Below are 57,671 nucleotides of genomic sequence, written 5' to 3' on the forward strand. Positions count from 1 at the left end.
GTATAACGCTCTACTGCATGGGCGAAGTCAGACGCTATGGGCCAATAACCATCGTTAATTGAAATACGCATTTTCTCGAGCTTTGAATGCACTTCAAAGCCACCGGTTGCTACCTCAGCCCAATCATAGTCGCCTTTTTCAAGCAACTCAGCAAAGCGCTCATCATCACTGCTGCTGCGCCAATACGGGTGCTCACCTACATTACTAAATTCAAAGCTGACATCTAAATCATTTTGATCAAACTCAATTTGAATTGGCCCACCATAAGGTGACGTAAAATAGACCGTTTCATTTGTCTCTATAGGCACATGAACCGACTGCAATTTAGCGGGTCGATTATAGCCATTGCTGCTCATGTAATGTGTTGCGCCATCACGCAGAGTATTAACAAACACCTTGGTATTCACTGCTTGATTATCGGTGCGTTTGATAGCAAATGTTTGCCCCGGCAAGGCATACACACCCGTTGAGCGAAAATACGCCTTACTCTGCATATTCACGGTGACGGTTTTAGGTGTTACATGACTAAAATCACTACGGCTGAAATTCCCCATATCAACTTGAAGTGGATTAACTTTACGTATATTTAATACCGCATGATCAGTAAACAGTGCGCGAAAGAAGCTTGTATTATCGGTGCTTAGCTTATCCATCGGGAAGCTCACAACTTGGCGATAATGATCTGCAAGCAGCGCCAGTAACTGGTAAAAGCGATAGCCCTGCTCAGTAAAGATATCTGTTTTCGCTTGGTCAAAACCTCTAAAAACCGAATTAATGATAGTTGCCGCATCACTAAACTGTTGCTGATATTGGCTTTCAGCTGGGCAGCTACGATTATCACAGGCACTTAAATCAACACTAAATTCGCTGCTTTTAAAGCGGCTAAGTAAGTCTTTAATAGTTTGCGCATCAGTTGGCAAGCTGTCGTTGATAGCAATTGGGTTCCACTGTGCCAGTTCTAATCGGTGCCAATAGTTATCACCTGCAACGCTCACATGGAGTAATTCAAATAGCGCTTTACCTAGTGCTGTTTGACTACCATCACGCTGAATATAGATCACCGCTATATCATTTGCTTGCGCTTGCTTTACTGCAGCCACAACATTCTCAATATTTAATCCTTCACGCTCATGCTGAGAGATAATCAGTACATCCGTGTCAGTTGTTAAACACGCCGCTAAAGCGTCATTGTCACAACTTGTATTGTCGTTATAGCTCACCATGCCTTCATATTGACTATCAAACCACTCTCGCGTTTTAATCCTATCTTGAAAGTAATAGCTTTGATCAAGTTGCGCTAATACAAGTTTAAGTGGCTGCTCTGCGGTTATTTCTCTACCAGCTAACCATGTGGTGCTGTTTTTCAAAAACTGAGTCATTTGCTCGTTAATGGTATTTCGATAAGGATTACTACCAAATACCAAGTAACGGCCCTGCTCCCCATCACTAGTTCCAACTACAGCAAGGTTTCTGACTTTTGTCTCGTAGCCATCTTGCCAACTATTGTTGGTAAGTAGAACTGGCTCATTGAATGGATAAGTGGCATTTAATAACGTTGCATCCCATGTTGGATACCAGTTTAATTCATCAAGAGCGGAGCTTGAGCCAAAAGCAAATAAGCTATTTTTAATGCTTTGAAAGCGCGCTTTGTGGGTATCTATTTCATTAAGCGCAGCATCAAGTAGCAACTCACTGTTTGGAACAACCAGCGCATTACCCGTTTCGAGTGCCTCGGCCACATAACTTTGGGTGATGTTTAACACAAACTCAAAGCTTGCCTGTACACGTGAGTCAGAGGCTGTGATTGTGAATTTATGTTCACCAAGTTCTTCATTACTCGCGGTGCCTGATAAGATGCTAGTTTGCTCATCAAAACTTAGCCACGTTGGTAAACCTGTTAAGGTTAAGCTCACATCATCGTTGTCTGCATCGGTGCTGATTAACTGCACACTCAAAGCCTGCTCAGCACGAACTTCACTACTCAGTGGAGACACCACAGGCGCTGAGTTTGCTCTGGCAGCGATGTTAAATGTTTGCTCTGCCTGCTGCGTCACTTCGCCATCTGAATAACGAAAACGAATTTGCTGTTCGCCCGTATTCGCAAACAAGGGCGTGCCGCTAAAACTGAGGTTAGTCGCATCAAAGCTAAGCCAATCAGGTTTACTAACTTCACTTACTACCACAGTGTCATTTTGTGCATCAGTAAATGTTAGCTGGTAAGTATAAGCTTGGCCTTCATTGCTATCCGATGGGATGGACGTGAGCGTTGGCGGTGTATTTTCAATAAGTTTGGCCTCTACATTAATATCAATCAAAAGCTGTGCAGAGAGCTGCCCATCAGTGACCGTAAACTCAATGTTTGCATACTTACCTACTTGCTCAGGCGTGCCACTGATACTTGCTGAGGCTTCATTAAAACTTAGCCAACTTGGTAAGTTTGTTACAGACAAAGTAAGTGGGTCATTATCTGGATCAGAGACTTCAGGGCTAAAACTCAAGGTTTCACCAACACGTAAAGTCTGTGATTGACCGCTGATTTGCGGCGCTTGATTTTGTGGTGTTTCGGTTACAGGAGGGGTTGTTGTTTGTTTTTCATCTGAGCCTGAGCCGCCACAAGCAGCAAGTGTTAGCAATACAGCCGAGCATAATAGCGAGCGTATGCACAAAGAGTAAGGTGCGTTCATTGAGTTCTTATCGGTATGGTAAACAATTTTTTAACATTATAAGCCGATACTACAAACTAATATCTCGGAAAAAATACGTAAATTGATATCGCTGTCATTAATTGTTAAAGCGTAAAAAGCCCCATAAAGGGGCTATTTAAGGGTTACGAGCTTGGGTTTGCGAAATCGGGTCTGGGTAACTTTTCGAGTATGGCGTATAAGTAAATCACCACAAGGCAAAGCCCTCCCGCTACAAAGAATAAAGTTGGGCCATCGTAATAATCTAAAATTAAACCACCACCGAGGGGTGCTAAAGCAAATCCTAAATCATAAAACGAAGCCGCGCCAAAGTAGGCTCCACGTAAGTTTGATGGTGCGAGCCTATCAAGGTGAACATTCATCGTCGGAAACAAAATGGTTTCGGCCAAGCTCATCACCACTATCGCACCTATCCAGCCCCAGAATAAATCGATTGGATTAAGTGCGAGCCAAAACTGCGACACCATCAATAGCGCCAAACCAATTTGTATTCGTACCGTTAGGCTAAATCGCGCCATCATTTTTAACAGCAGAAATTGACTTGAAATGATCACTATCGCATTGGTAAATATCAGCGCAGAAATCAATGCAAGTAGGTCGGGTGCCTCTGCACGAGTTAGGTATTGTATGAGTGAACTATCCATTTGCGCATAAATAAACATGCACAAAATATTGGCTAAAATTAAACACTGCAGCAGCTTATCTGCAAATAGAATACGTAAGATTTGCTTGCCTTGTACAGCTGGTTTTTTCTCTTCAGGCTCGTCGATTGCGGCAGTATTTTTGGCGGCTTTATCACTAAAATTAAAGCCCCAAACAAGCAGCACTAATAAAATAGCAAATGCCCCTGCGGTAATATAAAAGCTCGACTGCTCACCTGTTAAACCTAGCCATACCCCAGCTAATGGACCCACCGCACAGCCCACATTAACAATAAAGTACAGCGACTGCATGGCCAGCTCACGAGTTTGTGCATCATTAATAATATCGCCAATCGCCGCACTGGTTAGTGGTCGCCAAAGTGCAGTCGCAATAGAGCATAAGGTCATCACAATCACATAACCGGCCACGGTTTCTACCTCAGCCAACAGCGAGAAAGAAATAATATACAGCACACCAGTGATGTACATCAGCGTATGCCGGCCCACTTTATCTGAGAGGCTACTGCCAATAAAACTGGTAAACACCGAAATCACGGCAGCACTGGTAAGTACCAAACCGACTTCTGTCGCCGATAAAGCAAACTTTTCGTACAAGATCACCGCAAGAAATGGCCATACCATGTAATAGCTGCCACGGGTAATAAACGAGCCAAATAAGAAGATCCACATAAGCACAGGAAACTGCTTAAAGCGCGCTAAAGAGATATCTGAATTCATTATTTTAATTTTTATGATGATGATTAAAACACTATACAGGAACTGAATCTGCCTTGGGTATTTAATCTAAAACTTGTTTGTAACAGCGTATTAATTAGCTAAAAAACAAACGCAACTTAATTGTGAATAGTGTTAAGCCAACTTGAAAAAGATTAATCTAAATAAGAATAGTTATTGATTGTATTTTTCATTTCTGTAGTATACGCAGCGTTCCTCAAAGGGATAACCTACAAAAAGAACTGGAAACCTACAATGAAATCAATAAAACCAAGCTTACTGGCACTTGCCATAACAACACATTTTTCAGCCTTTGCTGATGACGCTAAGCCGAAACAAGATATGGAACGCTTAGTTATTACTGCAACGGGTTTTGAGCAAAAAGTTACCGAAGCACCTGCAAGTATTTCAATTATCACTAATGAAGATATTAAGTCTCATGCCTTCACCTCAGTACTTGATGCTGTGCAGTATTTAGAAGGTATCGACATTGGCACAACTCGTGATAAAACAGGCCAAGGCAGTGTAAGTATGCGTGGTTTAACAGGTGAATACACCCTGTTACTTATTGATGGTAAACGCCAAAACAACCATGGCGATATTTATCCAAACAACTTTGGTGGTAACGCGTTTAACCACGTACCACCGGTCGATGCCATTGAGCGCGTTGAAGTAATTCGCGGCCCTGCATCAACGCTTTATGGTGCAGATGCACTGGGTGGTGTAATTAATATCATCACTAAAAAGCACACTGACAGCTGGAGCGGTGCAGTATCTTTTAGCCGTTCATTACAACAAAACGATGATTTTGGTGATGACATTACCACTGACTTTAGTGTGATGGGTCCGCTTATCAAAGACGTATTAAGCTTAGGTGTACGCGGCAGCGTTTACGAGCAACAAGCATCATCGCCAACATTTGAACCAGCAACCGATCCTAATGGTGTTGTACATGCTCGTTCATTAGGTTTTGGTAGTGGCGGTCGTACCGTTGATAATACAAACGAGCAGTATGGTTTTACTTTAACTTATACACCGTTTGAGTCGCATCATTTACGTTTTGATTACGATAACTCAAGCCAAGTGTACGACAACACGCCAAGCTACGACATTGAGTCAGGCACCATTACTTACCCGCTTGGTACTAAAGATAACATTGAATCAATTTGGCAAGACCGCCGCGGCCAAGTAAACCCGCGCGCAGGTTATGCGGCAGACCAAGAGTTTGACCGTGAATGGTGGTCACTCAGTTATGATGGTGAACTTAATTGGGCAACGATTAAAGCCTCTGTATCTTATGTTGATACGCAAAACAATGGCCGTACTTTACCACTGAGTGTAAGCGAGCGATTAGAGCTGCAAGCTATGTACGATGGTACTGGCGAATACGAAGGAATGGACGAGCAAGCACGTAAAGACTTAGCCGAAGAAACATTCTTACCGCGCCCTGCTCGCCCACTTGAAAGCAGCCAATATACCTATGACTTACGCTTTGATATTCCTATCACAGGTAGCTTTGGTAGCCATAACCTAGCAATTGGTGGTCAGCTTATCGACGGTGAATTAAAAGACGGCGTATTTGGCCTTGAAAGTGACCAAGCAGGTCAAGTGCAAGAGCAAAACATGTACTCAATCTTTGCCGAAGATAACTGGATGGCAACTGACAACTTCACCTTTACATTAGGTGCTCGTTACGATGACCATGATGTATTTGGCAGCCAAGTATCACCGCGCGTTTACGGTGTATATAACCTCTCTGACACTTGGACCTTAAAAGGGGGTGTGAGTACAGGTTATAAAACGCCGCAAACCACTGATCTTTACGACGGTATCACCGGATTTGGTGGTCAGGGCACAAGCCCATTTGCGGGTAACCCAGATTTAGAACCAGAAACCAGTGTGAACTCTGAAGTTGCACTGTACTGGACTTCGCTTGATGGCGATCACAACATTAATGTGACTTACTACAACACCAAGTTTGAAGACAAAATTGCCCGCGGCGACACTATTTTAAGCTGTGAACAAACTAACGATGTACGCCCTTGTGTGAACTTAGGTCAGTACGATCAACTTGGCTACGATAGCTACAGCCAAAAGATCAATATCGACGAAGTAGACCTTCAAGGTGTTGAAATTGCTGGTCAATACACTATCACTAAAACAGTGTCTGTTAACGGTAACTACACGTGGACTGATAGCGAACAAAAGAGCGGTCCTGAACAAGGTCAGCCATTAACTAACTCAGCTGAGCACATGGCAAACCTTACCCTAAACTGGGAAGCGACTGACTTTATGAACTTATACCTACAAGGTGTATATCGTTCAGACCGTTACCGCGGTTGGGATAACGTGCACGACAAAGCGCTATATTACAAAAACTACAACCTACTTAATTTAGGTGCGCAGTTTTATGTAAATGAGTACGTGCAAATCAATGCCCGTGTAAACAACCTATTAGACGAAGATTTCACCTCATATAGCACTAGCTATACCGACCTAAATGGCGATGGTGAGTACGAATACCTAACAGGTCGTGGTGTAGTTAGCGAAGTCACATTCACAGACGACTACAACGTTAAAGATAAAGGCCGTAACTTCTGGATTGGCGTCACCGCTTACTTCTAAGAAAACTCCCTGAAAATAGACAGCATGCAGTCATGTGCTGTCTATTTTTCTAACTACACAATTACTCCTACTATCAGTATTCTTTTTATTGTCACTAAACTGCCAACTTCACACACTAAGCTGATGATACCTGCGTAAGCTTATTTGTCAGTCTATGGAACATATCCTTACAGCCAGTGGTATCTGTATTAGTTATCAAGATGAAGGCGATAAAAATGCGCCAGTGATCATCTTAATTATTGGCTTAGGTGCTCAATTTACCGTTTGGCCAGAGTCGCTATATTTTGGCTTGGTCGAAAAAGGCTTTCGGGTTATTCGTTTTGATAATCGTGATGCAGGGCTGTCCTCATCGTTAGATGAGTTAGGCAAGCCGAGCCTGGTGAAGCATTGGCTTAGCCGCCGATTACCGATTCGCTCAAAGCTGCCATATTCGCTCGATGACATGGCTCGCGATGTAAAAGAATTAATGGATGCACTGGCTATCAAAAAAGCGCACTTAGTGGGGGCTTCGATGGGTGGCATGATTGCGCAAATTGCCGCGGCAAAGTATAAAAAACATGTACTGAGCTTAACTTCAATTATGTCGAGTAGCTCGCCGTTATCGTTTTCGGGTTCAAACATTAACCTGCTAGTAAAGCTCGCTAAAATACGCCCCCGAAGCAGTAATAAAGAAGCCGCGATTGATTACAATGTTAGGCTCAACCAACTCATTGGCAGCCCAGCCTACCCACAAGATGAACACGCTTTATACGCCAACGCACAGCGCTATATTGAACGGGCCCACACGAATCAAACTGGCTTTAAACGTCAGCTTGCAGCCATTGCCGCAACGCCTTATCGCGAGCAATTACTAAAAAAGATTAAAGCCCCCACATTAGTAATTCATGGCAGCGCTGATCCTGTTATGCCACTGTCTGCGGGTATCAACACCGCACTGTTAATAAAGCGCAGTAAGTTAAAAGTTGTGCCTGGTATGGGTCATGATTTTCCGCCCGCTTTAATGAAAAAAATGACTAAGTGGATTGCTAAACACGCAGCTAAAGTCAGCGCCAAAAAAGCCGCTAAAAAACCCTAAAAGCATGATAGAATTATCATACAATTTATAAGGTTAGCGTTTTATGTTGCGTGTATTTTTTAGTCTGTTTTTAATTATCCCTTGGTTAAGCTTTGCCGGTGTGTCACTAAGCGAGCAGCGCATTATTTATCAGGGCGAAATTAGTGCCAAAAACAATCAACATGTTGCACAGCTTTTGGCTGAGCAGCCAAGCATAAACAGCATACAAATTACCAGTGGTGGCGGAAACGTTGATTTAGGTATGGACCTCGCCGAATTAATTTTGGCGCATAATTTAAAAGTTCATATAAAACAATTTTGCTTTTCGTCGTGTGCGAATTACGTATTGCTTGCAGGAAACCCTACCACCATAGCTAAGAACGCCATTGTCGGTTGGCACGGCGATGCCGCTTCGGCTCGCTGGCGAGATAGCGATATTGATGCCATGGTAACGCATTTAAAAGAGCCAGAAAAAACAACCAAGTGGCAGACTTTACGCACTCATTACGATGAAATAATCGCAAAAGCCGTGACTCGTGAAAAAGCCTTTTATGCAAAACGCGGGGTTAATCATGACTTGCTAACGATTGGTTTATCTGAAGAGCTAAAACGTGCAGCTGTGGCACAAAAAGCCAGAGGCTGGAGCTACTCAAAAAAAGCACTCAATACACTGAATGTGAATAATATTGAGTTTGCAGACTGGCAGCCCCGCTCGGCAAAGAACTTTCCGTTACTAATAATTAGTGAGCTTGGGGATTAGCTTTTGTAATCACGGATATAACGGTAATCAAATTCGGTGTCATCTAGAATGTCGCAATAATCACGAAAATCATTACTCTGCATTTGCTGAATATCGATGATCACCGACTGCTCTGTTACGAGCTTTTTAAAGCTTTGCAATAGCGTACGTCCTTGCTTTGCATCTATATGGCAACCGAATTGATAAATGTCATATAACCGAGCGAACTGATCACCGCTATGTCTTGAGCTTGCCATGAGTGCTTCACCACGCTCAAAAGCAAGCATTCTTCCCAGAATAAATTGCGCTCTAGGTTCATTTTTATGTTCAACGAGATAACGTAAAATAGTTTCTGATTTAAATGTATCTTGCGGAAAATTCCCCTGATAAACGCCTCGTTCATCAAAGTGACGACCGGAATAATAGGCAAAAGCATAGCTAAATGCTTTTTTGTCAGACAAGGTTGCAAGAAACTCATCATCTGTCGGAATATGTTTTGCTCTAAACTTAGCAGCTTGATGTTGCTCTTGTTCTACCTGTTTTTCAATAGACAAATACTGCTGGTGAGCAAATGCACCAACGGCGCCTGCAAAACTCAAACATGATGTAGCAATTAGGGTACTCGGTAATACTACCAACCAATGATTTTTAATTTTTTTATACCCTGCTAGCTCACCAGATTCATACACCTCAGCAAATAACTTATGATCAATAAATGGAATGCTTTTACGTGCAATAAATGCTGCTGACCAAGAGCCAAGTGCAAATAACAAAGCATAAATTGATAAAGACAATGTACCGCTGATCAAAACCTCCGAACTGAGCGCAACAGCGATTACTGATAGGTATGCAATAAGTGAAATAACTGAAAAGATACGATCATAGCCACGCCCATGAATACGAACGGCTAGGCCAACGAGTACGCCGCTAATCACTAACATTACTGGCCCAATAGCACTTTTAATTGAAAATACTGTGATCCATAAAATAATGATTGGGATACTCCAGCACGCTACGCCGATTGCGGCTGCAAGTGGACTTTGCTTAACTAGCTTTTCTTTAACTTGCTCTCGACTCTGCTCAGTAACAGACATATCAACTCCGTTTTGGTTTTATTATTTTTTCCTGTAAAACAAAGTGATTCTAACTAGAACAGCTGATTATAAAAAGAGGAACATAAATTTTCGTGGTACAAAAAAAGCCACTTCGCAGTGGCTATTTAAAATAAGCTTTAATTAAACACTAAACTTATGCCATGGGCCTATTATAGCAAGTGTTTTTGAAGGTGAGTAAACGTTCACAAACAATGTGCTACCATCTGGTGAAAAACAGGCACCTGCCAGCTCGGTTTGCGCCACTAACCGGGCAAAATTATAAACTTGCCCATCTGGTGTCACACCACGAAGATGATTATCAACCACATCGGTGTACTGGTCTTCACAAACAATTAAATGACCATTAGGTGACACGGTTAGGTTATCGCCAAAGTTGTAAAGGGTTTTGCTAGTACTTTCGACAAACAACGAGATTTTACCTGGTTGCTGTGCTTCTTTATCTGTGCCCTCAAATTCTGATGGCTGATATTTCATAACCTGACCAAGTTGTTTTTTACCGCCATTGGTACAGCAGAAATAAAGCTCTTTATCACCCCAGTGAATACCTTCACCGCGAGCAAATAGTGCCGCACCTTGTTTGTATCCGCGCAGGCGTAAGTCGTCTTTCGGGCTTTCAGGGTTATCTAAATTGACCCACTCAACCTCAAGCTCTTGATGTAGCCCCATGGCTTTATTATTCCAGTTGCGGCTATCGAATTGTGGCTTACCTTTTACCACCATAGCTTGTAATTGCCCGCCTTTATGCAGCTTGCCATATTCCTTTGGAATAAAACGATAAAAGACGCTATCACCTTTATCTTCAGTTAGATAAACAATGCCCGTACGCGGATCAACAGCAGCCGCTTCGTGGTTAAATCGACCCATGGCTTTTAATGGCTCAGGTTTAATTAAGCCTTTGCTATTTGCGGGTACTTCAAAAATATAGCCGTGGTCTTGATTAAATCCATCGGCTTTAGTATCGGTGGTTTCTTCGCACGTAAGCCAAGTGCCCCATGGCGTAATACCGCCAGAACAGTTACGAATAGTGCCAACCAATGACAGGTATTCTTGCTCTTTTTGATGGGTTTTTAAGTTATAAACGATATGACTTGTGCCACCCGGTAACGCCACACCGTCACTGTTAGTATCAAAAGCCAGGGGCGTTTTATGGTTGGCAATACTTGCTTCAGCTTTCGCTAAATCTTTTGGTTTGAGCTCATGGTTTCTCACTAATGCAACACGGTCATTACCAAGCGCTAGACAGCCCATGCCATCAGCTTTGTCCGGTACTGTAAACCCATCAGACATTTTCTCACCTAGGCTTGAAACTACTTGATAACTAAATCCCTCGGGTAAGTCGAGCAATTTATCTGGATCAGAAATTAACGGACCAAAGCCGACAGCCGTTGTTTTTAAATCACCTAACGACACTTTACCTATGGCACTTTTTGATAATCCTAAAAAGGCTAATGTGCCCGCCCCTACTAAAAATTCTCGACGTGAAACCATGCTAACTCCAAGCTAAAACCAGCTTTATCATACAAATAAAAAAGGCATTATAAAGCAATGAAACGATAAAAAGTTACATTATCACAATATTCACGAAATTGTCATAAAGCACTACTCTTTGATGATTGCTAGTTGCTTATTAGGTAGCAGCACAATTAAGTAACCACGCTGCTCTAAGTTACAAAAATCAAATTCAAAACCTGCAATTTGTAAGTCACTAGCGCAATGAGTTAGCGGTATATAAGCTGTTGCTGTTGCTTCAGTTAATTCACTATTAGCAAGTTTATAGCTGTAGTTCGTATTGCCGATAAAACTAACCAGCCTAACCACAGGGTAATCACCACTATCTACAGCCTCAGTGCGTGTTAAAAAAGCCAGTTTCAGCGTTTCGCCATCCATATAACTGATCACATAATTAGCTATATCACTAACAACCCACTTTTGTAGATGAGCTTTTATTTCAGCATCATAAAAAGCTGCAAAGCCAACCTTTGAGACCACTGAACGCTTAAAGTTAAGCTTTTCAAAACCACCGTAGCCATCGATTGATTGCTGGAAGTTCTGCTCCTTATAAATTGCGCTTGTTGGTGTGTTGTTTCGTAGGTTCATCATATAAAAATCAACCGGGTACTCGCTAAAGTTATAAACATAATAGTCATTTTCATAGACACCTTGGTATAAATCGTCTTCGTCAAACACTTCCTCTTCAGCGCTATTGCAACCAGTAAGTAAGAGTAAAATGCATAATCTCAGTAGATAATTCATTGCTCATCCCTTTTTCTAAAAACGATAATTTATAGTTGCAGCGAATTGCTGCTTGGCAGTTTCACCCACGAGCGGGCCAGACCACTGCTCATTAAAAACATAAGTCAGGTTTAGCGAGGTAAATGGGTTTAGGGCTGCACTTGGCTGATATTCATATCTGCCAAACTCAGGGGCGATATTGCCATTAGCTATGCCATACAGGTATTGAGTGTATTTTTTATCTTGCCAATAAAAACCGAGATCAGCACTTAGCTGTAACCCTAATCCTTGGCCATAAATCGGTAGGTTATAGCGGGCAAGAAACGTAAGTCCATCGGAGTGATTCGAAATATCTTGCGCTAAACGAACAAAAAGCTGTTTATATTGCAGCTGCGTTCTGAAGGTTAGCTCACCTTTGCCGTCTTTATAGTCAGTGAAAACCTCATCATCCGACAACTCATCACTAAAGATTAAACTGCTATCGTAGGTTTCATCTCGGAAACTAAGCCCCATTGACGCTTCAAATTCTGCGCCTTGTAAAAAGGCATATTGCACTAAGCCATATTTAGGCCCTATGCGCCAGTTGCCTTTTCGGGCGTTGAAGTATGGCAAGACCATGGTTTGAATATCGTGATCTCGCCATGCTGTATCAATGGCCAATTGTGCAGCACCGACCTCCATTTGCCATTGCTGTGATTGCTCATCGGCCTTGGCATCATCAACAAATAATGCTGCTAAACAATAAGCTGCAATCAACAGATAAGAAAAAAGACTATTTCGCAGAAATTCATGTTTGGTCATGATAATGTCCCTATATTGGTGTTTTATGCAGTTTAACGCCTCACCATTAGGGCTGACTTGCTGCAAATGTCACATATTTAATCGTGACATTTGTCATATACATAAACGAATAATTGCGGATTAAACTAAGCGTATGAACAAACTCTTGCAAACGTTGATACATCGAAGCGATTTCATACTCTCAGCAATCACCTGGGGGTTTGTGTTTATTTATACTCTGCACGCTTGGTCGCAAAGAGCAGAGTCGGCGCAGCTAAGTTTTAGTACAATAAATACGTTTTTGATCAGTGTGTTATTTATAAGCTTTTTTGCTTTTTTAATTTATTTTGAGTTTTTCAGATCACGATTTAAGCACTATCAAACCCGTATTTTGAACTTCACTATCGCTAATGTTGTGCTATTGATGTGGCTATTTAATATTGGCTTTGTTGCAATTCTATTGATCATCTTCTTAGTTAAATTCAGCGATTACGAGCCAAACAAAGCCAGCCTCTATTTACTCATTTGCCTGCCCTTTTTGATGGCGCTGACGCTTCACTATGGCTTTGATAAGCAATTTGTATTGCTCAACGGGTTGGCTTTCACTTTATACAATAGCTTTGCCTATCGCTTTGCTACTCGGCTTATTTCTGAGCGTAAAGCCAAAGAACAAGCAGCCCATTTATTACGTGAATTAAAAGCAACTCAAGCGCTTTTAAACGACACCGCAACTCGCGATGAACGTATTCGTATTGCCAGAGATTTACATGATACCCTTGGCCACCACCTTACAGGACTCAGTATTCACTTAGAAGTCGCCAATCATTGTGCTAATCATGAAGCACCAAAACACATAACTAAAGCACAGCAAATTACCCGCTTGTTATTAAATGATGTGCGTGACTCTGTCTCGTCAATGCGAGAAAACCAAACCATTGATTTACATGCATCGCTTAATTCACTGTGCAGCCATGTTACAGGCTTAAATGTCACACTCAATTACGATGAAAATATAAAAATAAGTGATACGTTATTGGCACAAACGTTATTTCATACTGTGCAAGAAGCGATTACGAATTGTATTAAACACAGTGATGCGACCGAGCTGTCGGTAAGCTTAGACCTCCAAGCTGATTCAGTGCATCTCACTATCTATGATAACGGCGGCGAAATGCCCAAGCTGAACTTAGGCAATGGCTTAACAGGCATGCAAGAGCGCTTAGCTTTAGTGCGAGGGGCAATCGAGTTTGAACAAAATAATAATGGGTTTGCGATTGCTGCAACGTTACCTCATAAACTTAATCCACATACTTTGGCGTAAAAAATGATTAGGGTATTACTCGTTGATGACCAAACATTATTAAGAGAAGGCTTAAAAAGCTTACTCGCCCTTAAAGCAAATATTCAAGTCGTGGCTGAGGCTGACAATGGCCAAACGGCTCTTGAGATGCTCAAGCAACATTCTATTGATGTTGTACTCCTTGATATTCGCATGCCTATTCTAGACGGTATTGGCGTACTGAAAAGTATGCAAGCACAACAGCTGAGGCAACCAGTACTGGTACTCACGACCTTTGATGATAGTGAACAAGTGCTAGAATGTATTCGCTATGGCGCTAAGGGTTATGCGTTAAAAGATATTAATTTAGAGCGCTTGGTCAGCGCCATCGAAACACTTGCTAAAGGTGGCTCAGCGCTAGCTCCTGCGATCACCGAGCGAATTTTGAATAAGCCCACTAAAACAACCGATACTTCTTTAGCAACTCCTGATAAATTAAGTAAAAGCGAGCTTAGAGTGCTCAATTTAATCGCTGCAGGCTATTCAAATAGTGAAATCGCCGAGGCACTTTATAAGTCTGAAGGGACTATCCGTAATCAAGTGTCTTTTATTCTCAGAAAGCTAGATGTACGTGATAGAACCCGTGCAGCGTTAAAAGCAATTGATCTAGGCTTGATATAATTGCAAATCATTTTTAATCTCATTAAGCTTTTATCATACAAGTAAATCGCTTAAACTAAGGCTTAATTTATTTTTAAGAAGCAACCGCTATGTTCCTAAAATCAAAAACATTTATTGCATTCTCATTGGCGCTTTTAAGCTTTAGCCAGCACGCCTTTAGCTTACAGTTTGGCAATCCAGTCGACAGTGACAAACTCATTAAAATTTCGACGGTTATGGCCTCACCAGACGATTACCTTGCAAGTCCAATTACCGTGGAAGGGACTATCACTGGGGTTTGCGAAAAACGTGGTTGCTGGATGACGCTTGCATCTGACAAACGCTTTGAAAACTTACGTATCAAAGTTGAAGATGGCGACATGGTATTCCCGATGACGGCTAAAGGAAGTAAAGCTATCGTAACTGGTAAGCTCGATAAAATTCAGCTTAGCCTTGGCCGCACTAAAGCGCTACTTGCTCACAAAGCGCAGCAAGCCGGCGAAAGCTTTGATGCAAACTCAGTGACTGAAGCAATGGCTATTTATCAGCTCGTACCGAGCGGAGTTGAAATCATTGAGTAACAAATCAAGTATCAACTGGTTTAAGTTAAACAGAAACTTACACCGCGATATTGGTTACTTTTGTGTTGGTTTAGTGATTATCTTTGCGGTTTCTGGCATTGCAGTGAACCACAAAGATGATTGGAACCCAAACTACAAAGTAAGCCACCAGCAAATCAGTGTGAGCGATGAAACTTGGCAATTAGATAATGACGAGTTGCTGATTGAGCAAATTATCTCTCATGCTGATGTAAGCGAGCCGGTAAAGGCCTCTTATTGGGTATCGCCGCAAGAGTTTAAGGTGTTTTTAAAAAACGGTAACAACCTCAGCCTTAAACTCAATCAAGATATCATAAACTATGAAGCCATTGAGCCTCGTCATGTATTTCAAGCATTTAACCGCTTACACTTGAACGAGACAACCGCTTCTTGGGTGATTTTTTCTGATATTTTTGCTGGGCTGCTGCTGTTTTTAGCAATCAGCGGCTTGTTTATGATCAAAGGTAAAAATAGCCCATGGGGCAGCCGCTCAGTATTAGTGATTAGCGGTATGCTACTCCCCGCTGCTTATGTATTTTTATAAACTAAAGTTCCTGTTGCCATTCTAGCAAACAGCGATGGCAACATTATTTTCAATTAATTTAATCCTCACCCACTTTTTGACACAGCTTTTTTAAAATAACTATTCGCAGAATCCTCACTTTGCTTAAGCATTTTATAGCAGCTCAAAGTGTGTTTACTTAGCTCTTAAAACCTCTCACCTACCTATTATAGTTTTCTTAAATGATGGCTTTATTGCTTTTATTTGTGAGCATTTTCACCGAAAAAGCAAAAGAACGCTGCCAAATAGAACCTAAAAAAGGGACTAATTTAGTTATAATTTATGACTTAATTACAATTATTTATTACTAGATAAAACAAAAAATAAAACACCTTTAACCTATAAAAGGTAATTAAATTGTAAAGTAAATTAATGATTTATTATTATTGATATTGAGAATCACTATCATTACGATCCCGATTAAAATTAACTAAGAAGGAATTGAGTCGTGAATCAATTAGCCCCCGTGCTTAATACTCATTCATCAATAAATGTTGATGAACAACCCCATGCGTTTATTTTTAACGAAAATAATTTACTCAAATATGAGATGGCTTCAATGCAAACACTGTCGCTCATCCACCAAGCATTGCGTTCAGCAAAACAAGTTCATTCTGGTGTATGTCATAAGGAGCTCAGTAAACAAATTGCCAGTGTTGAACTAAACCAACCTCTCAATAACGTTGAGCAAGCGCTAGGCGAAATAAAATCTCTATATTTAGATCATGCAGTCTACTTTCATCATCCAAAATATGTTGCCCACCTAAACTGCCCCGTTGCTTACCCTGCGGTGATAGCCGAACAGTTACTAACTGCTATAAATTCTTCGTTAGACACCTGGGACCAAAGTGCTGGCGGGACGCTCATTGAGCAAAAGTTAATTGACTGGAGTATCGAACGCATTGGCTTAAGTGCTGCTGCCGATGGCATATTTACAAGTGGCGGCAGTCAATCTAATTTAATGGCATTGTTACTTGCTAGAGACCATGCAGCAGAGCGTTTATCTGGGCACCTAAATCGCGATTTTGGTTTAGGTCCAGATGCTCATCGCTACCGTATTTTTTGCTCTGAAGTCAGCCATTTTAGTATTCAAAAGTCAGCCGCTTTACTGGGCCTTGGCTATAACGCGGTTGTTCCGGTTACAGTTGATAAAGAGTTTAAAATGGACCTAGCCGCACTTGATGCAGCGATTGATGAATGTAAAGCAAAAGGCAATATTCCTATAGCGCTTGTCGCTACCGCAGGCACAACTGACTTTGGTTCAATAGACCCTATCGATAAGCTAAAAGCACGGTGCAAAGCTGATAATTTATGGCTTCATGTCGATGCCGCTTATGGCTGTGGACTACTTGCCGCAGACGATCACCGTCACTTACTCAATGGCATTGAACAGGCTGACTCGGTGACGTTAGATTACCACAAATCATTCTTACAACCTGTCAGTAGTAGCGCATTTATTGTTGCTGATAAAAAGCAATTTAAACATTTAACTCATCATGCTGATTATTTAAATCCGTTTAACGACAACCCACAAGCAGCACCAAACCTTGTTGATAAAAGCATTCAAACGACTCGCCGTTTTGATGCCTTAAAACTTTGGCTAACTTTACGCATTATGGGCCACGAACAGATTGGCAAAGTGTTTTCTTCTGTTATGGCATTAGCCCGAAGTAGTTATGTGGCACTCAAACAAGACTCTGAATTTGAGCTAATTCACCAACCTGAACTCAGCACTCTAGTGTTTCGCTTTAATGATAAAAACCTCAGTGATGAGCAATTAAACCTGCTTAATTATCAAATTAAAGATGAGCTATTCAAACAAGGTGAGTGTGCCATTGCTCGCACCAAATTTAGAGGTATCAACTACTTAAAGTTCACGTTACTTAATCCAAACACACAAATTGAAGACATTAAAAGCATTGCAGCTGATATTAAAGCCTGCGCCTACAGCATCAAGGCACGCCTAAAAGTTGAGGAAACTAGCCATGAATAAAGTATACGATTTAATTGCCGTGGGTCTTGGTCCGTTCAACCTCAGTTTGGCATGTTTAGCTGAACCAATTGAAACACTTGATTCGCTATTTTTAGAACAACGTGATGAATTTAATTGGCATCCTGGGCTGATGCTCGATGGTGTTACGTTACAAACACCGTTTATGTCTGATTTAGTCACATTGGCAGATCCTACCAATCCATACAGCTTTTTAAACTATGCGAAACAACAAGGTAAGCTGTATCAGTTTTATATTCGAGAAAGTTTCTTTTTACTGCGTGAGCAATACAACCAGTATTGCCAATGGGCAGCAAGCCAATTAAGTAACATACAATTTGGCCATAAAGTCATTCATAGCCAGTTTGATCACACTAAGCAGCTCTATGTACTCACTGTTGAATCTGCAAAGCAAACAAAAACGCTTTATTGTCGTCACTTGGTACTGGGCACAGGTCCCTCACCTTATTATCCACCCGCTGTTCAGGCAGAAGATACACAGCTCTGCCATGCCACTGAATATCTGTATAAACGGGATGAGTTAGTAAATAGTAAGAGCATTACTGTGATTGGCTCAGGGCAAAGTGCTGCTGAAGTATTTTATGATTTGTTGTGTGACATTAAACAGCATAACTACCAACTCAATTGGGTAACGCGAGCGCCACGTTTCTTTCCTCTTGAGTACACGAAACTCACACTAGAAATGACCTCTCCTGAGTATGTTGATTACTTTTATAACCTAGAACAGACAACCAAACAGGAGTTACTAGCCAAGCAACGTAATTTATACAAAGGCATCAACTCAGAGTTAATTAATCAAATTTATGATCAGCTCTATCAACTTGATATTCAAGGTGTGAACCGCGCAAGGTTACTAACCAACAGCGAGCTCATTAAAAAACAAGGCAATAAGTTAGTTTTTAGACACAGTGAACAACAGGCTGAATTTAGCTTGCATAGTAATCAGGTCATTATGGCAACAGGCTTTAATTATCAGTTACCCGATTTTCTAAGTGGCTTAATGAGCGAAATAAATTGGCTAGATAACGGGTGTTTTGCTGTTGAGCGAAATTATAGTATCGACAAGCTTCAAAGGCTGTTTGTACAAAATGCTGAACTCCACAGTCATGGTTTTGTAACGCCAGATCTGGGAATGGCCTGCTATCGAAACAGCCATATTTTGCGCTCAATCTTAGGTTATGCCCCCTATCCTGTTGAAACGCAAATTGCCTTTCAAGAGTTTGGTTTACCCGATGTTATCAATGAAAAACAGAAGCAAATAGCATGAAACAACCCGCATTAAAGTCAAGCTTGGTGCTGCTGACGATTATATCTGTTGTTTGCGACACCATGATTTTGCCCTTTTACCCGCAGTTTTTTAGTGCCCAATTTGGTTTGCAATCAAGTAATCACATTGGTGCCTATATTGCTGTTTGCTGCATCACCGTGATGTGTGCTTTCCCTGTATGGGCGAAAATAGCGCAGCACGTGCACGAACTGTATTTATGGGTGATCACCCAAATAATTGCAGGGCTATTAGGTGTTGCGTGCTTTTACAGCGAAAACGTGTGGAGCTTTTGGCTGTTATCACAGCTCATGCTGGTATTTAAAGCAAGTTACCTGCTTATTTATCCCTTTGTTCTAAGTATCGAAGAAAAACAACAGCACCTCGGTGTCGTTGCTTTATTTAGCGTGCTTTTACACTTTGGTGGTATTGGCGGGGCTTTATTAGGTGGCTTGATCATTCAAAGTATTGAGCCGCGCTTTTTATATTTAGTGATGGCTGCGGGTGACTGCTTACAAGTTATGCTCTGCTTGTATTTAATTTACTTATTAAAAGTAAGCTACAAGCCGCGAGAATTAAGCGCATCATCAGTAAAACGACAGCGTTTCCCTGGCTACATAATTCGCTTAGGAGTTATATCTATGGGCGTGTACTTCAGCATGTTCTTAGCAACGCCATACTTTACGCTACTTTGGCAACAAGTAAGCAATTTCAGCAATGCACTTTTAGCTGGCGCTGTGTTTGCTATCCCGGCTTGGGTTGCACTTATCATTTTGATTACAACCAAAAACAAAGCCGCAACCAATAAGCACAGTAAAACAATCGCTTATGCACTTGTGTTGAGCAGTATCGGCCTATTTATACAACTTAGTTCACACTGGCAATGGCTTGTGTTCGGCCGTGTTGTATTTGCTATTGGGCTATTTTTACTAACCGTGCGTCTACAAGTCATGTTGTTTGCAATGAGCGAACCACGTTTTTACTCAAGCGACTTTGCCAAGCTTCATTTTATGCAAAATATCGGTGTCATCTGCGCCTCATTTTTAGCGGGAGATTTAGTATCTCGCTTTGAACTTAACACCCCATTACTGACGGGGTCTGTCGGCTTTGCCATCACTTTATGTTTGTTTTATCTGCTTTTTTTACGCAACAAACATACCTCAACAGACCCTATTCACAGTTATTAATTTTTAAGAGAACACAATTATGAAAAACATCACTGAAACTCCTATCAAGCACGCTTTGCTTGGTGATGTAAAAATCAGAACATTAAACCCTGAACACGATCTAACGACTATTACCCCTTGGCTTAAACACCCCCAAGCTCAGTTTTGGGGAGCAATGGAACATTCACCCGAAGAAACTTTAGAATTTTATACAACACTCAATAAAGATGAGGCTCAACAAGCCTATTTGCTTGAAATAAACCAAACACCTATTGCTTTAATTGAGATTTACAAACCACAAATACTGAAACTTGAGAACCACCTAGCGCTTAAAAACGGCGATTTGGGCATGCATATTTTACTCGCTCCAAAGCAGTTCTCTGTTGCAGGGTTTAGCCTTGCTGTTATGCAGTCGGTATTAGAGTTTATGTTTAATACCCTCTCATGTGAGCGAGTGATTGTGGAGCCAGATGTAGCCAATCATAAAATTCATCGCCTTAACTTAAAGGCAGGTTTCAGCCATCATAAAGTTATTAAATTAGGTGAGAAAACTGCATTACTAGGTAGTTTAGAAAAAGATCATTTTAATTACTTACAGCATCTTTCGTCTCGATTCGACACTTCACAGCAAGGTCCCGCAGTGCAACAAGCAACGCCATCTTGCAGTACCTCACATCTAGACCAACAAGCGTGGCAATACGCAAACCGTTTACTGATTGCCAAAATGCTCAGTGAGTTTTATCACGAACGACTATTTAGCTACGACAGTGAAAAGCCAAACCATTACGTGTTGCATACCATGGGTGGGCAAAGCTATCAGTTTAAAGGTGAATCAATGCTGCTTAATCACCTACAAGTAGATCCAAATAGCATTACTAAAATGGCGCTTAACCACAGCCAGCCATTAGACGCTATCGCGTTTGTACTTGAGTGTAATGACAAGTTAAACATAGACAAATCAATACTTGGCACCTATCTCGAAGAACTCGCAAGTACACTCAGTGGCTTTGCATTTAAATTTAAAAATAATCGCTATAGCGCTCAGCAATTAGCAGACGCAGATTTTCAAGTGATCGAAACCCAAATGACCATGGGTCACCCAAGCTTTATTGCCAACAATGGCCGCATTGGTTTTAACTCACAAGATTTTCACCAATATACCCCAGAAGCCGCAAACCCATTTCAAATAATATGGCTTGCGTGCCACAAACAGCATACCACCTTTAAAAGTACCGATGATTATAAATACGAGAGCTTGATTGCCGATGAGCTTGATGTAGCTGAGCGTTTGCGCTTTGAAAAAGCACTAACTGAGCAAGGTTTAAAGCCAAGTGACTATCTGTTATTTCCTATGCACCCATGGCAGTGGTTCAACAAATTAGTCCATGTTTATAGCTATCATATCTCGCAAAAACACATTGTGTGCTTAGGCTACTCGCAAGATAGTTATTTACCGCAGCAATCAATTCGTACCCTGTATAACATCAGCAAACCACACAAATGCTATGTTAAAACCGCCTTATCGATTTTAAATATGGGCTTTATGCGGGGCTTATCGAGCGCCTATATGAAAGTAACTCCGGCAATAAATCAATGGTTGTTCGACTTAGTAAACCAAGATAGCTATTTAAAATCACTGAAGTTTCAACCTTTAAGAGAAGTCGCAACCCTTGGCTTTGATGAGCAGTATTACACTCATCCTGCGCTTGGCGATAACCCTTATAAGAAAATGATGGCGGCTCTTTGGCGTGAAAACCCTGCTCAATATATGGACGAGAATGAAAGCCTTGCCACTATGGCAAGTCTACTTCATATCGATAGCGAAGGCCGTTCATTTGTAAGTGCTAAAATTGCCAAATCGGGGCTAAGTGCTGATAAGTGGCTAGCCCACTACTTACAGGCTTATATGACACCATTGCTACATTGTTTTTACCAATATGATTTAGTCTTTATGCCACATGGTGAAAACCTCATCGTTCGATTTAACAATCATGTTCCGGTAGGCGTATTCATTAAAGACATTGGTGAAGAAATTGCCTTATTAAATAGTAACATCGAACTGAATGATGAAATAAAGCGAATTAAGGTAACCATTCCAGAAGGCGTTGCCGTGTTGTCTATTTTTACTGACATTTTCGATTGCTTCTTCCGCTACCTTTCGGCAATTTTAGTAACTGATGGCCTACTGACCGAACAACAATTTTGGCAAGCCGTCGCCGATACAATTGTTCAGTATCAGGCGAGCCACCCAGCGCTAAAAGACAAGTTTGCTGAGCATGATTTATTTGCTGAGTCATTCCCATTGTCATGCTTAAACCGCTTACAGCTGCGTAATAATCAACAAATGGTTGATATTACCGACCCAGCTTCAAGCTTGCAGTATGCAGGTGATTTGCAAAACCCATTGGCGCAATATGCACTTGCAAACACAACAGCATAATAAGCTTGAGTTAGCCTTACGTCAGCAGTGTTCACTGCTGACGTTCTTAACGCCAACAAACGATGAACAATGGTTTAGCAGTCAATGTTTAACTAGCAAGCAACTAACCGATTTGGCTAACGCTATAAAGTTAAGAGGGGCAAATGTTACTGAGGGATATGTCGCAATCAATCTCTACTTACAACTGAGCTGGCAAGTTATTTACTTATTAGTGGCCAGTGTAGAGCACCTTGGTTGCATTCCTGATCTGGTCAATATTAAGCAGCGGGTAACGGGCTCACATATTTATGGTTTGGCTAATTTAAATATCATGGTTCAACATGACTCTTTTAATAATGCAGATTTGATAGAACTGGCAGCCAATCATTTATTTGACCACCAGCAAGCTTGGAATGATAACGTGCCATTGCAATACAGGCTAAATGAAGGATTATTAAAACGTTTACAAAGTGATACTTTCCACGCAGCGTTAATCGCTTGCTGGCCAGAGAAATCGATAGAATTTATAGCAAAGCGTTTTCAACCATGGCAAAAGCTATATGGTAAACATCGCTTTCGTGATCAAAACAATACGCTGACATTTATGCGTAAAACCTGCTGCTTACACTACCAACTTGTAGCCGCTGATTATTGCGCTAACTGCCCGTTAAACAAAAAAGGCACTAGCGCTTGCTAATGCCTTTTTCTCGAAAAGCCGAACTTAAAACCTAAATTCAAAGTTTACATTTGCCGCTGTCTCGCTTTCACTGCGATCAAACCAGTTCATCGATTTATAAACAGCTTCACCTGTAATAGCGAACCAATGCGTAAATGCATATTCAAGTGCAATGCTGACACCTGCATTATGACCATCGTAATCAGCACTAAAATCAAGGCACTGCTCTGGCGTATCACTGCATGCACCCGATAAAAATACATCACCTTCCTCTGTACGGTAATACATTTGGGTATAATCAACATCGATAGTGCCTTTTTGATAAAAGACACTGCCGTATAATAAGGCTTTTGAGCTTAAGCGGTATCCTGAAATGAGTGCAATATCATAAGTATCGTGCGATAAATCCCAATCATAGGTATCGTCATCATAATTACCCGCTAATAGTGGACCATACCCCGCATCTTCACTGCGAATATAGCCAAGGCTGACAGCCATAGAGAAGTTTTTCTCGACGGCCGATTCTAAAGGGCTGCCATAAAACTGATGCTTAATAGCATATTTTTCATAATCATGATCGCCACCAATACCAGCCCCAACGGTAAGCTCCGTCGAATAACCTAAGGTCATACTCATCGAAGTCGTTATCGCAGTACTCGTTGATGTACTCTCGCTGGTATCTTTCGCAATGATCTTGCTTGTATCTGTACCAACGGTTGCACGAAAGTGAAAGGGGTCACTGTTGATCTCTGGGCTCTCAAAGCGTGCCATCGATACACCTGTTTCGGTTGTCGATTGACAGCCAGCTAATAAACCTAAAGCTATAAACGCCAAAAAAGGCTTAAACGTTTTCACGTAATTTCCTTATATATTATTATTTTAACGCGAAGATTCTAGACTAAGGCCTTATAGCTCGCAATAAATTAATAACAAAAAAGGTACAAACTCTATTGTTAAGCGCGTTCATCCTTCGGTGATTCCATCACCACGTGAGTGGTAATGGTTCGTACCTGTGGAATTGAGCCGAGTACATCTGCATGAAAGGCTTTGTAGGACTTGAGATCCGCCGTCTCAACCCTCAGCAAATATTCGAACGAGCCAGTTACATTGTGGCACTCTTTTACTTCATCAATAAACTCAAGAGCGTGTTCAAATGCTCGCTGAGATACTGTTGAGTGCTCATTTAAACCAACCCCAACATAAGCGATAAATCCTAAGCCAACAGCCTGATTATTAATAACCGCCCGATACCCTGCAATAACCCCAAGCTTTTCTAGCTCTTGCACTCTACGAAGGCATGCCGATGGCGATAAACCCACTTTATCAGCCAGCTCGGCATTGGCAATTCGGCCATTGCGTTTAAGCTCATGCAATATTCTGTCGTTAATTTTATCTTTTTTCATTTTTGATTGTTGACCTTAAACATACACAACAACATTAAGCGCGAAAATTGCGCGCACTACAACTTATAATTGCATCTTAATTCAAATGGAGAGATAGCGATGAGTTTTGAAATTTTAACAGCCTTGGCATTATTTGCTTTGGTGTCATCAATTACCCCTGGACCAAATAACTTAATGTTGATGAGCTCAGGTGCTAACTTTGGCTTTAAAAAAACCACACCACACTTACTTGGCGTGACGCTTGGCTTTATGTTGATGCTGGTTTTGGTGGGCCTTGGCATCATGCAGCTATTTGACTTATTCCCTCCAAGCTATTTGATATTAAAAGTATTTTGCATTGCTTACTTGCTATATCTGGCGTTTAAAATTGCCACAAGTAACGCACAACAAAAAGCCAGTAGTGAAAGTAAGCCGTTTACTTTTATTCAGGCTGCACTATTTCAATGGGTGAACCCAAAAGCCTGGGCAATGGCATTAAGCGCGGTTAGTTTGTATGCCCCAGACAAAAACCTCACCTCAGTGTTAATCGTAAGTCTCGTATTTGGCTTAATTAACCTGCCGTGTGTCAGATCGTGGACTTTACTTGGCGAAAAGCTGCAACACTGGCTTGCCAGCCCAAAGCGCTTAAAAGCATTTAACTACCTAATGGCAATACTATTAATTGCTTCAGTGATGTTTAGTTTGTTTTAAATGAGCAAGCTTTCTTAGCTTATTTTTCACACGGCACTAAAAAGTCGACATGGTAATGCTCGTCATGTCGCACCCAGGATGGTTTAGTCGAAAACTGAATATGCTCTTTTAAATAATCGGCATACTTGGTTTTATAAAGCCCAGCTTGCAAGGTTGGGTCAAAGATCACTCGCCAAAGATCGTAACCTTTTGCTGTAGCCGATTTATGCAGCTCAACAATATGAGCCGCTAAAGCGGTATAATCAATCTTAAACTGTTCAAACTGACCTTGTTTATCAAATTCAATATCGTAGCCAAAACGATTAAACACATGTGTAGGTAAATGAACTGATAGCCCCTTTTCGTTAATAACAGGTGTCATAAAATCAACCGACAAACCATTTTGATGAGTTTTATGCGGGCTAAATTTCCCGCCATTTTCTAAGCCCGTTTCAGCGTATTTGTATCGTTTATCTGGATGGGATTTCTGGAGCGCTTGGTAGGCATCAACAATAATGTTTTTTACCTGCGAATGAACATACGTACGCCCTGCCAGCTCAGCCACTTTGCTGTAGCTGGTAAAGTTATCACCCTTGCTGGGTAGTTTTACTGCATTGCGTACATAGCCATTGGCAGTCGTTCCACCACAGACGCTATTAGCCAAAACCGACCCAGAGCAAAATAATAAGGCTAAAAATAAACATGTTTTCATTGCAGTAGCTTCTTTAAAAATTTAAAGCTTAGCTATCAATAAATGAACTAACGATTAAAGCATTTTTGAATCATAGGTAGGATTTAAAGGTGAGTAATTTTTCCTGTGCTAAGCTTTATTTACCTAGAGCTTTTCAGTGCGACTCATGGCTAGTAACGTAGAGAATTACTTTTACCACGGCTTTTTTGTCTTCTTACTCATTACGGTAGTAACCTGCTCCATTATAGCCACGCGCCTGATGCGCAGTAGTTTTAATAACCGCTCGATTTACTTATTTAACCTGTTTTTTTACCTTGGTGTAATTGGCTTTGCATGGCTGTGGATCCAAGACTTATTAGACCTTGCGCCAAGTTTTCGCTCTGGCGTGGTGATTTATATGATTTCCATGACGTTGCTACAATTATCCATTTATAACCACGACGAACCCAGCCGATTTAATAAGATAATTATTGCGCATGGTGCTATTTTTTCTGTATTTGCCCTCCTCACTCAAAATATAAATCAACTTGCCCTTGTCGAAGCCTGCTTTACATTAAGCGTATTACCCGCACTTATTTACTTCACCACTAAACGCGCTGTATGTGAAAAGAATATTGGCAACACTGTGTTGTCAATGGCGCAATGCATTTTACTATTAGTGCCCATTTCACAGCTAAGTATTATTACCCATGAACATAACTTAGCGACCTTGTATTCATTGACCGTCATTGCCCATGCAACCGTGTTTGTTATGACTGGCCTCGGTCTCATCACCACCCTGTTGGTGGATGAAAAAAAGCGTTATTTAGAATTGTCTCTAAAAGACCCGCTTACCGGGCTCTACAATCGCCGCGGGCTGCAATTCATTATTGAACAACAGCAACTATTCAGCCCAAGTCAAACATCTAGCTTATTCGCCTGCGTAGTTGATATTGATTACTTCAAACGTATTAATGATAGTTACGGGCATGATGGCGGTGACCTAGTACTTGAAGTGTTCTCTGATCTAATGAAACAGCATTTAAATAAAGGTGACTTATGTTGCCGCCTTGGTGGTGAAGAATTTTTACTGTTGTTCTTTGCTACCGACATCAGCTCGGCTAAGCAATTTTTAGAGGGCCTACGTAAAACATTTGAAACCAGTCAAATAGCTTATCGAGAACATCGTATATCGGTTACTGCTAGCTTTGGTTTAACCAATTGGCAACCAAATGACAGCTTTGAAAGCTTAGTAAACCGCGCAGACAAAGCCGTTTATGCAGCGAAAAATAATGGTCGTAATCGCATAGAAACAAACAGCCTAAACAAGGAGTAAATAACTAGAGACGCCACGAAAACAAATACCTTTCTATCAATCTTGTAAATTCCAACTCTGTCACTATAATTAGCTCGTGCTTAACTTGCAATATGTAGTGCTATGTCCTTAAAAGTATTATTAAATTTTAAATTAAACTGGGTACTTTTGTGTACCAGTTTTTGGCTTTTTGCCCTGCCAATTCAGGCTAAATATGTGGTGGCAGTTGTGGGTAAAACCAAAAACGATAGCTTTTATCAGCAAGCCTTTAAAGGGTGTGAGCAATTTGCAAAACAGCATCTCGATTTTGAATGTATTTACGATGGCCCCAAAGACTTTCAAGATATTCGCACGCAAGTATTAGTGATCACCGACCTTGTTCGCAGGAACAACATTAGTGGTTTATTAATCGCAACCACAGATTCCAATTACCTTGTTGAAAGAGCCCTTAAACAGCTTAAAGATAACAATATTCCTGTGATCACTTTTGACTCTGATCTGCTCGAAGAAGATCAGCAGTACCGTTTAGCTTATGTAGGTACCAACAATTTTGATTACGGGGTGGCCTTGGGGAACGAATTAAAAAAATTCACCAGCAAAGAAAGTAACCAGGTGTGTATTCAATCAGGGCACTCAACAACACCTAATTTAAACAAGCGCATTGAAGGTGCTCGCTATGCGTTGTCAGGGCAAAAAAATAAACGTTTAAGTGGTGAAAATGGCTGGAGTGAGTTTGATAGATGCCCTTTATATAGCTTAGGCAAGCGAGAGGTCTCCCTCGGTCAACTCGACAAACTTCTTAACCTTGAAAATCCACCACTATTTTTAGCGGTAGCGGGCTTTGCCCAATTTAACCCTAATTATGCAAACGTGATTGCTAAACATAAGCAACGTATTGCTAATCAAGAGGTGGTGATCGTTTCTGCCGATACTGAGCAAATGCAATTAGAAGTATTACAGCAAGGATTATCATCGGCCAATATTGGTCAAAACCCATTTGAAATGGGCCGTCTATCTGCTGAATTAATGTATCAATACCTCACTAAAGGTGAACGACCAGCTAAGTCTCACTATTATTTAGACTTTCATTATTGTCAGCAAAATAATGCAGGTACTTGCACCGTTAATCACTAAAACTTTGATCTCACTAAAGTGCAATTAACTCGATAAGCGCTAGACTTACCACAACTTGATTAATTGTAAGGATTTAGCCATGACACACCTAGTTAGTGATTTGATGACGCCAGACCCATTCGCCATTAGCGCGCAAAATACCCTGCATGACGCGCATAATCTAATGAAAGAGAAAAATGTCCGCCATATTCCAGTGATCAATGAGCATGGTGGTTTGGTTGGCATGTTAACGCAAAAAATCATGATTGCTCAGGTAATGAATATCATGGCTAATTACAGTGCCAGCGCCCTCGAACGCAAGGAAAAGCAAACTAAAGTGGTTGATATTATGGCTACCGATTTTACCAGTATCTCGCCAGAGCAACCGCTACACGAAGTTGCTAAGTTTTTTGTTGAAAACCGTCATGGCTGCATGCCTGTGGTTGATAAAGATAACAACCTAGTGGGCATTCTAACCTCATCTGATTTTGTTCGTTTAGCGGCGGCTTTACTTTCTTAAGTCGTAAATTAGTATCTGCACACTGAATTTTTTACAGAAGGTGTGCAGAGTTTTCATACTTCTTCTTAGCTAGTATCACCCTCACTCAAGACCTAAATTAAATTAACCCTTTAAATTCATAATCTTATAATTTAAAAATTATTAGGCACAACGCTTGCTTCTATGTAATTACACATGCTTTTTAGATTAAAAGCGAAAGGAAATTTACAGATAATCTCGGAGGAGTAATGAGTAATTCATCATCAAAAATCGCAGAATTTACAGCACCGGGTGTTAAAGACCAAGCTGCAGCTGACACGATTGCTATTCTAGACCAGCGCATGGTCGCTTTAATCGATTTACACCTCACTTTAAAACACATTCATTGGAATGTTGTTGGCCCTAATTTTATTGGTGTACACGAAATGTTAGACCCGCAAGTAAGCGCAGTGCAAGAGATGACTGACACGATTGCAGAGCGTATTGCAACTATGGGCGGCGTACCTGTTGGCACACCACAATCAATTGTAGAACGCCGTACTTGGCAAGATTATTCAATTGGTAAAGGCTTAGTTACTGACCATCTAACAGCGCTTGATAAAGTGTATAACGGAGTCAATAAAGACCACCGTGCAGCTATCGATAAGCTTGGTGAGCTAGACCCAGTTTCTGAAGATATGATCACTGGCCAACTGGCTGACTTAGAACAATTCCAATGGTTTGTTCGTGCACATATCGAATCGTCTACCGGCGAATTGAAAGGATAAACCCCATTTAAAGGTTAAACCCCCTAGGTCTATCCGAAGACCCCTTGCCCAGCATTTGCTGGGCTTTTTTATGCTTTGTTACAACCAACCTTTATGTTTAAAGAACAAGTAAGGTGCAAAGCCAGACAGCAACATAATGCCAATTGCAAACGGGTAACCCCATGCCCATTGCAGCTCAGGCATGCTGTTAAAATTCATCCCATAGATACTGGCGACGACGGTCGGTGGTAAAAATACCACAGAGGCAATTGAGAAAGTTTTGATAATTTGGTTTTGTTCGATGTTAATAAAACCCTGAGTCGAGTCCATCAAAAAGTTAACTTTATCAAACAAAAATGTACAGTGAGACATAAGGGTATCAATATCGAGTACAATTTCACGAAGTGACTCGCGGTCTTCTGTCGGCGCTCCTAGGTGGCGCAGTAAAAACGAGATATTCCGGCGCGTATCCATCAAACATAAACGCACTTTACCGTTATTATCTTCAAGGCGCGAAATTCGACTAACAGCTTCTTCTAAGTCTGAGTCATCCTCTTCAAGTACATAGGCACTGAGTTTTTCTAACTGGTGATGCATGTCTTCAAGCATATCAGCGTGGTTTTCGACTTTTTGGTCAAATAAAGTCACCAAAAGTTGCTTCGGATTATCACACGCTACTTGCCCTTTACGAGCACGCAGTCGTAATAGACGAAAATCAGCTAGTTCATCATCGCGGATTGTCAGCAAGCAGTTGTCTTGTAGCAAACAAGCCACGGTTACCGTATTAAAGCGCCCTTCATTTGGTGACATGAAAAGCGCATGCACATGCAAACCTTCATGGTCAATAAAACAACGGGAAGAGGCTTCGATTTCTTCAACATCATCAGCACCAGGTAAGGTGATATTAAGCGTGCTTGCCAGCGCTTGTCGTTCTTCTTCAGTCGGATTTATGGTATCAATCCAGTGGGCATTTTTTATGGCGGTTGCAAGAGGCGTATCAGCAGCTGGCTCAGTTTCTGTGATCACACCTTGGTCTATAGAAAAAAATCGTAACATTTGCCCTACCCTGATAAATCAATTTAAAACAAATACTATAGCTGTTCACGTTAATGAACAATGACAATGCTACTAATTACCGGGTAAAGCAGAAAAATAATTTAAACCTAACATCAATTGCTTATTTCGCTTTTTTGAAGCGCACCAAAAGCATACCTATCAAGATGATACCAAGGCCTATTAAGCAAGGTACAAAAGCGCTTTGCAGGGCAATATCAAACGCTAAAAAGTCGGGGTAACCGGTTTGCCAAAGCGTCCATTCATAACCGAGCTTTGATGCAATATGTTCACCGCCGCTGCTCAGTATGATGATTGCATCATTGTTATCTGGGTTGATGCGAAGCGTGCTATTTATTGCTGGCTCATTCGCGCCATCATGGCCAAATACAAAATCTCCCGATGCTGTTGGTGCATAAAGCATGGTACCTAGCCCCCAAATTGGTGCGCCTAAGCTAATTGCCAATGGCTCTCGCATGGAGCTGATCATTTGCAGGCTTAACTGCCCTGTTTGAGGTGATGTTAATGCTTGCACTAAAGCGATTAAGTCATGGCTACTTGCCAGTAAGCCTGTTGCCGCTGCCGATGCGTATTGAAAATGCCCAGCAGCTTGCCCGCTTTTATCATAAGCAGGTGCGATGTTGTCTAACTCAGTGAGTACATCGTAACTGGCATCAGTCATATTGACTGGCTTAAAGACGTTATCAGCCATCCAAGTTGCAAAGCGTTGATTCGTTTTTTCTTCTACCAGCAGCTCCAGCATTAAATAGCCGCCCCCAGAATACTTAAAATCGCCCACAGGCTTGGTGACTTTTATTTCACGCACACCCGTTGATGATAGCGGCTTGTTGAGCGACTCAAGCAAGCTTGGTACGGTTTCATTTAGAGGAATATCAGCAAAGCCTAAGCCATCACCAAGCCCCGCAGTATGAGATAACAGATGAGCAAGGCTAACGGTTTGATTATCAAACTCTGATTCAGGTAACTGCCAACCCGTCAGTTGCTCATTAATAACGTGATCTAAACGGACTTGCTGCTGCTCTGCCAGACTCATCACACCATAGGCGGTAATAAATTTACTGAGCGATGCCACTGGGAACAAAGTATTTGCAGTTATTTCATCTTTGCTTTTTGAGTAATCTTGAAAAACCACTTGGCCATTTTCAATCAAAACATAAGCGATGTTTGCTTGATTGTTGGCAATCAGCGCCTGACTATTAGCAATAAATTGCTCAGTGTTGCCCGTTTCGGCAATGGGTTTTAAAAACCAACCACTGACACCACCATATACACAGGTAGCAGCCCAAACAAATGACAAAAATAGCGTTAACAGAATCGTTTTAAACCAGCTCATACCCTATTCCTTGTGTTACAAAGCGCTGTTAAATCACTTCGATTTGCTCAGGTTTTTTGATAAAGAACACCATTAAAATTAATAATGCTGCTGGGAATAAAAACACATTTAAATAAGCAAAAATCACCGTTAGCTGTAAGATGCACATTAGCAACAATAGGATAGAAAACACCGTTAGCAACGATGACATTCCATGGCGCTTTGTTAGTAATAATGCGGCTGTGATCAAACCCACTAACGCATACAAGCCTAAACTCCCAGCCGAGACCACCATGGCAATAATTGAAATACTTTCTACTACATCATTCGATGCTTTATCACCTGCAACAGCAAGATAAACATCGCATAACACAGTGGCATGAAAAGCTAATACCAACACCGCCAACACACATAACAGTATGCGTACACCTTCAACATCGAACATATCTTTTAGTGCCTTGCGTAAACTCAGGTACACATAGATTTCAAGTGCACCAATGAGTACAAACACAAGGTCTGAAAAGTTTAAGCTTTGCAAATCGAGCTTAAGCGCCTCGCCTAAGCCATCAAGTGTTTCGCCAAATACTGAAATCCAGTACATAGGAAAAATTATGGCAAGTAACCCCGCTGCTATGCCGGGTAGTAAATAATCACGGTTGAGCATATGCCCTCCAAAATCCTGTTGCGTTGTAAAGTTATTCGCTATCGCGTTCGTACACCAAAATATCGCCGGGTTGGCAATTAAGCTCTTCACAAATAGCTTCAAGGGTACTAAAGCGGATCGCTTTCACTTTTCCGTTTTTTAGTAATGATAAATTGGTCATAGAAATATCAATGCGCTGAGATAGCTCTTTCAGCTGCATTTTGTTCTTTGCCAATTCTATATCTAGGTTGATTCGTATTTTCATAGTCTAAAAAGTACACAGCGGATTTATGATTGTCAAACTTTATTTTACGATTATCATAAAACAAAGAATGAAAAACATAATAACTCAGTAAGTAATTAAACCCATATTTTGACCATTTCAGGCATAAAAAAAAGCCAGTAAATACTGGCTTTTCGCTCTGTTTATAAGTTAGACATTGGCTTGGTAAGCAGGGATAGCTATCGCCGCTACAATACCCAATAAAAATATGCCACCAATGATCAACACGCCCCAAAATGACCATTGTTTTTGTACTCGTTGAAAATGCTCAACACTATCCCAACGTTTATTTTGCCATGCCATTTCTCGGCCTTTAAAGCCCAGATAAATCGACACAATAAAACCAACATAAGGCACTAAGGCCAATAAGCCAATCCAAGTGCTGTTGCCAATTGCCCAAATCCAACTTAGCAAGAAAGCGCCCCAACTAAAGCCTTTAATGCCCTCGGGTAAATCGTCTACCTTCCCCTGCCCTGAGTTATTTTCAGATGCCATTTCAAGGCTTGCTTCAGGTGGAGTGTAATTATCTGCCATGAGTTTTTCCTTATTATTAATCAAACAGAAACCCTAACTTATAGTACTGAGTGTAATTTAAGCAAGCTAAAGATAAGTACCTAAAGCAGAGAATTGTTACCTGATGTGTTTTGTAACATTTATCTCGTTTCCTTTTCATTTTAAATCACCTAGTCTGGGCACATAACTGCAAGGAGAGAACAATGAAAGACATACAAAAGTTAGTGGGTAATTTAAATAAATCAGGTGCGCTGAGTGGTTTTTTAGGAGGCGTTGCTGGCGGCGGACTAACGAGCTTAATGGGCGGAAAAAGTAAAAAGAGCAGTAAAAAAGCCGTAAAATATGGTGCGCTTGCTGCTGTCGGTGGCCTTGCTTGGAAAGCCTATAAACAATACTCAGAACATAAAGCGGCTCCAGTTCAGCAAACTAGTTCTCGTGGTTTTGATATTACCCCCGCCACGCTGTCTGAGCAGTCATTTACTGATGCAATCGACGATAACCATAATGATGGGCAATTATTACTGATGCGCGCTATGATTGCAGCCGCCTATGCTGATGGCCACATTGATGAAACGGAAAGACAAAAAATCTTCGCACAAGTAGAAACAATGCAATTGTCTGTGCAAGAAAAGGCCATGCTGTTCGATGAGCTAAGAAAACCAATGCAACTATCAGAGTTAGTTGCCGCTGTGCCTAACGCACAAATGGGTATTGAAGTATATGCAGCTAGTGCCAGCGCAATTGATTTAAACCAAGCTATTTCTAAACACTACTTAGACACGCTCGCTAATCAATTATGCATTCCTAGTGAACTGGTAATGAGCATTCACAGAGAGCTTGCCGAATACCAATAAAAATGGGGCGTCTTCGCCCTATTTTTATTGGTAAACAGTGATGATTAATGCGGCTTTTTAGTGCCGTAACGCACCATATCTTTACCGTTTTCATACACTTCACTTGTCACGTAACGGCCAAGTAAAAGTTGATGTTTATCATCAAGTACCGCAATAAATGGGCGGCCATCACTATTATTGGTTGCAAGGGCAACACCGGTTACATTCTCTAGCCCTAAACCGCCAGTTTCAACTAGGCGTAAAAATGTTTCTAACTCGTCTAATGTTTCAATTACATCGTTATCGTTAATCATCTCAAATACTCAGTGATTGCTAATGGGCGTAGCATAGCAGGATTAAAAACAGGGTGCGAATAACAGCCCCTAATCTAGCTTACTTTTGGACTAAAAATTGACACAACGCTATTCAATTGATGATACTTTCGCTATCGATAGAGGCAGTGAAGTTTAATGAGTAACCATTTAACGCTCGAATTAATGACCCCAAAGGGCAATCTTGCCGATAGCATACAAGCTATTTGGTATGCCACAGCGCACTCTCAAGGAGAGCAATGGCTTGCCTGCGATGGTGCCACAGGGCTTGTGTTTCCTGTTGCTGGTGAAGTTTTACTTGATGACAAGCCGCTTGCTGCCCCTTATGCAGTGCAAGAAACATCGACTCAAGCATCTAAAGTCACATTTTCACACGATGCGCAGTTTTGTGGTATTCGTTTTAACCCAACCGTATTGTCTGAACTAAAGCGTAATGCTCACCCACTCATTGCAGAGCAGTCACTATGTGAAATTGCCGAAGATCTGCAAAATGATGCCAGCTTAGCCGCGTTTGTTGCACTTATTAGCCACCACTTTACTGATAATAAAAACATTAACCACAGCAACAGGCACTCAAAACACCTAATCCGTAACCTTATAGAGTTAACGCCACTCGAAACTGCTTACCAACTTGCCCCACTCAGTCAACGACAGCTCGAAAGACAAGTTAAGGATCAATGCGGCGTTACCCCTAAGTATTTTGAGCGTATCTACCGAGTAAAACTTGCTAAACAAGCAATTAAAGATAACCCTGAAATGAGCTTTGCAGATATTGCACTTGAATGTGGCTTTACCGATCAGCCTCATTTAATCAAAGAATTCAAAGCAATAATGCACATCACCCCAGCAAAATACCGCAAGTTATTGAAAGACTCTCAAACTAAACAAACAAAGCTTATTTTGCGCTAGTCATCCTCAAAACGCAGAATATCACCAGGCTGGCAACCTAAGTGCTTACAAATTGCATCTAAAGTTGTAAAGCGCACAGCTTTAGCTCGCCCAGCTCTAAGAACTGATAAGTTTTGTGGCGTAATACCTATCGCTTCAGCTAATTCTGCAGACTTCATTTTTCGCTTAGCTAACACTACATCTAAATCAATAATAATCGCCATTAAATCACTAACTCTTGCTCTTTTTGTAGCTGCTGCGCTTGACCCATGATCCAACCAATAACATAAATAATTAATCCCATCACTAAGCCTATAATATCAGTATCTTGTATAGCCACGACCCTTCCGATATCTGATCCTGTTGCCAAGTTAAGAAGAGTTATAAGTAGTGACGGGTAGCACACAACTAGTGCAAATTGCGCCAATAATACGCCACCTAACCATTTAAAACATTGTATATTTTCAATAGCGAAGAAGGATCCACGTCGGTAAAGCAAAAATAACCGAATCAAAATTATGTTGATCAGAATAAACGGTAGCAATTGCACAAGACCAAGCCATAAAACACTATCAAAACCATGATCATTTAATGTTTGTGCTACTCCTTGCCAAGAGCCGCTGACTTCAAGACCAATCCACATATGCGCACCATTACTTTGTGTAAAACTTAAAACATTACTGTCACTGAAAAGCACAATAATGCTTGTTACTAACAAGCTAATAAGCGTAAAAATTAGCAGGCTTAGGATAAACGAACTCATCCAAACAATTTTTTTCATGACGATTTACTCAGTGTTATTTGTTTTAGAAGTTGCTCATAATGAGTCGCTAACTGCTTACCTGTTAACGCATTAGAATGGTGCTTTCCTTTTGCAATGTAAATCTGCTTTTGCTGAGATTTTGCATATTGATATAGTGATTTAGCTAACTCAGGTGGAGTTTGAGTGTCTTTTTCACCGGTGATTATTAATAGCGGTGCTTGATAAACTTGTAACGCTTTTAAATTATCGACTTGTTTAATCTCTTCACTAAACTCAACACTAACAAACGGTTTAGCAAACCACGGAATTCGTGCTGCTGTCATCTGTTCAACATTTGTCACACTCCCTTCGAGTACCAGAGCATCAACGTTACGCTGACTGGCAAGATAACCTGCAATCATACTTCCTAAAGAATGACCATGGATCACCACAGGCAAAGTATTTAGGTCTGATCTGCCTTTTACATAATCAAATACCTGTAATGCATCAGCTTGCAGATTAGCTACGCTAGGTACTCCAGAACTAAGCCCATAACCACGATGATCCATCATTAAAATATTAACTTGAAAAGGTAAAAGTAGCTTGGCTGGTTCCCCACCTGCGGCACTAACGCGAAACTGGTTACCACCGAAGTAAATTACCGTAGCACGAGCATCTGCAACTTTAATAAGGGTACCCTTAAGTCTAGTACCCTCATCGGTGTTTAAAGTTATCTCCTGCGTTTTGGCGGTGGCATTAACACTTTGTATTTCCTGCATCGTTATTTTTTTATCCGGATATAAAAAGTGAGATTCCTCAACTTTAATTGTCGTACAACCAGTTAATAACAGCACAATCAGCGAAACCACTGCAATAGAACCAAATTTCATTTTCACGATCCTTCTAGTAAAAAAACTACTATGGCACTAGATAAGTTAAAAAACAAACTAAAATTACCGAAAAACGATAATTAATTATTCAATATCGAACATTAAAAGCCCTTCCTTTGAAAAATAGCTTTGATTAAAAGCGCTATCTCCTTTAATTCATTATTTTTCAAATTCTGTGTTGAGCGATTTTATTTGCGCTCGGCATTTATCCATAGGATAGTTAACGCAAGCCTACTAAACGAGCTGTAACTAAATAGGATAATCATGAAAAAAGTTTTACTTGCCACCGGCTTAATCGCCTCGTCATTTACTGCATTTGCAGCCAATTTAACCGTTGAAGAACTGCGTATTGAAAAAGCCAGCAAAGCCATGCCAAAGGTGTTAAATGCTTTTTCTAATGAAGTAAACCAATTTGAAAAACAGTGGCAAGCGGCTGCTAGTTATCAGCAAGCAAGTGACCTTATTGATGATTACGCCAAACAATTATGGCGCGATGCCAAAACACGTATAATTAAAACCAACAGCTTCGACGACCGAGAGCTATATTGGGCACGTTTACTTTCAAGCAAGATTATTCGTACCAGCAAACCCCAGTTTGCAATGACCGACAGCGAACAAACCGCGTTATTAACAATGCTCGAAAATGGCAGCCGTGGCCGCACCGACCTTGATTACAGTAAAAAAACCGACAAACGCATTTTAATTACAGGTTTTGATCCATTCTTATTAGATAGAAATATTAATCAAAGTAACCCATCCGGTGTTGCAGCATTATTACTTGATGGCCAAGTAATTAATTACAATGGCATTAGCGCCGAGATCAATACGGTGATGGTGCCAGTACGCTACGAAGACTTTGACCAAGGTATTATCGAATCATTACTTGCGCCATATTATGCACTTAACAATGTCGATATGATTGCCACTATCAGTATGGGCAGCAAAGACTTTGACCTTGAACGCTTTCCGGGTAAACGCCGCAGTGTAACGGCGCCCGATAACGCCAATATTGTGTATGGCGGCACAGCAACTGCACCGAAAATTTCGAGCCTTAACGACCGCCCTCTTCCGGGCAATGAGTTTGTAACTTTCAGCTTACCAGTTAAGCAGATGCAACAAGCCAAAGGGCCATTCCCAATCAACGACAATCATAAAGTCGTCACGCTTGAAAAAGCATTTGAGCCAAAATCACTTAAAGAATTAGAAGGTGCGATTGCGGTAAAAGGCGGTGGCGGCGGCTACTTATCAAATGAAATCTCGTATCGTAGTATTCGCCTGCGTGATGAGCTTAATTCAGATATCCCTACAGGGCATATTCACACTCCACGTATTCAACAATTTGAGCCAGAAACAGAAGCAAAAATTGTTAAGCAAATTAAAGCAATGCTTGAGCAGAGCTTGGTTGCAATTTAAAGTGTTAAGCTCAGCTAAAAAGCAATAGCTGAGCTTTTTCCAACTCACAATAGGTATTTATTGTGGGCCTGTTCCGCCATTCACTTTACTGCCCAAAGAATTTGGATCATCTAATCGATATGGGTAGAGTTGAACATCACCAAATACTGTTGCTCCGCTATCACGATATTGATCAGTTGCAGAACTTCCAGTGTAAACATTTCCTGAGGCACTAAAATAACCTGAGCCTTGATTCCAGTGAGGTTTCGCTGAATTTTCAAAGTAATTATTTTCCACTAAAACCTCTGCGCCATTCCCCGCACTAATTGAAAAATAAGTAATGTTCTTCCAGTAATTATTAAACATATGCACACGAGAGTTATAGCCGTCTACTTTAGGGTTTCGCCCTGCAGCTGTATCCCAAAAATTGTGATGCGCTGTTATTTGAGAGTTTCTAAATAAATGGGTATACCAATGCTGGTTAGCGCAAACTTGAGGGTTATATCCATAAAAACGATTCCAACTTAAAGTAACGTTTTGACTATTGTCTACATCAATATATCCATCACTGATTTTATTAAATGCCATGTGATCAACCCATACATGACTACTATCATCTATTGAAATAGCATCACCTGCTTCTACAAGGGCTGGGTTAATACCCTCAAGCATAATGTTCTTAATAATAATATTTCGCTGATTACTAATAACGAGGCTAGCACCAATTATTTTCGAGTTTTTACCTAACCCTTGCAGCGTTTTATTTGATTGCACAATGATACGTCTATCATTACGGGTAACATTCACGGTTGAGTTTGAGCTACTTCCCAACTCACTACAGCTTTGATTACCAACGGGAATTCTGTACCACGTCTTACCGTAATCTCCCCATTGACCACAATCAAGTGGACAAGCCGGTACCGTTCTATTGGCGGTTCGACAATCAATCACAGTGTTATCAGGGACCTGAATAACCGCAGCAGAGCCAGAACTCAATGCAGTACTTAAATCATCACAGCTATATACTGTGATGGCAGTGTTATTACCACCACCGGTCGTTGTGCTCAATCCATCTTGACCTGCTTGAGATGCAAAGCCTATTAAGTCACTGGGAGTGGTTCCGGTAGTCCCACAGTCGCCATTTACTGGATTAATAAACCATCTTTGTGAACTGATCCCAGCATCATCATTTTGATAAACATTTGCAGTATTATTTGAGCCTGCAACTGTCAAAGATTTACCAGTTAACTTATTGACGATATTAAAGCCGCCCGATGAAGATGCTTTTAACAACCAACGTTGATTAGCCCCTTGCCAATCATCATAAGCAATTATATTTGCACCATTTGATTGCGATGAGTTCAACACATCAATAACTTTATTGTTAAATTTAGAGCGTATAATCCAATAGCCATCTGCTTCTTGAATAAGCTGAAACTTTTGGTTATTTCCACCCCAGTATTCGTAGCTAATAATATTCGGGGCTGAGCTAGAATCACTGGTATTTACATCAAGTGCAAGGCCAGAGCCTCTATTAATAATGGAATATACAGTGCCAGATTCAGGCATAGCACTACACTGTTGTGCATGAACAGCACTCTGAGCAAAACACGCAACTGCTAGTAGGCATAATGCTAACAGTTTAGTTTGGTTTAAAATCTTCAAGACTATCTCCTTTATTACATTTGTAATATAAAATTACATTATTAAAGAGATAGTTTAATTTATACGTACCTAAAAACACCTATTTATGTTTATTTTATGTAAACAAATGTTAAAAATTACCCAACAACGCAGCAATTTCGACCTTGCTTTTTCGCTTTATAAAGCGCGTCATCTGCTATTTTAAACAAGCTATCTGAATCAAACGCCTCATTAGCAGCCTTACTGGCAATACCTATCGATAAGGTAACATAGCTTAAGTCTGCACGGCCTTGGTGAGTTATGTGAGCTGATGCAACGGCGTTTCGTAGCGTTTCAGCCACTTTGAGTGCCTGATGCTTATCGGTATTGCTGAGCACAATAACAAATTCTTCGCCGCCATACCGAGCAACAAAGTGATTACTTGGCTGGGTGTTTTCTTTAAGAAGATTGGCGACCTCACAGAGCGCTTTGTCACCTTGATCATGCCCATAAAAGTCATTGTAGAGTTTAAAATGATCGATATCGGCGACAATCATTGAGATAGGTTGCGATGCTAAATCTGCATCGCTGGCAAGCTTCGCAAAATGTTTATCTAATGCCCGACGATTGGCAAGCATCGTCATTGAATCGGTGTAACTGATATGTTTTAACTTCTGGTGGCGCTCTAGTATTTCATCACGTTGATTTTCTATCAAAGTAAATAACTCATTCATACCTCGCCCGAGTTGGTGCAATTCGTTATTACCAAAATACTCTTCCCGAGCGCTAAAATCGTTATTACTGATTGCTGAATTCACCAATGTATAAAGCTTTCTGAGTGGCCTTAAAACCTGTTGATTTATATATAAATAAAACAAAATAAACACAGATCCAGATATCAATAAACCGGTAATTAAAGAGCTATCAAACAAGCTTCGGTCGTAAGTTCGTTCACGGGATGCGATAGATAGCACAAATAGTAAGTCTCCTGCTTGATCATTGACTCCTAAGTAAAGCCGTCGATTGTGTTGAGTCGTCTCGACTGCTCTCCTTTTCTCACCAAACACCCTAATTAGATGATCCCTATATTTAGGTGCTTCATCAATGCCATAAAAGCTAATATCATTTGCTAACCCTGGTGTTAGATTTTCGACAAAGTCTTCATCAATAAAGCTCCAAAGCAATAATGTCGCCACAAATTCACCAGTGCCATCGGACTTCGTTACATTGTAAGCGACGGTGACGGCAGGCGTTTTATCTATGGTAATAAACCGGACTTTATGAGTTAACTCAGATTGGCTATTGTCTATATCGCCAGATAAGATTATTAGGTCGTTTTTTATCAACAAATTGGGGCTTTCTAAAACCGTTGGTGAGTAAGGCTGATAATCACTATTAAAGCTGCCACCGCCAATAATATTTGCCTGTGTATCATATAAATACCAACCATTTACGTCTAACCGCTGTAGTGCGTCTGCAATAACATAGTCACTATTAAACCACTGGGTATCACGTTGCTGTGCAGCTTCATACATGGTATCCCAAGCAGCGCTGTCAAAGACCATTTTTGACAGCGCATCAACCTCTTGCTGAAGTTGTGACTCCACGCGCTGAATATCAATCCGATCATTTTGTTTTGTCATCGCTTCAAAAGTTGGCAATATCCAAAAATGCCGAATAATTGTTTGCGCCAACAAAATAGCAAAGCACGCCGCGGTGAAAGCAAGTAATAAGCGTTTTTTGAGCCTCGCACCAATCACCATAAAATACCAAACCAAGCAGAATAAAAAGTACATTAGTATTAAAAAGTATAACCACGTTTACTCAGTTTGCTTGCCAAGCTTTAATAAATCAGTCTCATAAAGGCAGAACCTCTACTAAAGTTGGTGACTGATAAATTGTAAAATCCCTGTTTATATCTAAACTTTTAGTATGAAATTTTGAAGGGCTACTGTATGAAAGGTATCGTCTTTACCGAGTTTTTAGACATGGTCGAAAATGAATTTTCTTATGAAGTGGCAGACAAAATCATTGAAGAAAACTCACTTGCTTCAAATGGGGCCTATACCAGTGTTGGTAATTACGACAACGCTGAAATGATCATGCTTATTACTTCGTTAAGTAAGCACGTCAATACGCCTGCAGAACAATTAGCCACGCACTATGGTAAGTATTTATTAAATCGTTTTTTTATCCTTTTTCCTCACTTTTTCACCAGTGTTTCAACTACGTTTGACTTTTTAGATACCATCGACCGCCATGTTCATGTAGAAGTTAAAAAGCTTTATAGCGATGCTGAGTTACCAAGCTTTGAAACAAAACGTATTAGTGAGCGCAAAATGCAAATGTTCTATCGCTCTGGAAACCCTTTCGCCTGTTTAGCAGGTGGATTAATTGAAGGTGCATGTGAAAAATTTAATGAAAAAATTACGATTAAAAAGGATATAAGCGCTGATCATATGTCGGCAACCTTTACTTTAACAAAAGAAGATTAGTGTGGATGAAGAACTCTACAAACGTAGAATAGAACGAGAGCGCCAGGCTCGAAAACAAGCCGAAGCCCTGTTAGAACAGAAGTCTTTAGAGTTATATGAAGCCAATATGACGCTAAAACATGCGGCCGAAAATCTAGAAAAAGAAGTTATTCTTCGCACACAAGATTTAAATAATGCAAAAGAGTTGGCCGATGCCGCCAATCAAGCTAAATCAATGTTTTTAGCTAATATGAGCCATGAAATCCGCACCCCTATGAATGCAATTTTGGGCATGGCACACCTCGCCCTTGATACTGAATTAACCGATAAACAATATGATTACGTTGAAAAAATTCAGCTTTCGGCCAAATCACTGCTTGGGATTATTAATGACATTCTCGATTTTTCTAAAATAGAAGCCAACAAGCTTGAACTTGAAAACAGTGATTTTAACTTAAATGACTTTCTTGCGAACCTCGCTAATTTAGCCAGTAGTTTAATTGAGAAAAATAACATCGAAGTCATTTTTGATATTGATGATGACATTCCAGAGTTTTTAATCGGTGACGCTCTTAGGCTTAATCAAGTTTTATTAAATTTACTGAGCAATGCCATTAAGTTTTCAAACCAGCAAGATGTCACGCTGAAACTGACAAAAAAATCACAAACCGATACCTCTATTTGTATTAATTTTCAGGTCATTGACCAAGGCATTGGTATGTCTGAAGAGCAAGTTAATAGTGTGTTTAAGCCTTTTTCACAAGCCGATGTTTCAACAACTCGTAAATTTGGTGGCACAGGTCTTGGTCTTGTTATCAGTAAAAAAATTATCGAGCTTATGGGAGGTCATATTGAGGTTAAAAGCCAATTAGACAAAGGGAGTAGCTTCAGTTTTGATGTGTTATTTTCGCTATCGGTTATGCAAAGCTGCCACGACACAGATATTTTCAAACATAAACGCGCTCTTATTATTGAGCAAAGCGACCAACCTGAAGCTATTTTAAATACCACGCTCAATGCATTAGACATCAATGTACAGACGATTGATTGCATGGATGAAAAGCTTTCTAACGCTGATATTAGTCACAACTACGACTTTATTTTTTTAGACTGGCACGTATTAAACTGCAAACAAAATAACATTCTAGAGAACCTCAAAAAGCAGCTTTCTATCGACATTAAAAAAACCATTATCCTCGCTTCTTATGAAAACCAAGAAGTTAAAGACACGCTAAGTACGCTAGATAAAACCGTTGAAGAAATATTATTAAAGCCGATTATTAAAGGGAACCTATTGAAAACCCTCGAGCATGTGATGGGTATCGCTACGAAAAAAGAGACCAGAGTCGACAATACATGCTTTAAAAAGCTTGCGGGCTCAAGAATACTGCTAGTTGAAGACAACCCGCTTAACCAACAAGTTGCATCGCAAATACTACGCTCAAATGGCTTTGTGGTTGATATTGCCGAAGATGGCATAGCAGCGATTGAAGCTGTCGAAAAAGAATCTTTCGATTGTATTTTGATGGACTGCCAAATGCCAAAAATGGATGGTTATACCGCAGCGAATAAAATTAAACAGCAATCAAAGTTTGCCCATATCCCTATTATCGCCATGACCGCCAACACTATGGAAGCCGACCTTACAAAAGCGAAAGAATCAGGAATGCAAGGCTATATAGCCAAGCCAATTGAAGTGCAAACCATGTTTGAGGTCATTGCAGAGCATTTAATGCAAAAGCAGCTGTAATTTCTAGTCAGTAAGCTCTATGATTTTTTGTTCTACTAATGAGTTGTTTTGCTTACGAAACTCATTTGGGTTAACCCCAACGATACTTTTAAACACACGGTTAAAGGTAGCAAGCGAAGAAAAGCCACTTTCCATTGCAATACTGAGTATACTCCAATGACTTGCTTCATCTTTTAATAACAGCCCTTGCGCATGCTGTATTCGATACTGATTAATAAACAAATTAAAATTTGCGGCTTTAAAATGATAACGAATAGCCCGGCTGATCTTATACTCAGGTACTGCTAATGCTTGAGCAAAATCAGAAATTTTCAAATTAGTTTGCAAATAAACCTGCTTATTGATGAGTGCTTCTATGCCAGTAATAAGCTCAGGCTCTACCTCTTTATTTTCAGATTGTTCAGCCTGATGGATAGCTTTCATTACCTTTTCAGAGTTCACCACTTTACTATCAATAGCTTCAGGCACTGTGTTGTGGGCACGTTTTTGCAAAAACATCACTAACTGCATTGCAAGTACAATCAACAATGCTGATGAGGCAATTATAAGCGGCTCAAATTGTTGAAATTCGCTTTCACTGAATAAAAATTTAGGCAGTATGCTGGCATTAAATACCGCTAAAAAGTAGCAACTAGCAAAAATATTTGCCTGCAACTTTTGCGTTTGTGTTTTCTCTTTATAGCCTCGTAATGCTTCCCAAAAAGAGAGCACCAAAATACTCGAAGATAGCAACACCGTTATTTCGACCATACCTTGCTTTAAACGCCACATGAATTGGCTATCAGGGAAAACTTGCACATCAATACTCACCAAATAATGCCAAGTTTGGTTAAACATAATTAAACCCGCAATAGCAACTGCCACGGCAATATGTACCGAAGCAATAGGCTTATGCTTACGAAACAAAGTGCGTGATATAAGCCAAGACATATTACAGGTTGCGCAGGTAAATAAGCCAATTAAATAACTGTAAACACCAATAGTTGGTGCACTGATTTTTTGCACCCCAACCATGCAAAGCGAACCGCAAAATACTGCAAACAGATAATGAATAAGCTGCTTCTCTTTTTTCATACCATTTAGCAGCATGAGCCCCATACAAACAAAAACGAGTAAGTAATAAGGGGAAGTATTTTGCATAACTCTACATACCTTAAATTGGGAGTTTGATGAATTATTTACCAATCAGATAAGTTTACTTTTTCAAGATCAACATAGCAAAAAGAGTTTGTTAGTGAATATGTCAAACTCTGTGTGAGCTCTCAAAAACAAACACAATATTTCATTGATCAAATTTCGAATTTGAGAAGAAATCTTGCTCTAGCCCTTTATATTAGCGGTATTAGAAAAATGTAATGGAATTGATGATGTTTAACAAAGATAGCAAAATCACACCTTTAAAAGCGCTCGAATACAGTAAAAAGCTTTGGTTTATTAGCCTGCTAATGGCGCAAACTTGCTTTGTAGTTTATCTCATTCTTGGTTATGGAATGTCAGCGTTAACTACAGGTCTATCAGGTTGGAACCGACTTAATAACACCGCCTATGTTGCTAATGATGCCACAGGGAATTTGATGTATGCAGTGCATGTATTATTTGCGGTAGTGATGATCCTTGGCGGAAGCTTACAACTCATTGAAAAACTGAGGACAAAATACAGAGCATTCCATCGCTACAATGGTCGTGTATTTGTTGTTTTAGCTTGCTGTATTTCATTTGCTGGCATGTATTTAATGATAGTAAGGGGCACCGTTGGTAATACACTGATGCATGCACTGACAATGTTTGGCGGCTTAGTGGTTATTGTATCAAGTATATTTGCAGTGAAAACAGCACGGGCTCGTAACTTCAATGCTCATCAAAGGTGGGCTATACGGTTATATCTTGCGGCTAATGGTGTGTTGTTTTTTAGATTATTGATATTTGCATGGTTTTTAGTATTTGGCACCTTAGGCGTTGATACCGCCACATTCACTGGGCCTGCCGTGCTTGCTGTTAGCCTTTGTTCTTACTTAGTACCACTTTTAATAGCCGAACTTGTTCGCTATGCAGCTCGTACAAATATTACGTTTATCACTATCGGCACTGCCTGTTTAATGACGCTAATATCAATCGTGTTCTTAATCGGCTTATTTGGGGTGACTTTGGCAAACTGGTACCCTGCGATTGTTGGCTAACTAACTCTCATACAATAAAGCCACCTAAATTGGTGGCTTTATGAACATAATTTACGTCACTATAAAATTAATACAGTTCAAATAGTGGACGACCATTTTCGTCGTACTTCACTTCCATAACTCGAGCATGGCGGTTTGGATCGTAAAGCGGATCTTTTACAATCTCTTCAAGTGGACGGGTGTCTGTTTTTGGCACCACACTTGGTTCACCAACTGCGTGCTCATAGTCACGAGCATGGTAAATACACAGTGGTGTTTCACCATCTTCAGCTACTGTAAAACAGTTATGACCTGGGCCGAAAATTTTCTTTTCAACACTTGTTTCAAGCACAGGCATACGTGTTTTAGTCCACGAATTACGATCAAGTAAATCGCTGTTTTCATCGGCTTCCATATAGCCCATGCAGTAACATGCACCTGTTGCGCTTGCAGAGAAAGCAATAAAGATTTTACCGTTATTTTTAAGTACTGCCGGGCCTTCATTTACCCAAAAGTCGACACGTTCCCAATCGTAATCAGGTGTAGTCAGCATAAACTGCGCTGTTTTTAACTTAATTGGAGATTCCATCTCAGCTAAATACAGGTTTGATGCAGCAAATTGACCGCCGGTTTTCTCTGCCCAGCAGAAGTAACGCTTACCGTTATTTTCAAAAATAGTGGCATCTAAAGAAAAATCGGTGAACGACTTTTCATCGCCCTCAGCGGCTTGCATCATGCCAAGTTCAACCCACTCATCATTTAGCGGATCTTGGCCTTTACACTCAAGCACATACGGGCGTAATGCCCAAATATCATCTTCTTCACTGGCTGCGAAGTAGATGTACCATTTGCCATCGAGGTAATGAATTTCAGGTGCCCAGATATGACGGCTCATCGGGCCGCTGTCATGTTTAAACCAAATATCAAAGGTTTCAGCGTCTTTTAAGCCCTCTAATGTCGCAGACTTACGAAGTTCAATGCGATCATAAGTTGGTACAGAACCTGTAAAATAATAAAAACCATCACTGTGCTTATGCACAAATGGATCGGCACGCTGCTCTACTAACGGACTATTTGTTTGTAATGTCATCTTGAAACCTGATCGTTAAATTTTAATTTGTATTATTTTATTACTTTTAAGTAAGAACACAAATATAACATTATTTTTAACAGACAGTGAAAAGAAATGTAAGCTTGAGCTGTGAGTTTCAAGATACCCGTTCTAAGCAAAGGAGTTAAAGCTAGCTCGTTATCGAAAGCATTTGGAAAAAAGGGGGCTTCCCCCCTTTGTTTGGGATCACTAAAACAAGCTTTATTTAAAGCCCCTCTTAGATTTTTTAGATAAAACGAGGTCAACTGGCATAACATCGCCCGATACCTTCTTCACAATTAAAGTATGTGAGCCAGCTGATAAGTCATGTTTTTCGAACACAATACTTTGTACTTGGCGATAATTATTACCATCGAAAATAGAGAATATGCCTTGTGACTTACCATCTAAGATAACTTCAACATCGCCATGGTTAATACCTTTTGAAGTCGCAAAAACAATGCTTGAACCACTAAAGTCATAACTAAACGACGCACCATTAACGGTTGTCATGTGTAAATCTTGTTGGTATTCGCCAGTATTTGTGTGCTCAGACCTCATCCAGTTGCCATTTTCACTATATTGAATTCGAGGGTCATTATCGTTTATCAGCTCGAGGCCTGAATAGGTTATATCACTTGTTGTGCCGAGGGTATTACCGATAGTCTGAATTTGCACCAATCGATCGGCAATCCAGCTACCGTCAGGGTTAATTGCCACATCTAATGTTATCAACCCACCTTCATCTGCAATTTGTTTTACCCTATTTGCTATATCTGTGTTCGAATATCTTAAGCTGCTCTTTAAGCCTCCCCATCCTCCGTCAGAAGTGTAGGTAAATCCATGCCACTGCACTTTTGTATCCAAAGCAGTTATGACTTTTTTAGAAGAAGGAGCCTTAGGTAACTCGTTAGTTTTACCTGATGTGTATTGACTGTGTGGATCTTTGGGGATAAAGCTATGCTCGTCACCAGCATGAAAACTAATCGTCGCATTTGGGTTGCCACTTCGAGCAGACTGAGTAAGTTGGTCTGCAACAGGGTAAGCATTCTTTGCCTCGAGTTTTTGTTTCGATTCATCTGCTTTAAACCAATTATCAAACCACCAGCCAGCGATGTTAGCTCCCCAAGCCTGCGATCTTTCGCTGACAAAACCAGTTATAAACCAATCAGGGTAAGGTACTTTCTTTTTTGTACCCGTCCATCTATCCCCTGAGTGCGAAGGTAGGTAAGCAATTAACTTAATACCTTTTAGTTTAAGTGCTTTCGCTAAATCCAAAACAAGGTCACGGTTAGGCGTGTAATCAGCCTGATTTGAGTTAACTTGGGTAATACAACCTGGTGCAATCTGTTTGCTCGGACATGCCGGTGAGTGTAAATCATAAATGTCACTCATCGTCGACAGGTAACCACGGTTTTGAGTAATGGTAAAAATTACATAAGCATAACCAAGCTTGGCTGCTTTATCCGCATAATCGTCAACATCAAAACCATTTACATAGTTATTCCACTCGTTATAGTCTGTGATTTGATACCATGCATTATCTAAAGTGCCACCAGCAAGATAGTGATGACTAATCCCCCACTTTGCATCTTGCATCCAATTAACTTCGCTTGCTCGCAGAGACGCACTCGAGTGTAAAATAGTAATTGCTACTGTTATACCAGATACAATTTTATAGGGCCGACTTTTCAAAATAACCAAACCAGATGAAAGCTAAAACTTGTTACGAGTTTAACTGTTTACATTTAATCAACAATAAGATTACTCTGGGAAATCGTCATTAAACCCAACACACCACTCAACATAAAATGGTTAAATATATGAAATTTAAAAAGTAAAAAAACTTTTACTATGTGAATTTTCTGATTCGTTGACAAACAATATGTTAGCGCTTTATATAGAATATTGATTTAAATTCGTCTTAAAAGTCGCCAATACGCTTTAGTTTATAGCTGAAGTTCTAAATAATTATGTTGTAGATGATTAACCTAAACCAAAGCCTCCTTCTGGATGCTTTTTTTGGGTTATAAAAAAAGCCGCTACAAATGTAGCGGCTTATTACTAAGTAAATCTTATTTAATCAAAACTATGTTTAATTAAACGAGTGATGATGCCATCTCTTTTTAAACCATAAAACTGATTATTAGCATCAAGTAAATGTCCGCTAGACTGAGAAGAGATACTGTCTTGCTCAACAAAATTAGAAAGGTTTAGACGAATGACTTTTGAGTCAGTTAAAACCAGCGCAAGGTTTTGTGTTTCATCGAAAACAACTTCAATAATATCAGAATCTAACCCTGCAATAGCCATACCGTGGGTCATGTCGCTACTGTAAAACACATCACCGCCGCGACTTATCACGAACTCACCATTAGGTGTAACCCAAACACGGCCATTTATTTCATAGTCACCATGATAAGGGCTGTCTCCCAATGCTTCTATATCATCACTACTAATGTCAAACTTTTCAAAATCTGATGGGTATGATCCAGTATCGGCAGCGAAAACAGTATTACCCGTTGGGTGTAAATCTAAAACCCCTTTTTGGTAAATATCTGTGTAGCTGAACACATTACCGTTAAGCCCGTTAAGTGCGTATATTCTAGTATGTTGCCCTGATCCTGATGAGACAATGAGTTTGTTTTGTTGATTAATAACAAGATCAAATGGGTCCGTTGGCACTGAATACACGTTTATTTTCGCTTGTTCAGCCAAGTCAAAAACAGCAATGTAACCACTTTGATCTTCTGTATACCAATACATACTATGCTCTTGTTTAAGCAAAGATACATAAAGTCGCGAGCTATCTTGAGAGACCGTCATATTTTCAGGCATGAAATCAAACTCAAAATACTTCTCGGTTTCACCTGTTAATAAGTCAACTAAATAAAGTCGCTTAGCTTGTTTATCTGTGACATATAACTTTTGCCTCACCGAATCAACAGCTGTATCTGTCACTCTAAATTGCAATTCAAAGGCCGTGCTATCGGTCACTTGTGTTCCATAGTCTGTGCCTTGAGCTACCTCAATTGTAATCATTTTAATATTGGAAGCACCTGCAGAGTCTTTTACTTGCAGAGTAATATTTTTGCTACCAGAAAGAATATACTTTTTGCTGATGAGGGGATCAGAGCTAAAGTCAGTATCCCATAGGTTATCGCCATCAAGATCCCAGCGATATTGCAAGTTTGCACCATCTTCTGCATCAGTACTTACTGCAGCATTAAATTCATAGTTATCACTCGTTGTGCCATTTTCTGGTGTATAAGTAAAATCAGCAACTGGCGCCATGTTAGTACCACATATGCTACAAGGATGTTCAACCACAACCATAGTTGTTACTGCCGACTCTGCACTCAACACTATTACTTGGTTATCATTAACAATCACATCGAATGCATTTTCTACTTCAATACTGCCAGCTTTAAACCATGTAGACAGATTAAAATAAGGCACTTCACCTTTATCAGTAACAATAAAAGCTAGATTTTGTTGAGAGTCAAAATTCAATGCTGTAATCAGCTCATCCCCTTCTTCAAAACCTTCTAGCGTTTGAACGTAAGTCATATTGTCGGTACGGAATACATGACCACCACGACTAATTAGATAGTTACCATCAGGCGTTATCCAAACACGACCTCCTATTGTGAAATCACCATGATATGGAGAGTCCCCAACAGAGGTAATACCAGCTCCACTAATATCAAACTTTTCAAAATCAGATGGAGTTAAGTTAGTATCTGCAGCAAAGACATAATTCCCCGATGGGTGTAGAGTTAAACGTGCCCCCTGATAAATCGAAGAGCTACCAAGAAAGTCACCATTCTCAGCGTCAAACGCATAAATGTTCGTCCATTGTCCAGAACCTGAAGATACGATAAGTTTGTTCTGATCATTTATGACTAGATCATACGGGTCAGTTTGTATTTCAAATAAATTGACTTGGCTTTGCTTTTCTAAATCAAAGACCGCAATGTAGCCATTTTGTTCTTCACTCCACCAATATGAACTGTGCTCTTGAGTAAGAAGAGCAACATAAAGTAGCTTACCATCAGGTGATAATGTCATTCGCTCCGGCATAAACTCAAATTCGAAGTACTTTTTAGTTTCGCCATCAGCTATGTCTACAACATATAATCGCTTAGCTGATTTATCTGTTACGTAAAGCTTTTGTCGAGGTACATCGGTAATTTTTGCTGTTACATTAAATTGTAATTCGTATGCAGAGCCATCAGTTACGTCACTGCCCGAATCTTCCCCTTGTGAAACATTAATTTCAACTGTAACGCTGTCTACAGCACCAACCGTATCCATTACCTGTAGAGTTACGAAATGAGTACCTGCAGTTATGAACTTTTTACTTGTATCTGAGCTCGTCGTAAAATCAGTATCCCATTGACCATCATCATCAAAGTCCCAGCGATATTGCAGTTCAGAGCTCTGTGTATCATAGCTACTCGAAGCATCAAATTCATACATATCAGTTGTTAAACCAGTATCTGGCGTATAAGTAAACTGAGCTACAGGAGCTGTATTGCCGATACAATCAGCGCATTGATAAGGTGTTTTAATCACATAAAGAGTATTATCATTTTCGGTCACTGAGTATGTGAATTGCTCAGCAAGAAACACCTGCTGAACATCTCCAGGTTGAGTAATCGCTCTGAAAACTTCTAATGACTGGAGGTTTATTAAATATATATTTCCATTTGAACTTGCAAAAGCAACCTTGTTCTTCTCATCAAACTGAATATCATCAATAGTAAACATCCCTAATACTTGCGAAACGTGAGTCATATCAGAGACTTTAAATATATTGCCCCAACGAGAAAACACGAAGTCTTCTGAAACCCAAATACGCCCCCCAATACTATAATCACCATGATATGGAGAGTCACCGCGTGAAATGATACCTTCACCGGAAATATCAAACTTTTCAAAATCTGCTGGCGATATATCTGTATCAGCAGCAAAAACATAATTTTGCGAAGGATCTAAGCTGAGGTAAGACTGGTGTCTGATCCACTCATTCCCCGTTTGATATCCTGTTTCTGCACTGTATGAAAGAATTGAGGTCCATTGACTAGATCCCGATGAAACAATCACTTTTCCTGTGTTTGTCGCGACAATATCAAATGGATCTACGGCAACGCTAAAACGTTTTTGTTGCTGGACTTTATTTCGCGATAAATTATAAACAACAATTTCACCACTACCGTCAACTTCTGAGTAATATTCAAAGTCTCGATCAAGTAGCGACACATAAAGGGTATTATTTGCAATAGCCATTCTTCTTGGCATTTTTTCATATTGCAGTGTCTGAATAACCTTTCCTGTATCAGGACTAACAATATATAAAGATTTATTGATCTGGTCGGTAATGAATACTCTATTTGTAACTTTATGATAGACCATGTGAGTAATATGTTTGATCGATGAATCGAGGGCATGGCTCATACTCAACGTCGCATCATTAATATCATCTATACCATCGTTGTCATCATCAGCATCAGCATTATCGCCGATACCATCTAAATCAAAATCAGCACTCTCGCTGTTATCCCATGGAAATAAATCATCCCTATCAGAAACACCATCATTATCATCATCTGTATCGGCAGCATTGCTGATGCCATCTCCATCTGAATCGATAACTTTAGATGTAGATAAAGTGCTCGAAAAGTGAGAAATCGCAAATTCTTGCGTTACAAAATCAGTATCAGCAATAGATGAAAAAAGGCCTTTTTGTATTAATAATTGAGCAAATTCCTCAGCCGGCAACGCTAGATCAGCATTTGAAATACCTGCGCTTTCTAACTGTTGAACAAGGTCACTATCAAGGGTTATTGAATTTGATGGGTCTTTATCTTCATCTAAAGATTGCAACAATCGAATCGTATTAAGCACTATCGGGCTATATAAGTTTCGGCTGTCTAAAATATCAAGAGGTGTGACTACGGCTGCAGCGGGAATTGTAGGAAACTCAATACTAGCAAGCGAAAATGTGACATTATCGTTTTCTTTGTATTGATATTCACCAGCGCTATTAGTAACGCCAGATTCACCTGAACTTGTTGTATAGTTCAGGCCTGCAACAGCCGAATCTAAAAAAACGCCTGTCATTAAGACTGGATCTGGCGTTGTTGTTGGGTTATCAGTTGTAGGTTGTTCTGATTTAGAGTCTCCTCCACCACCGCCACCACCACATCCGGTAAGCAAAGCAACAGGGAAGATCAACGAAAAGAGTATTTTTGAACGAGTTCCATTCATAAAACTATTCCACTTTATATAATTATTATCGGCCAATTAGTATACATTTGTTCCTAATAAAACGATAGCAATTTAACATTTGTTAACAGTAAAATTTCATTTTTCGCACCTAAGTCTTACTGTTAATTTTGTTCCATTGAATGGTGAGGTGTTCTGAAAAACTATTTCAGATTATACCAACCTGCTTAATTAAGTGATCTATTTTGAGGCAATAAAACCTCGTTGATAGCAAGGCAAAAATTTCGTTATTTAGTTGTTCTCGGCAATTGCACCTGCATTGCTCTACCTTCTGCACCCATGCAGTCGTAAGTCAGAAATTTTTAACGCAGATAGCGACAGGTTTAATCCCTCAAAATGATTAAGTATTATTGCGGATTGGTATTGCTTATCGTCACTTGTGCATTATTAACTTCACGGCTCGTTTCAGAAAGCCCTACCTTTGTGGCACCACCCAATAGCCAAATTTGGCCGTTTAATGTAACCGCCCCTAAACCGTGGCGAGGTGTTTGCCATTCGAAAGTTTTGCGCCATTGCTGCTTGGTTAAATCATAACTAAAAACCTCACGGTCAACTCCTTGGCTATGTTCACCGCCAAACACAGTGATAGCATTATCAATAACTGCCGCCGCATGCCCTGCTCGTGCTTTAGGGAGTGCTGCATGTGCTTGCCAGGTGTTTGTTTCGGGTAAGTATTCGAGCATGTCAGTGATAGGCTCGCCGCCAACTGTTCTGCCACCTAACACAAACCAACGGCCGTTTACTTGTGCACTCGCCGCACTATTTCTAGCCGAAGGTAAGGGCGCGGCTTCTTTGAAGGTGAAGCTTTTAGGATCAAAAATTAAATGCGCACTCACATCTAAACTATGTTGCCATTGCCCATTTTTCTCACTATTTGGGCTACGGCCACCAGCTAAATGTACTTTACCATTAAGCACTGCGCCCACAGTCTCACTTAACGCAAAAGGCAAACTCGCCACCTTTTGCCATGCTTTAGCGCCCTTATCTAGCATTAACACATCACGGCTATTGGTCCACTGGCCTTGTGTATTAACAAAACCACCAAAGGCAAATAATCTGTTTTCTACTGCAATTAAATACGTGTGATGACGCCCTTCAGGCAAACTAGGAGCTGATTTCCAACTTGCATACTCGGGTGACCAATAATGGACTTTTGCAGTCATATTACCCGTTGATGCTGGCAGCTCGGTAGAGATCCCCCCTGCAACCCAAATATGTTGGTTCATTACTGTAGGGTAAATTTCTTGTATAGCCTCTGGGAGCTTTGGTGCTAACGGCTCTTTTGCCGATAACGTATAAGGTAAACAAGTAATAGAAAATGCTAACAACAGTTTGGCTAAGCGCATATAAATCCTTAATGAGCAGTTATTTAGCAAAAAGTTAAACTAGTTGTACCGATTAGTACACTGCCAAATAGTCTTACTCGAACAACGATTACTATTCCTAAATGACATTGAATTGATATATTATAACAAAACATTTGAGAATTTTGTTTAATCTAATTAAGGGTCACTACCATGAGCAAACTTCCCGTCACCGTGCTCTCTGGCTTTTTAGGTGCAGGTAAAACCACTGTGCTCAGCCATATTTTAAATAACCGTGAAGACAAAAAAGTGGCTGTAATCGTCAATGATATGAGCGAAATAAACATCGATGCAGCAACAGTTAAAAACGATGTTTCGCTGAGCCGCGGCGAAGAAAAACTAGTAGAAATGAGCAATGGTTGCATCTGCTGCACACTGCGTGAAGACTTACTCATTGAAGTACGCGCTTTAGCGCAAACGGGCCAATTTGATTATTTGGTTATTGAGTCAACGGGTATTTCTGAGCCCCTTCCGGTTGCCGAAACATTTACCTTTGCCGATGAAGATGGCGTGTCACTTTCTGATGTTGCAAGACTTGATACCATGGTCACGGTCGTTGATGCCGTTAACTTTTTAAACGACTTTAACGAAGCCAAATTTTTACAAGAAACCAACGAACACTTAGGTGATGAAGATGAGCGAAGCGTGGCCGACCTACTCATTGATCAAGTTGAGTTTGCTGATGTCATTTTAATTAGTAAAACAGACTTAATTAGCGCCGATGAGCTTGAGAGTTTAAAAGCCATTTTAAGCTCATTAAATACCTCTGCAGAGCTTATTGCCATTGAAAATGGCCAAATTGATATCAATAAAGTTCTCGGCACGGGCCTGTTTAACTTTGAAAAAGCTCAGCAAGCACCTGGCTGGCTAAAAGAGCTACGCGGCGAGCATACCCCAGAAACCGAAGAATACGGTATTAGCAGCTTTACTTATGAGGCCCGCCGCCCTTTTCATCCTGAAAAATTTTATAACTTTATTCATAACAATCAACGCGAAGGCAAATTGCTTCGCTCCAAGGGCTACTTTTGGTTAGCCTCTCGACCACAATTTGCTTGCCAATGGAATCAAGCTGGCGGCATAGCCCGCTATGGTTTTGGCGGGATATTTTGGAAAGCCTTACCGCAAGATCAATGGCCAACTGATAGCGACTACTTAGATTCAATTAACCAAGTATGGCAAGAACCCTTTGGTGATATGCGCCAAGAGCTGGTTTTTATTGGTCAAAACCTCAATCAAGCAGCTATCATTCAAGCTCTCGATAAATGCTTACTTAGCGACGATGAACTATTAGCAGGCAAAGCGCTTTGGCAAACCCTGCCCGATCCATTTCCTGTCTGGGAGGAAGCATAATGACAGCTTACGCATTAGAACATGACACTGATAACCTACCATCCGCGGCAGCAACAGCACTAAGCCCTGTGGTGTTTTCACAAATATATAAACCTGAGCATAACATTGCAATTTGGCAGCGTAACTTAACTGAACAGCTGCAAGCAGAAGTAGCTGAGAGTATTACAGCCAACCCAGATCTGAGTATTAACGCTGTGATCAATCAAAATACCATTGTGGCTGACATAAATAAGGCCCTTGAAAAACTACCTCAAGCAGAAGAGCTTAAAGCCGATCTCGCTCAGCTCGTTGATATGTTTTGTTATTTGATCGAATTAAAACGTACCGGATTACGCCTAAGAGTACTTGAACGAGCCATGTGCCCACGCTTTCATGTTGACAGAGTCCCTTGTCGGTTAGTCAGTACATATTGTGGTAGTGGCTCACAGTGGTTGCAAAACGCAGGACTTGATCGCACTAAACTTGGCGCAGGTCACCAAGGATTAAGTGATGAAGAGTCAGGATTAATGACAGCAAATACTAAAATTCACTCTCTTAATGTGGGTGATGTAGCCCTATTAAAAGGCGAAACTTGGCAAGATAACGAAGGCAAAGGCCTTGTGCACCGCTCACCAGCACTCGCTGCTGGCGAAAAACGGCTACTTGTAACCCTCGACTTTATTGCTTAATACGAACGTACCAACTGCGTCTATTAATTCTAATAGGCGCTATTTCATTTAAGAACACGCTACAACTGCTCATGGCTTTAAATTAATGAAAAGCATACTGAGCGCACTTGCAATTGCCGATAGGGCAAACATCCTTAGTAACAGAATTAAGGCATTCCTTGCGCCACCAGCAAAAGTGCCTTTAAAGCTTAATGGGTAGCCATGAAAAACCATTACATATAACACGTTAAAAAGTCCTACCCGCATCCCGTCAATTTCATAGGTATCGCCATTTTTTAAGTGAATTTCACACACATGCAAAGTGGGTAATCTAATTCGTGGTTCGCCAA

At 40.5% G+C, this 57,671-nt stretch carries 51 protein-coding genes (2 of these 51 cut by a window edge); 25 read left to right on the forward strand and 26 right to left on the reverse strand.

The window, feature by feature from the left end:
* Both AOG26_RS00205 and AOG26_RS00210 read right to left on the reverse strand, forming a co-directional pair.
* Positions 1-2,684, reverse strand: partial view of an ImpA family metalloprotease gene (locus AOG26_RS00205; protein ID WP_054560691.1) — the 5' portion only. 877 nt of this gene lie to the left of the window's left edge; the window shows 2,684 of its 3,561 coding nt (coding positions 1-2,684); it begins with the start codon at positions 2,682-2,684; its stop codon lies off the left edge, out of view.
* A gap of 143 nt (positions 2,685-2,827) precedes the next feature.
* Positions 2,828-4,081 carry an MFS transporter gene (locus tag AOG26_RS00210; RefSeq protein WP_054560692.1) on the reverse strand — a complete coding sequence of 418 codons (1,254 nt, stop codon included), beginning with the start codon at positions 4,079-4,081 and terminating at the stop codon, positions 2,828-2,830.
* 252 nt (positions 4,082-4,333) lie between these two features.
* Here AOG26_RS00210 and AOG26_RS00215 point away from each other — a divergent pair, with 252 nt between their 5' ends.
* The 3 genes from AOG26_RS00215 to AOG26_RS00225 all read left to right on the forward strand — a co-directional run bounded on the left by AOG26_RS00215 (position 4,334) and on the right by AOG26_RS00225 (position 8,517).
* The gene (locus AOG26_RS00215; RefSeq protein ID WP_054560693.1) at positions 4,334-6,703 is read left to right on the forward strand and encodes a TonB-dependent receptor domain-containing protein; all 2,370 of its coding nucleotides are present in this window, start codon (positions 4,334-4,336) and stop codon (positions 6,701-6,703) included.
* Positions 6,704-6,857: 154 nt separating this feature from the next.
* The gene (locus AOG26_RS00220; protein ID WP_054560694.1) at positions 6,858-7,778 is read left to right on the forward strand and encodes an alpha/beta fold hydrolase; all 921 of its coding nucleotides are present in this window, start codon (positions 6,858-6,860) and stop codon (positions 7,776-7,778) included.
* Between the two features lie 43 nt (positions 7,779-7,821).
* Complete coding sequence (locus tag AOG26_RS00225) at positions 7,822-8,517, forward strand: ATP-dependent Clp protease proteolytic subunit (RefSeq protein ID WP_054560695.1); 696 nt, start codon at positions 7,822-7,824, stop codon at positions 8,515-8,517.
* Here the strand turns inward: AOG26_RS00225 and AOG26_RS00230 are convergent.
* The 4 genes from AOG26_RS00230 to AOG26_RS00245 form a co-directional block, all read right to left on the reverse strand.
* The gene (locus AOG26_RS00230) at positions 8,514-9,590 is read right to left on the reverse strand and encodes a hypothetical protein (protein WP_054560696.1); all 1,077 of its coding nucleotides are present in this window, start codon (positions 9,588-9,590) and stop codon (positions 8,514-8,516) included. The two genes, AOG26_RS00225 and AOG26_RS00230, sit on opposite strands and share 4 nt — an antisense overlap.
* Positions 9,591-9,731: 141 nt before the next feature.
* A complete protein-coding gene (locus AOG26_RS00235) occupies positions 9,732-11,099 on the reverse strand; it encodes an alkaline phosphatase PhoX (RefSeq protein ID WP_054560697.1) in 1,368 nt (455 codons plus the stop codon).
* A gap of 111 nt (positions 11,100-11,210) precedes the next feature.
* Positions 11,211-11,864, reverse strand: coding sequence for a hypothetical protein (locus tag AOG26_RS00240; protein WP_054560698.1), 654 nt, complete (start codon positions 11,862-11,864; stop codon positions 11,211-11,213).
* Positions 11,865-11,879: 15 nt separating this feature from the next.
* The gene (locus AOG26_RS00245) at positions 11,880-12,644 is read right to left on the reverse strand and encodes a MipA/OmpV family protein (RefSeq protein WP_054560699.1); all 765 of its coding nucleotides are present in this window, start codon (positions 12,642-12,644) and stop codon (positions 11,880-11,882) included.
* 403 nt (positions 12,645-13,047) lie between these two features.
* Between AOG26_RS00245 and AOG26_RS00250 the strand changes: the two genes are divergently transcribed.
* The 9 genes from AOG26_RS00250 to AOG26_RS00290 all read left to right on the forward strand — a co-directional run bounded on the left by AOG26_RS00250 (position 13,048) and on the right by AOG26_RS00290 (position 23,280).
* A complete protein-coding gene (locus AOG26_RS00250; protein WP_160316759.1) occupies positions 13,048-13,944 on the forward strand; it encodes a sensor histidine kinase in 897 nt (298 codons plus the stop codon).
* A gap of 3 nt (positions 13,945-13,947) precedes the next feature.
* On the forward strand, positions 13,948-14,583 hold the full coding sequence (locus AOG26_RS00255; protein WP_054560701.1) for a response regulator: 636 nt from the start codon (positions 13,948-13,950) through the stop codon (positions 14,581-14,583).
* An 89-nt stretch (positions 14,584-14,672) separates the two neighbouring features.
* Complete coding sequence (locus tag AOG26_RS00260; protein ID WP_054560702.1) at positions 14,673-15,143, forward strand: DUF4920 domain-containing protein; 471 nt, start codon at positions 14,673-14,675, stop codon at positions 15,141-15,143.
* Complete coding sequence (locus AOG26_RS00265; RefSeq protein ID WP_054561184.1) at positions 15,136-15,705, forward strand: PepSY-associated TM helix domain-containing protein; 570 nt, start codon at positions 15,136-15,138, stop codon at positions 15,703-15,705. Before AOG26_RS00260 ends, AOG26_RS00265 begins: the two co-directional genes overlap by 8 nt.
* A 466-nt stretch (positions 15,706-16,171) precedes the next feature.
* Positions 16,172-17,716: a pyridoxal phosphate-dependent decarboxylase family protein gene (locus AOG26_RS00270; RefSeq protein WP_054560703.1), complete on the forward strand. Its 1,545-nt coding sequence runs from the start codon at positions 16,172-16,174 to the stop codon at positions 17,714-17,716.
* Entirely contained in the window at positions 17,709-19,001 is a 1,293-nt protein-coding gene (locus AOG26_RS00275; protein ID WP_054560704.1) for a lysine N(6)-hydroxylase/L-ornithine N(5)-oxygenase family protein, read from the forward strand. Before AOG26_RS00270 ends, AOG26_RS00275 begins: the two co-directional genes overlap by 8 nt.
* Positions 18,998-20,185 carry an MFS transporter gene (locus AOG26_RS00280; RefSeq protein ID WP_054560705.1) on the forward strand — a complete coding sequence of 396 codons (1,188 nt, stop codon included), beginning with the start codon at positions 18,998-19,000 and terminating at the stop codon, positions 20,183-20,185. The genes AOG26_RS00275 and AOG26_RS00280 overlap by 4 nt, the downstream gene beginning before the upstream one ends.
* A 19-nt stretch (positions 20,186-20,204) precedes the next feature.
* Entirely contained in the window at positions 20,205-22,604 is a 2,400-nt protein-coding gene (locus AOG26_RS00285; RefSeq protein ID WP_054560706.1) for a GNAT family N-acetyltransferase, read from the forward strand.
* Positions 22,579-23,280 carry a (2Fe-2S)-binding protein gene (locus tag AOG26_RS00290; RefSeq protein ID WP_054560707.1) on the forward strand — a complete coding sequence of 234 codons (702 nt, stop codon included), beginning with the start codon at positions 22,579-22,581 and terminating at the stop codon, positions 23,278-23,280. The genes AOG26_RS00285 and AOG26_RS00290 overlap by 26 nt, the downstream gene beginning before the upstream one ends.
* Positions 23,281-23,304: 24 nt before the next feature.
* Here AOG26_RS00290 and AOG26_RS00295 read toward each other — a convergent pair whose 3' ends face one another.
* Complete coding sequence (locus AOG26_RS00295; RefSeq protein WP_054560708.1) at positions 23,305-24,114, reverse strand: hypothetical protein; 810 nt, start codon at positions 24,112-24,114, stop codon at positions 23,305-23,307.
* Between the two features lie 98 nt (positions 24,115-24,212).
* Complete coding sequence (locus AOG26_RS00300; RefSeq protein WP_054551870.1) at positions 24,213-24,662, reverse strand: Lrp/AsnC family transcriptional regulator; 450 nt, start codon at positions 24,660-24,662, stop codon at positions 24,213-24,215.
* A 99-nt stretch (positions 24,663-24,761) separates the two neighbouring features.
* Here AOG26_RS00300 and AOG26_RS00305 point away from each other — a divergent pair, with 99 nt between their 5' ends.
* Positions 24,762-25,352 (forward strand): LysE family translocator, encoded by a 591-nt coding sequence (locus AOG26_RS00305; RefSeq protein WP_054560709.1) that lies wholly within the window; start codon positions 24,762-24,764, stop codon positions 25,350-25,352.
* Between the two features lie 19 nt (positions 25,353-25,371).
* On the opposite strand, the gene AOG26_RS00310 is transcribed toward AOG26_RS00305, so the two are convergent.
* Positions 25,372-26,043 (reverse strand): penicillin-insensitive murein endopeptidase, encoded by a 672-nt coding sequence (locus AOG26_RS00310; protein WP_054560710.1) that lies wholly within the window; start codon positions 26,041-26,043, stop codon positions 25,372-25,374.
* Positions 26,044-26,188: 145 nt separating this feature from the next.
* On the opposite strand from AOG26_RS00310, the gene AOG26_RS00315 reads away from it, so the two are divergent.
* The 4 genes from AOG26_RS00315 (at position 26,189) to dps (ending at position 29,695) form a co-directional block, all read left to right on the forward strand.
* A complete protein-coding gene (locus AOG26_RS00315; RefSeq protein ID WP_082401538.1) occupies positions 26,189-27,337 on the forward strand; it encodes a GGDEF domain-containing protein in 1,149 nt (382 codons plus the stop codon).
* 207 nt (positions 27,338-27,544) lie between these two features.
* Positions 27,545-28,450 carry a substrate-binding domain-containing protein gene (locus AOG26_RS00320; protein WP_235575449.1) on the forward strand — a complete coding sequence of 302 codons (906 nt, stop codon included), beginning with the start codon at positions 27,545-27,547 and terminating at the stop codon, positions 28,448-28,450.
* A 79-nt stretch (positions 28,451-28,529) separates the two neighbouring features.
* Positions 28,530-28,949, forward strand: coding sequence for a CBS domain-containing protein (locus AOG26_RS00325; protein WP_054551886.1), 420 nt, complete (start codon positions 28,530-28,532; stop codon positions 28,947-28,949).
* 227 nt (positions 28,950-29,176) lie between these two features.
* The gene (dps, locus tag AOG26_RS00330; RefSeq protein WP_054551887.1) at positions 29,177-29,695 is read left to right on the forward strand and encodes a DNA starvation/stationary phase protection protein Dps; all 519 of its coding nucleotides are present in this window, start codon (positions 29,177-29,179) and stop codon (positions 29,693-29,695) included.
* Positions 29,696-29,773: 78 nt separating this feature from the next.
* Here dps and corA read toward each other — a convergent pair whose 3' ends face one another.
* From corA to AOG26_RS00355, 5 genes are all read right to left on the reverse strand, one after another.
* Positions 29,774-30,730, reverse strand: coding sequence for a magnesium/cobalt transporter CorA (corA, locus tag AOG26_RS00335; RefSeq protein ID WP_054560713.1), 957 nt, complete (start codon positions 30,728-30,730; stop codon positions 29,774-29,776).
* Positions 30,731-30,851: 121 nt separating this feature from the next.
* The gene (locus tag AOG26_RS00340) at positions 30,852-32,081 is read right to left on the reverse strand and encodes a serine hydrolase domain-containing protein (RefSeq protein ID WP_054560714.1); all 1,230 of its coding nucleotides are present in this window, start codon (positions 32,079-32,081) and stop codon (positions 30,852-30,854) included.
* Positions 32,082-32,109: 28 nt separating this feature from the next.
* Positions 32,110-32,724 (reverse strand): hypothetical protein, encoded by a 615-nt coding sequence (locus AOG26_RS00345; RefSeq protein WP_054560715.1) that lies wholly within the window; start codon positions 32,722-32,724, stop codon positions 32,110-32,112.
* A 31-nt stretch (positions 32,725-32,755) separates the two neighbouring features.
* Positions 32,756-32,968, reverse strand: coding sequence for a helix-turn-helix domain-containing protein (locus AOG26_RS00350; protein WP_054560716.1), 213 nt, complete (start codon positions 32,966-32,968; stop codon positions 32,756-32,758).
* A 168-nt stretch (positions 32,969-33,136) separates the two neighbouring features.
* Positions 33,137-33,520, reverse strand: a complete 384-nt coding sequence (locus AOG26_RS00355; RefSeq protein WP_054560717.1) for a hypothetical protein — start codon at positions 33,518-33,520, stop codon at positions 33,137-33,139.
* A 182-nt stretch (positions 33,521-33,702) separates the two neighbouring features.
* Here AOG26_RS00355 and AOG26_RS00360 point away from each other — a divergent pair, with 182 nt between their 5' ends.
* Positions 33,703-34,353 carry a tellurite resistance TerB family protein gene (locus AOG26_RS00360; protein ID WP_054560718.1) on the forward strand — a complete coding sequence of 217 codons (651 nt, stop codon included), beginning with the start codon at positions 33,703-33,705 and terminating at the stop codon, positions 34,351-34,353.
* Positions 34,354-34,397: 44 nt separating this feature from the next.
* On the opposite strand, the gene AOG26_RS00365 is transcribed toward AOG26_RS00360, so the two are convergent.
* Positions 34,398-34,646 carry a hypothetical protein gene (locus AOG26_RS00365; RefSeq protein WP_054560719.1) on the reverse strand — a complete coding sequence of 83 codons (249 nt, stop codon included), beginning with the start codon at positions 34,644-34,646 and terminating at the stop codon, positions 34,398-34,400.
* 156 nt (positions 34,647-34,802) lie between these two features.
* On the opposite strand from AOG26_RS00365, the gene AOG26_RS00370 reads away from it, so the two are divergent.
* Positions 34,803-35,573, forward strand: coding sequence for an AraC family transcriptional regulator (locus AOG26_RS00370; protein WP_054560720.1), 771 nt, complete (start codon positions 34,803-34,805; stop codon positions 35,571-35,573).
* Here AOG26_RS00370 and AOG26_RS00375 read toward each other — a convergent pair.
* From AOG26_RS00375 to AOG26_RS00385, 3 genes are read right to left on the reverse strand one after another with little or no spacing between them, the layout of a single operon-like run.
* The gene (locus AOG26_RS00375; protein ID WP_054560721.1) at positions 35,570-35,776 is read right to left on the reverse strand and encodes a helix-turn-helix domain-containing protein; all 207 of its coding nucleotides are present in this window, start codon (positions 35,774-35,776) and stop codon (positions 35,570-35,572) included. The genes AOG26_RS00370 and AOG26_RS00375 overlap by 4 nt on opposite strands.
* Positions 35,776-36,333 (reverse strand): DUF2975 domain-containing protein, encoded by a 558-nt coding sequence (locus tag AOG26_RS00380; protein ID WP_054560722.1) that lies wholly within the window; start codon positions 36,331-36,333, stop codon positions 35,776-35,778. The genes AOG26_RS00375 and AOG26_RS00380 overlap by 1 nt, the downstream gene beginning before the upstream one ends.
* A complete protein-coding gene (locus AOG26_RS00385; RefSeq protein ID WP_235575450.1) occupies positions 36,330-37,184 on the reverse strand; it encodes an alpha/beta hydrolase in 855 nt (284 codons plus the stop codon). The genes AOG26_RS00380 and AOG26_RS00385 overlap by 4 nt, the downstream gene beginning before the upstream one ends.
* 264 nt (positions 37,185-37,448) lie before the next feature.
* On the opposite strand from AOG26_RS00385, the gene AOG26_RS00390 reads away from it, so the two are divergent.
* Entirely contained in the window at positions 37,449-38,597 is a 1,149-nt protein-coding gene (locus AOG26_RS00390; RefSeq protein ID WP_054560724.1) for a hypothetical protein, read from the forward strand.
* Positions 38,598-38,654: 57 nt separating this feature from the next.
* Here the strand turns inward: AOG26_RS00390 and AOG26_RS00395 are convergent, their stop codons facing one another.
* Positions 38,655-40,241: an RICIN domain-containing protein gene (locus tag AOG26_RS00395; RefSeq protein ID WP_054560725.1), complete on the reverse strand. Its 1,587-nt coding sequence runs from the start codon at positions 40,239-40,241 to the stop codon at positions 38,655-38,657.
* A 116-nt stretch (positions 40,242-40,357) separates the two neighbouring features.
* Complete coding sequence (locus AOG26_RS00400; protein ID WP_054560726.1) at positions 40,358-41,962, reverse strand: sensor domain-containing diguanylate cyclase; 1,605 nt, start codon at positions 41,960-41,962, stop codon at positions 40,358-40,360.
* Between the two features lie 192 nt (positions 41,963-42,154).
* Between AOG26_RS00400 and AOG26_RS00405 the strand changes: the two genes are divergently transcribed.
* Together AOG26_RS00405 and AOG26_RS00410 are read left to right on the forward strand one after the other, a co-directional pair.
* Entirely contained in the window at positions 42,155-42,694 is a 540-nt protein-coding gene (locus AOG26_RS00405) for a heme NO-binding domain-containing protein (RefSeq protein WP_054560727.1), read from the forward strand.
* A gap of 1 nt (position 42,695) precedes the next feature.
* The gene (locus tag AOG26_RS00410) at positions 42,696-44,423 is read left to right on the forward strand and encodes a response regulator (protein ID WP_054560728.1); all 1,728 of its coding nucleotides are present in this window, start codon (positions 42,696-42,698) and stop codon (positions 44,421-44,423) included.
* Positions 44,424-44,426: 3 nt separating this feature from the next.
* Here AOG26_RS00410 and AOG26_RS00415 read toward each other — a convergent pair whose 3' ends face one another.
* Positions 44,427-45,563, reverse strand: a complete 1,137-nt coding sequence (locus AOG26_RS00415) for a helix-turn-helix transcriptional regulator (RefSeq protein ID WP_235575451.1) — start codon at positions 45,561-45,563, stop codon at positions 44,427-44,429.
* 224 nt (positions 45,564-45,787) lie between these two features.
* On the opposite strand from AOG26_RS00415, the gene AOG26_RS00420 reads away from it, so the two are divergent.
* Positions 45,788-46,600, forward strand: coding sequence for a DUF2306 domain-containing protein (locus AOG26_RS00420; protein ID WP_235575452.1), 813 nt, complete (start codon positions 45,788-45,790; stop codon positions 46,598-46,600).
* Positions 46,601-46,667: 67 nt separating this feature from the next.
* Here the strand turns inward: AOG26_RS00420 and AOG26_RS00425 are convergent, their stop codons facing one another.
* From AOG26_RS00425 to AOG26_RS00440, 4 genes are all read right to left on the reverse strand, one after another.
* Positions 46,668-47,669 (reverse strand): family 43 glycosylhydrolase, encoded by a 1,002-nt coding sequence (locus AOG26_RS00425; protein WP_054560730.1) that lies wholly within the window; start codon positions 47,667-47,669, stop codon positions 46,668-46,670.
* Between the two features lie 222 nt (positions 47,670-47,891).
* A complete protein-coding gene (locus tag AOG26_RS00430) occupies positions 47,892-49,268 on the reverse strand; it encodes a hypothetical protein (RefSeq protein ID WP_054560731.1) in 1,377 nt (458 codons plus the stop codon).
* 480 nt (positions 49,269-49,748) lie between these two features.
* The gene (locus AOG26_RS00435; RefSeq protein WP_054560732.1) at positions 49,749-53,942 is read right to left on the reverse strand and encodes a PKD domain-containing protein; all 4,194 of its coding nucleotides are present in this window, start codon (positions 53,940-53,942) and stop codon (positions 49,749-49,751) included.
* Positions 53,943-54,307: 365 nt separating this feature from the next.
* Positions 54,308-55,306, reverse strand: a complete 999-nt coding sequence (locus AOG26_RS00440) for a Kelch repeat-containing protein (RefSeq protein ID WP_054560733.1) — start codon at positions 55,304-55,306, stop codon at positions 54,308-54,310.
* Between the two features lie 171 nt (positions 55,307-55,477).
* On the opposite strand from AOG26_RS00440, the gene zigA reads away from it, so the two are divergent.
* Together zigA and AOG26_RS00450 are read left to right on the forward strand one after the other, a co-directional pair.
* Positions 55,478-56,674 (forward strand): zinc metallochaperone GTPase ZigA, encoded by a 1,197-nt coding sequence (gene zigA, locus AOG26_RS00445; RefSeq protein ID WP_054560734.1) that lies wholly within the window; start codon positions 55,478-55,480, stop codon positions 56,672-56,674.
* Positions 56,674-57,342: a DUF1826 domain-containing protein gene (locus AOG26_RS00450; RefSeq protein WP_054560735.1), complete on the forward strand. Its 669-nt coding sequence runs from the start codon at positions 56,674-56,676 to the stop codon at positions 57,340-57,342. The genes zigA and AOG26_RS00450 overlap by 1 nt, the downstream gene beginning before the upstream one ends.
* A gap of 69 nt (positions 57,343-57,411) precedes the next feature.
* Here the strand turns inward: AOG26_RS00450 and AOG26_RS00455 are convergent, their stop codons facing one another.
* Positions 57,412-57,671, reverse strand: partial view of a hypothetical protein gene (locus tag AOG26_RS00455; RefSeq protein ID WP_160316760.1) — the final stretch only. Its footprint extends 307 nt past the window's final position; the window shows 260 of its 567 coding nt (coding positions 308-567); the start codon falls outside the window, past its right edge; it ends in the stop codon at positions 57,412-57,414.

Origin of the sequence: Pseudoalteromonas sp. UCD-33C, from assembly GCF_001306895.1 — a bacterium.
In the GTDB taxonomy this organism is placed as follows: Bacteria; Pseudomonadota; Gammaproteobacteria; order Enterobacterales; family Alteromonadaceae; genus Pseudoalteromonas.

What these genes read in the sequence shown, in the direction of transcription:
- AOG26_RS00210 (WP_054560692.1), bottom strand. Translation starts at nt 4,081, where the DNA reads ATGAATTCAGATATCTCTTTAGCGCGCTTTAAGCAGTTTCCTGTGCTT.
- AOG26_RS00450 (WP_054560735.1), top strand. Translation starts at nt 56,674, where the DNA reads ATGACAGCTTACGCATTAGAACATGACACTGATAACCTACCATCCGCG.
- AOG26_RS00290 (WP_054560707.1), top strand. Translation starts at nt 22,579, where the DNA reads ATGCACTTGCAAACACAACAGCATAATAAGCTTGAGTTAGCCTTACGT.
- AOG26_RS00345 (WP_054560715.1), bottom strand. Translation starts at nt 32,724, where the DNA reads ATGCTCAACCGTGATTATTTACTACCCGGCATAGCAGCGGGGTTACTT.
- AOG26_RS00245 (WP_054560699.1), bottom strand. Translation starts at nt 12,644, where the DNA reads ATGACCAAACATGAATTTCTGCGAAATAGTCTTTTTTCTTATCTGTTG.
- zigA (WP_054560734.1), top strand. Translation starts at nt 55,478, where the DNA reads ATGAGCAAACTTCCCGTCACCGTGCTCTCTGGCTTTTTAGGTGCAGGT.
- AOG26_RS00390 (WP_054560724.1), top strand. Translation starts at nt 37,449, where the DNA reads ATGAAAAAAGTTTTACTTGCCACCGGCTTAATCGCCTCGTCATTTACT.
- AOG26_RS00310 (WP_054560710.1), bottom strand. Translation starts at nt 26,043, where the DNA reads ATGAAAACATGTTTATTTTTAGCCTTATTATTTTGCTCTGGGTCGGTT.
- dps (WP_054551887.1), top strand. Translation starts at nt 29,177, where the DNA reads ATGAGTAATTCATCATCAAAAATCGCAGAATTTACAGCACCGGGTGTT.
- AOG26_RS00235 (WP_054560697.1), bottom strand. Translation starts at nt 11,099, where the DNA reads ATGGTTTCACGTCGAGAATTTTTAGTAGGGGCGGGCACATTAGCCTTT.
- AOG26_RS00415 (WP_235575451.1), bottom strand. Translation starts at nt 45,563, where the DNA reads ATGCAAAATACTTCCCCTTATTACTTACTCGTTTTTGTTTGTATGGGG.
- AOG26_RS00355 (WP_054560717.1), bottom strand. Translation starts at nt 33,520, where the DNA reads ATGGCAGATAATTACACTCCACCTGAAGCAAGCCTTGAAATGGCATCT.
- AOG26_RS00215 (WP_054560693.1), top strand. Translation starts at nt 4,334, where the DNA reads ATGAAATCAATAAAACCAAGCTTACTGGCACTTGCCATAACAACACAT.
- AOG26_RS00255 (WP_054560701.1), top strand. Translation starts at nt 13,948, where the DNA reads ATGATTAGGGTATTACTCGTTGATGACCAAACATTATTAAGAGAAGGC.
- AOG26_RS00305 (WP_054560709.1), top strand. Translation starts at nt 24,762, where the DNA reads ATGAGTTTTGAAATTTTAACAGCCTTGGCATTATTTGCTTTGGTGTCA.
- AOG26_RS00300 (WP_054551870.1), bottom strand. Translation starts at nt 24,662, where the DNA reads ATGAAAAAAGATAAAATTAACGACAGAATATTGCATGAGCTTAAACGC.
- AOG26_RS00370 (WP_054560720.1), top strand. Translation starts at nt 34,803, where the DNA reads ATGAGTAACCATTTAACGCTCGAATTAATGACCCCAAAGGGCAATCTT.
- AOG26_RS00315 (WP_082401538.1), top strand. Translation starts at nt 26,189, where the DNA reads ATGGCTAGTAACGTAGAGAATTACTTTTACCACGGCTTTTTTGTCTTC.
- AOG26_RS00365 (WP_054560719.1), bottom strand. Translation starts at nt 34,646, where the DNA reads ATGATTAACGATAACGATGTAATTGAAACATTAGACGAGTTAGAAACA.
- AOG26_RS00325 (WP_054551886.1), top strand. Translation starts at nt 28,530, where the DNA reads ATGACACACCTAGTTAGTGATTTGATGACGCCAGACCCATTCGCCATT.
- AOG26_RS00260 (WP_054560702.1), top strand. Translation starts at nt 14,673, where the DNA reads ATGTTCCTAAAATCAAAAACATTTATTGCATTCTCATTGGCGCTTTTA.
- AOG26_RS00350 (WP_054560716.1), bottom strand. Translation starts at nt 32,968, where the DNA reads ATGAAAATACGAATCAACCTAGATATAGAATTGGCAAAGAACAAAATG.
- AOG26_RS00430 (WP_054560731.1), bottom strand. Translation starts at nt 49,268, where the DNA reads ATGCAAGATGCAAAGTGGGGGATTAGTCATCACTATCTTGCTGGTGGC.
- AOG26_RS00275 (WP_054560704.1), top strand. Translation starts at nt 17,709, where the DNA reads ATGAATAAAGTATACGATTTAATTGCCGTGGGTCTTGGTCCGTTCAAC.
- AOG26_RS00360 (WP_054560718.1), top strand. Translation starts at nt 33,703, where the DNA reads ATGAAAGACATACAAAAGTTAGTGGGTAATTTAAATAAATCAGGTGCG.
- AOG26_RS00420 (WP_235575452.1), top strand. Translation starts at nt 45,788, where the DNA reads ATGATGTTTAACAAAGATAGCAAAATCACACCTTTAAAAGCGCTCGAA.
- AOG26_RS00435 (WP_054560732.1), bottom strand. Translation starts at nt 53,942, where the DNA reads ATGAATGGAACTCGTTCAAAAATACTCTTTTCGTTGATCTTCCCTGTT.
- AOG26_RS00405 (WP_054560727.1), top strand. Translation starts at nt 42,155, where the DNA reads ATGAAAGGTATCGTCTTTACCGAGTTTTTAGACATGGTCGAAAATGAA.
- AOG26_RS00220 (WP_054560694.1), top strand. Translation starts at nt 6,858, where the DNA reads ATGGAACATATCCTTACAGCCAGTGGTATCTGTATTAGTTATCAAGAT.
- AOG26_RS00440 (WP_054560733.1), bottom strand. Translation starts at nt 55,306, where the DNA reads ATGCGCTTAGCCAAACTGTTGTTAGCATTTTCTATTACTTGTTTACCT.
- AOG26_RS00340 (WP_054560714.1), bottom strand. Translation starts at nt 32,081, where the DNA reads ATGAGCTGGTTTAAAACGATTCTGTTAACGCTATTTTTGTCATTTGTT.
- AOG26_RS00250 (WP_160316759.1), top strand. Translation starts at nt 13,048, where the DNA reads ATGTGGCTATTTAATATTGGCTTTGTTGCAATTCTATTGATCATCTTC.
- AOG26_RS00225 (WP_054560695.1), top strand. Translation starts at nt 7,822, where the DNA reads ATGTTGCGTGTATTTTTTAGTCTGTTTTTAATTATCCCTTGGTTAAGC.
- AOG26_RS00425 (WP_054560730.1), bottom strand. Translation starts at nt 47,669, where the DNA reads ATGACATTACAAACAAATAGTCCGTTAGTAGAGCAGCGTGCCGATCCA.
- AOG26_RS00285 (WP_054560706.1), top strand. Translation starts at nt 20,205, where the DNA reads ATGAAAAACATCACTGAAACTCCTATCAAGCACGCTTTGCTTGGTGAT.
- AOG26_RS00400 (WP_054560726.1), bottom strand. Translation starts at nt 41,962, where the DNA reads ATGGTGATTGGTGCGAGGCTCAAAAAACGCTTATTACTTGCTTTCACC.
- corA (WP_054560713.1), bottom strand. Translation starts at nt 30,730, where the DNA reads ATGTTACGATTTTTTTCTATAGACCAAGGTGTGATCACAGAAACTGAG.
- AOG26_RS00385 (WP_235575450.1), bottom strand. Translation starts at nt 37,184, where the DNA reads ATGAAATTTGGTTCTATTGCAGTGGTTTCGCTGATTGTGCTGTTATTA.
- AOG26_RS00240 (WP_054560698.1), bottom strand. Translation starts at nt 11,864, where the DNA reads ATGAATTATCTACTGAGATTATGCATTTTACTCTTACTTACTGGTTGC.
- AOG26_RS00230 (WP_054560696.1), bottom strand. Translation starts at nt 9,590, where the DNA reads ATGTCTGTTACTGAGCAGAGTCGAGAGCAAGTTAAAGAAAAGCTAGTT.
- AOG26_RS00375 (WP_054560721.1), bottom strand. Translation starts at nt 35,776, where the DNA reads ATGGCGATTATTATTGATTTAGATGTAGTGTTAGCTAAGCGAAAAATG.
- AOG26_RS00280 (WP_054560705.1), top strand. Translation starts at nt 18,998, where the DNA reads ATGAAACAACCCGCATTAAAGTCAAGCTTGGTGCTGCTGACGATTATA.
- AOG26_RS00380 (WP_054560722.1), bottom strand. Translation starts at nt 36,333, where the DNA reads ATGAAAAAAATTGTTTGGATGAGTTCGTTTATCCTAAGCCTGCTAATT.